Origin of the sequence: Escherichia sp. KTE52, assembly GCF_000408325.1 — a bacterium.
Classification (GTDB): Bacteria; Pseudomonadota; Gammaproteobacteria; order Enterobacterales; family Enterobacteriaceae; genus Escherichia; species Escherichia marmotae.
Genome location: NZ_KE138677.1, coordinates 613,078 through 670,748, shown reverse-complemented (window position 1 = coordinate 670,748; position 57,671 = coordinate 613,078). Strand labels below are relative to the sequence as shown.

General features: G+C 51.0%; 37 protein-coding genes and 2 pseudogenes (1 of these 39 running past the window's edge). 22 read left to right on the top strand and 17 right to left on the bottom strand.

Going from position 1 to position 57,671, the window contains the following annotated elements:
- The 5 genes from A1SC_RS13990 to yfaU form a co-directional block, all read left to right on the top strand.
- Positions 1-563 carry the end of a nicotinamide mononucleotide deamidase-related protein YfaY gene (locus A1SC_RS13990; RefSeq protein ID WP_016262177.1) on the top strand. 640 nt of this gene lie to the left of the window's left edge, so the window shows 563 of its 1,203 coding nt (coding positions 641-1,203); its start codon lies beyond the left edge, outside the window; the stop codon is at positions 561-563.
- A 217-nt stretch (positions 564-780) separates the two neighbouring features.
- Positions 781-1,563 (top strand): IclR family transcriptional regulator, encoded by a 783-nt coding sequence (locus tag A1SC_RS13995; protein ID WP_000894175.1) that lies wholly within the window; start codon positions 781-783, stop codon positions 1,561-1,563.
- Between the two features lie 14 nt (positions 1,564-1,577).
- Positions 1,578-2,783 carry an L-rhamnonate dehydratase gene (gene rhmD, locus A1SC_RS14000; RefSeq protein WP_016262176.1) on the top strand — a complete coding sequence of 402 codons (1,206 nt, stop codon included), beginning with the start codon at positions 1,578-1,580 and terminating at the stop codon, positions 2,781-2,783.
- Positions 2,784-2,839: 56 nt separating this feature from the next.
- The gene (locus tag A1SC_RS14005) at positions 2,840-4,129 is read left to right on the top strand and encodes an MFS transporter (protein WP_016262175.1); all 1,290 of its coding nucleotides are present in this window, start codon (positions 2,840-2,842) and stop codon (positions 4,127-4,129) included.
- A gap of 16 nt (positions 4,130-4,145) precedes the next feature.
- A complete protein-coding gene (yfaU, locus tag A1SC_RS14010) occupies positions 4,146-4,949 on the top strand; it encodes a 2-keto-3-deoxy-L-rhamnonate aldolase (protein WP_001094289.1) in 804 nt (267 codons plus the stop codon).
- Positions 4,950-4,989: 40 nt separating this feature from the next.
- Here yfaU and A1SC_RS14015 read toward each other — a convergent pair.
- The 5 genes and pseudogenes from A1SC_RS14015 to glpA form a co-directional block, all read right to left on the bottom strand.
- Positions 4,990-5,236: pseudogene (locus tag A1SC_RS14015) on the bottom strand (hypothetical protein); the annotation flags it as partial.
- Positions 5,237-6,163 carry an ISNCY family transposase gene (locus A1SC_RS14020; RefSeq protein ID WP_000140544.1) on the bottom strand — a complete coding sequence of 309 codons (927 nt, stop codon included), beginning with the start codon at positions 6,161-6,163 and terminating at the stop codon, positions 5,237-5,239.
- Positions 6,164-6,356: 193 nt separating this feature from the next.
- Entirely contained in the window at positions 6,357-7,547 is a 1,191-nt protein-coding gene (gene glpC / locus A1SC_RS14025) for an anaerobic glycerol-3-phosphate dehydrogenase subunit GlpC (protein ID WP_016262173.1), read from the bottom strand.
- Positions 7,544-8,803: a glycerol-3-phosphate dehydrogenase subunit GlpB gene (gene glpB / locus A1SC_RS14030; protein ID WP_016262172.1), complete on the bottom strand. Its 1,260-nt coding sequence runs from the start codon at positions 8,801-8,803 to the stop codon at positions 7,544-7,546. The genes glpC and glpB overlap by 4 nt, the downstream gene beginning before the upstream one ends.
- Complete coding sequence (gene glpA / locus A1SC_RS14035) at positions 8,793-10,421, bottom strand: anaerobic glycerol-3-phosphate dehydrogenase subunit A (RefSeq protein WP_016248990.1); 1,629 nt, start codon at positions 10,419-10,421, stop codon at positions 8,793-8,795. The genes glpB and glpA overlap by 11 nt, the downstream gene beginning before the upstream one ends.
- Before the next feature lie 272 nt (positions 10,422-10,693).
- On the opposite strand from glpA, the gene glpT reads away from it, so the two are divergent.
- From glpT to inaA, 3 genes are all read left to right on the top strand, one after another.
- Positions 10,694-12,052, top strand: a complete 1,359-nt coding sequence (gene glpT, locus A1SC_RS14040; protein WP_000948746.1) for a glycerol-3-phosphate transporter — start codon at positions 10,694-10,696, stop codon at positions 12,050-12,052.
- Between the two features lie 4 nt (positions 12,053-12,056).
- On the top strand, positions 12,057-13,133 hold the full coding sequence (glpQ, locus tag A1SC_RS14045; protein WP_000779068.1) for a glycerophosphodiester phosphodiesterase: 1,077 nt from the start codon (positions 12,057-12,059) through the stop codon (positions 13,131-13,133).
- Between the two features lie 241 nt (positions 13,134-13,374).
- Positions 13,375-14,025: a lipopolysaccharide kinase InaA gene (gene inaA / locus A1SC_RS14050; RefSeq protein ID WP_000301036.1), complete on the top strand. Its 651-nt coding sequence runs from the start codon at positions 13,375-13,377 to the stop codon at positions 14,023-14,025.
- 153 nt (positions 14,026-14,178) lie between these two features.
- Here the strand turns inward: inaA and yfaE are convergent, their stop codons facing one another.
- The 3 genes from yfaE to nrdA form a co-directional block, all read right to left on the bottom strand.
- Positions 14,179-14,433: a ferredoxin-like diferric-tyrosyl radical cofactor maintenance protein YfaE gene (yfaE, locus tag A1SC_RS14055; RefSeq protein ID WP_000135039.1), complete on the bottom strand. Its 255-nt coding sequence runs from the start codon at positions 14,431-14,433 to the stop codon at positions 14,179-14,181.
- Entirely contained in the window at positions 14,433-15,563 is a 1,131-nt protein-coding gene (gene nrdB / locus A1SC_RS14060) for a class Ia ribonucleoside-diphosphate reductase subunit beta (RefSeq protein WP_000332038.1), read from the bottom strand. Before nrdB ends, yfaE begins: the two co-directional genes overlap by 1 nt.
- 64 nt (positions 15,564-15,627) lie before the next feature.
- The gene (gene nrdA, locus A1SC_RS14065) at positions 15,628-17,913 is read right to left on the bottom strand and encodes a class 1a ribonucleoside-diphosphate reductase subunit alpha (RefSeq protein ID WP_001516754.1); all 2,286 of its coding nucleotides are present in this window, start codon (positions 17,911-17,913) and stop codon (positions 15,628-15,630) included.
- Between the two features lie 689 nt (positions 17,914-18,602).
- On the opposite strand from nrdA, the gene yfaL reads away from it, so the two are divergent.
- On the top strand, positions 18,603-22,349 hold the full coding sequence (gene yfaL, locus A1SC_RS14075; RefSeq protein WP_016262171.1) for an AIDA-I family autotransporter adhesin YfaL/EhaC: 3,747 nt from the start codon (positions 18,603-18,605) through the stop codon (positions 22,347-22,349).
- 145 nt (positions 22,350-22,494) lie between these two features.
- Here the strand turns inward: yfaL and ubiG are convergent, their stop codons facing one another.
- The gene (gene ubiG / locus A1SC_RS14080; RefSeq protein ID WP_016262170.1) at positions 22,495-23,217 is read right to left on the bottom strand and encodes a bifunctional 2-polyprenyl-6-hydroxyphenol methylase/3-demethylubiquinol 3-O-methyltransferase UbiG; all 723 of its coding nucleotides are present in this window, start codon (positions 23,215-23,217) and stop codon (positions 22,495-22,497) included.
- Between the two features lie 146 nt (positions 23,218-23,363).
- Here ubiG and gyrA point away from each other — a divergent pair, with 146 nt between their 5' ends.
- From gyrA to A1SC_RS14110, 6 genes and pseudogenes are all read left to right on the top strand, one after another.
- Positions 23,364-25,991 (top strand): DNA topoisomerase (ATP-hydrolyzing) subunit A, encoded by a 2,628-nt coding sequence (gyrA, locus tag A1SC_RS14085; RefSeq protein WP_001281278.1) that lies wholly within the window; start codon positions 23,364-23,366, stop codon positions 25,989-25,991.
- Between the two features lie 148 nt (positions 25,992-26,139).
- Positions 26,140-27,828: a DUF2138 domain-containing protein gene (locus tag A1SC_RS14090; protein ID WP_016248986.1), complete on the top strand. Its 1,689-nt coding sequence runs from the start codon at positions 26,140-26,142 to the stop codon at positions 27,826-27,828.
- Positions 27,825-28,448 carry a DUF1175 domain-containing protein gene (locus tag A1SC_RS14095; RefSeq protein ID WP_001516750.1) on the top strand — a complete coding sequence of 208 codons (624 nt, stop codon included), beginning with the start codon at positions 27,825-27,827 and terminating at the stop codon, positions 28,446-28,448. Before A1SC_RS14090 ends, A1SC_RS14095 begins: the two co-directional genes overlap by 4 nt.
- The gene (locus tag A1SC_RS14100; RefSeq protein ID WP_232019550.1) at positions 28,382-32,980 is read left to right on the top strand and encodes an alpha-2-macroglobulin family protein; all 4,599 of its coding nucleotides are present in this window, start codon (positions 28,382-28,384) and stop codon (positions 32,978-32,980) included. The genes A1SC_RS14095 and A1SC_RS14100 overlap by 67 nt, the downstream gene beginning before the upstream one ends.
- A pseudogene (locus A1SC_RS14105) lies at positions 32,981-34,631 on the top strand (YfaQ family protein).
- A 4-nt stretch (positions 34,632-34,635) separates the two neighbouring features.
- Positions 34,636-35,412 (top strand): YfaP family protein, encoded by a 777-nt coding sequence (locus A1SC_RS14110; RefSeq protein ID WP_001225842.1) that lies wholly within the window; start codon positions 34,636-34,638, stop codon positions 35,410-35,412.
- A gap of 73 nt (positions 35,413-35,485) precedes the next feature.
- Here the strand turns inward: A1SC_RS14110 and atoB are convergent, their stop codons facing one another.
- The 6 genes from atoB to atoS all read right to left on the bottom strand — a co-directional run bounded on the left by atoB (position 35,486) and on the right by atoS (position 42,736).
- Positions 35,486-36,670 (bottom strand): acetyl-CoA acetyltransferase, encoded by a 1,185-nt coding sequence (gene atoB, locus A1SC_RS14115; protein ID WP_016262166.1) that lies wholly within the window; start codon positions 36,668-36,670, stop codon positions 35,486-35,488.
- 30 nt (positions 36,671-36,700) lie between these two features.
- Positions 36,701-38,023, bottom strand: coding sequence for a TIGR00366 family protein (locus A1SC_RS14120; RefSeq protein ID WP_000580268.1), 1,323 nt, complete (start codon positions 38,021-38,023; stop codon positions 36,701-36,703).
- Positions 38,020-38,670: an acetate CoA-transferase subunit beta gene (atoA, locus tag A1SC_RS14125; protein ID WP_000339068.1), complete on the bottom strand. Its 651-nt coding sequence runs from the start codon at positions 38,668-38,670 to the stop codon at positions 38,020-38,022. The genes A1SC_RS14120 and atoA overlap by 4 nt, the downstream gene beginning before the upstream one ends.
- A complete protein-coding gene (atoD, locus tag A1SC_RS14130) occupies positions 38,670-39,332 on the bottom strand; it encodes an acetate CoA-transferase subunit alpha (protein WP_000850523.1) in 663 nt (220 codons plus the stop codon). Before atoD ends, atoA begins: the two co-directional genes overlap by 1 nt.
- A 195-nt stretch (positions 39,333-39,527) precedes the next feature.
- Positions 39,528-40,913: an acetoacetate metabolism transcriptional regulator AtoC gene (gene atoC / locus A1SC_RS14135; RefSeq protein ID WP_000125306.1), complete on the bottom strand. Its 1,386-nt coding sequence runs from the start codon at positions 40,911-40,913 to the stop codon at positions 39,528-39,530.
- Positions 40,910-42,736, bottom strand: coding sequence for a two-component system sensor histidine kinase AtoS (gene atoS, locus A1SC_RS14140; RefSeq protein WP_016262165.1), 1,827 nt, complete (start codon positions 42,734-42,736; stop codon positions 40,910-40,912). The genes atoC and atoS overlap by 4 nt, the downstream gene beginning before the upstream one ends.
- A 166-nt stretch (positions 42,737-42,902) precedes the next feature.
- Between atoS and rcsC the strand changes: the two genes are divergently transcribed.
- Positions 42,903-45,755, top strand: a complete 2,853-nt coding sequence (gene rcsC / locus A1SC_RS14145; protein WP_016262164.1) for a two-component system sensor histidine kinase RcsC — start codon at positions 42,903-42,905, stop codon at positions 45,753-45,755.
- A 135-nt stretch (positions 45,756-45,890) separates the two neighbouring features.
- On the opposite strand, the gene rcsB is transcribed toward rcsC, so the two are convergent.
- Positions 45,891-46,541 (bottom strand): response regulator transcription factor RcsB, encoded by a 651-nt coding sequence (gene rcsB, locus A1SC_RS14150; protein WP_001516743.1) that lies wholly within the window; start codon positions 46,539-46,541, stop codon positions 45,891-45,893.
- A 16-nt stretch (positions 46,542-46,557) separates the two neighbouring features.
- Entirely contained in the window at positions 46,558-49,230 is a 2,673-nt protein-coding gene (gene rcsD / locus A1SC_RS14155; RefSeq protein WP_016262163.1) for a phosphotransferase RcsD, read from the bottom strand.
- Between the two features lie 735 nt (positions 49,231-49,965).
- Here rcsD and ompC point away from each other — a divergent pair.
- From ompC to mqo, 6 genes are all read left to right on the top strand, one after another.
- On the top strand, positions 49,966-51,072 hold the full coding sequence (ompC, locus tag A1SC_RS14160) for a porin OmpC (protein WP_016262162.1): 1,107 nt from the start codon (positions 49,966-49,968) through the stop codon (positions 51,070-51,072).
- Between the two features lie 111 nt (positions 51,073-51,183).
- Entirely contained in the window at positions 51,184-52,239 is a 1,056-nt protein-coding gene (apbE, locus tag A1SC_RS14165; protein ID WP_000425712.1) for an FAD:protein FMN transferase ApbE, read from the top strand.
- 73 nt (positions 52,240-52,312) lie between these two features.
- Positions 52,313-53,377, top strand: a complete 1,065-nt coding sequence (gene ada / locus A1SC_RS14170) for a bifunctional DNA-binding transcriptional regulator/O6-methylguanine-DNA methyltransferase Ada (RefSeq protein WP_016262161.1) — start codon at positions 52,313-52,315, stop codon at positions 53,375-53,377.
- Entirely contained in the window at positions 53,377-54,027 is a 651-nt protein-coding gene (gene alkB / locus A1SC_RS14175) for a DNA oxidative demethylase AlkB (RefSeq protein ID WP_001516739.1), read from the top strand. Before ada ends, alkB begins: the two co-directional genes overlap by 1 nt.
- A 75-nt stretch (positions 54,028-54,102) precedes the next feature.
- Positions 54,103-55,746: a microcin J25 efflux ABC transporter YojI gene (yojI, locus tag A1SC_RS14180; protein ID WP_016262160.1), complete on the top strand. Its 1,644-nt coding sequence runs from the start codon at positions 54,103-54,105 to the stop codon at positions 55,744-55,746.
- A gap of 209 nt (positions 55,747-55,955) precedes the next feature.
- Positions 55,956-57,602, top strand: coding sequence for a malate dehydrogenase (quinone) (gene mqo / locus A1SC_RS14185; protein ID WP_000758095.1), 1,647 nt, complete (start codon positions 55,956-55,958; stop codon positions 57,600-57,602).
- The last annotated feature ends 69 nt before the right edge of the window (positions 57,603-57,671 follow it).

Genomic DNA, 57,671 nt, shown 5'->3' with positions numbered 1-57,671 from the left:
CTATGCCGATTATCGAATTGAAACTCACCGGACCGGCAAGCGAGCTACAGGCGATGGAAAAACTATGGCAGGACGTTAAACGCGTCGCCGGACAGAGCATGATTTTTGAAGGCACCGAAGGACTACCTGCGCAGATCAGCCGGGAATTGCAACGTCGCCAGTTCAGTCTGACGTTGAGCGAGCAATTCACCGGTGGTTTATTGGCGTTGCAACTTTCTCGTGCTGGTGCGCCATTACTGGCGTGTGAAGTCGTGCCTTCACAGGAAGAAACACTGGCGCAAACCGCACACTGGATAACTGAACGACGAGCCAAACATTTCGCCGGGCTGGCACTGGCCATTTCTGGCCTGGAAGATGGGTATCTCAACTTTGCGTTGGCCACGCCGGATGGCACTTTTGCTCTGCGCGTACATTTCAGCACTACGCGCTACAGTCTGGCTATTCGTCAGGAAGTGTGTGCAATGATGGCACTCAATATGCTGCGTCGCTGGCTGAACGGTCAGGACATTGCCAGCGAGCATGGCTGGATTGAGGTTGTTGAATCTATGACCCTAACTGCCTGAGCAGCCACTCCGTGCCGGTTTACTACACCGGCACACTTCTCTCCCGCAAAGGTTGTCCAACCTGTTGTACTCAATAAGAAAAAATCCGTGCGCTAATTCACAAATTTGTGCGTAATTCCTCCAGTCCTCTGGACGAGGAGTGGGATTTGATGCGCTTCACAATTTTACTCCCCCTGAGCAACGAGACTGATTCCAGTATCTAAGACTGGAGTCCAGTATGTTGGAATCAAGCAAAGTTCCCGCCCTGACACGGGCTATTGATATTCTCAATTTGATTGCTCGTATTGGCCCCTGTAGTGCTGCGACGATCATCGACACATTGGGGATCCCTAAAAGCACAGCCTATTTGCTGCTTAACGAACTCAAGCGTCAGCGTTTTCTGAGTCTTGATCACCAGGAAAATTTTTGTCTGTGGACCAGGCTGGTGGAGCTTTCCGGCCATGCGTTAAGCAAGATGGATCTCCGGGAACTGGCACGCCCACGCCTGACGCAACTGATGGATACCACTGGACTGTTGTGTCACCTTGGGATCATCGATAACGGTAGCGCATATTACATATTGAAAGTGGAGTCTTCAGCCACTATCAGCGTGCGTTCCCATGAAGGAAAAAGCCTTTCGCTTTATCGCTCCGGAATAGGTAAATGCCTGCTTGCCTGGCAACCTGAAGCTGTACAGCAAAGTATTATCGAAGGGCTGGTCTGGGAACAGGCGACACCCACCACGATTACCCGTCCACCACAGCTCCACGAAGAACTGGCACGTATTCGCCGTCAGGGCTGGAGCTATGACAACGGTGAAGATTACACCGATGTCCGTTGTGTTGCTGCCCCGGTGTTTAACGCCAATAACGAGCTTACCGCCGCGATCTCAGTGGTCGGTACTCGTTTACAAATCAATGAAGAATATCGTGATTATCTGGCGGGCAAAGCCATCGCCTGCGCCAGGGATATTTCACGTCTGTTGGGATGGAAAAGTCCCTTTGACTTACTGGCCTCATAAAAATGGAGAACATCATGACCCTACCAAAAATCAAACAGGTTCGCGCCTGGTTTACTGGCGGAGCGACAGCAGAAAAAGGCGCTGGCGGCGGTGATTATCACGACCAGGGAGTGGATCACTGGATTGACGATCATATTGCTACCCCGATGAGTAAATACCGCGATTACGAGCAGTCCCGCCAGTCATTTGGTATTAACGTTCTTGGCACGTTAATTGTTGAAGTCGAAGCAGAAAATGGCCAGACCGGCTTCGCCGTTTCAACAGCCGGTGAAATGGGGTGCTTTATCGTTGAAAAACACCTAAACCGTTTCATAGAGGGCAAATGTGTCAGTGATATCAAACTGATTCACGATCAAATGCTCAACGCCACCCAGTATTACTCCGGTTCAGGGGGCCTGGTGATGAACACGATTTCCTGTGTTGATTTGGCTCTGTGGGATCTGTTCGGCAAAGTGGTCGGGCTTCCGGTTTATAAACTTTTAGGCGGCGCTGTCCGTGATGAAATTCAGTTCTACGCCACGGGCGCGCGCCCGGATCTGGCAAAAGAGATGGGCTTTATCGGCGGCAAGATGCCGACGCACTGGGGGCCACATGATGGTGATGCGGGGATCCGCAAAGACGCCACTATGGTCGCGGGTATGCGTGAAAAATGCGGTGAAGATTTCTGGTTGATGCTCGACTGCTGGATGAGCCAGGACGTGAACTATGCCACCAAACTGGCTCACGCTTGTGCCCCTTATAACCTGAAATGGATCGAAGAGTGCCTGCCGCCGCAACAGTATGAAGGTTATCGCGAATTAAAACGCAACGCGCCAGCAGGAATGATGGTCACCAGTGGCGAGCACCACGGCACACTGCAATCTTTCCGTACACTTTCAGAAACCGGTATCGACATTATGCAACCAGATGTTGGCTGGTGCGGTGGCTTAACCACGCTGGTGGAGATTGCCGCAATTGCCAAATCACGTGGACAACTGGTGGTGCCGCACGGTTCGTCTGTTTACTCCCACCATGCGGTGATCACCTTCACCAATACCCCATTTAGCGAATTCCTGATGACCAGTCCGGATTGTTCATCGATGCGTCCGCAGTTTGATCCGATTTTGCTTAATGAGCCGGTGCCGGTGAATGGTCGTATTCACAAATCAGTACTTGATAAACCGGGTTTCGGCGTCGAACTCAATCGTGACTGCAATCTGAAACGCCCTTACAGCCACTAATCATTCCGGGCGTTGCCGTGACAACAGTAACGCTCACATGTTCTAAGGAGCTTCTTATGAGCACCGCTTTGCTTGACGCCGTGGTGAAGAAAAACCGCGCGCGTTTGATCCCGTTTATGTTGGCGCTGTACGTGCTGGCGTTTCTCGATCGTTCGAATATTGGTTTTGCCAAACAGACCTACCAGATTGATACCGGGCTAAGTAATGAAGCTTATGCGCTGGGAGCGGGAATTTTCTTTGTGGTGTATGCGTTTCTCGGTGTTCCGGCGAATTTGTTGATGCGCAAACTGGGAGCCAGGACCTGGATTGGTACGACGACACTGCTGTGGGGATTTCTTTCGGCGGCAATGGCATGGGCCGATACTGAAGTGAAATTTCTGATAGTTCGCACCCTGCTTGGTGCTGCGGAAGCCGGGTTCTTTCCAGGCATGATTTATCTCACTTCGCAATGGTTTCCGCAGCGTAATCGCGCCAGCATTATGGGGCTGTTTTATATGGGAGCACCGTTGGCGTTAACGCTGGGATCACCGCTCTCCGGCGCGCTTCTGGAGATGCATGGATTTATGGGACATCCTGGCTGGTTCTGGATGTTTGTGATTGAAGGATTACTGGCAGTCGGTGCTGGGGTGTTCACATTCTTTTGGCTTGATGACACACCGGAGCAGGCACGTTTTCTGAGTAAAGAAGAAAAAACGTTGCTCATTAATCAACTTACAAGTGAAGAACAACAGAAAGTCACTTCGCGACTGAGTGATGCGCTGCGTAATGGGCGAGTCTGGCAACTGGCGATTATCTACCTGACTATTCAGGTGGCGGTTTACGGATTAATTTTCTTCCTGCCGACGCAGGTTGCCGCATTGCTGGGAACAAAAGTGGGCTTTACGGCCTCCGTGGTCGCCGCCATTCCGTGGATTGCGGCATTGTTGGGGACCTGGTTTATTCCGCGCTATTCCGATAAAACCGGCGAACGGCGCAATGTCGCGGCGCTGACATTGCTGTCCGCGGGCATTGGTATTGGCCTTTCCGGGCTACTTTCGCCAGTACTGGCAATCGTTGCGCTGTGTGTTGCAGCAATAGGGTTTATTGCGGTTCAGCCGGTGTTCTGGACGATGCCGACACAACTGCTTTCCGGTACGGCGCTGGCTGCGGGGATTGGTTTTGTAAACCTGTTTGGCGCGGTGGGTGGATTTATCGCCCCGATCCTGCGTGTAAAAGCAGAAACGTTGTTTGCCAGCGATGCGGCAGGCTTGCTGATGCTGGCAGCGGTGGCGGTCATCGGTTCGCTGATTATTTTCACTCTGCGTGTAAGTCGCGCTGTTGCGCAGACCAACGTGGCGCATCATTAACAGGTTAAGGAACATGATGAACACATTATTAATCAATCCATTCAAAGAACGCTTACGCAAGGGTGAAGTACAAATTGGTCTGTGGTTAAGTTCGACAACTTCCTATATGGCAGAAATTGCCGCCACCTCCGGTTATGACTGGTTGCTGATTGATGGTGAACATGCGCCAAATACCATTCAGAACCTTTATCACCAACTTCAGGCGGTAGCGCCCTATGGCAGCCAACCCGTGATCCGCCCAGTGGAGGGGAGTAAGTCGCTGATTAAACAAGTCCTGGATATTGGCGCGCAAACTCTACTGATCCCGATGGTCGACACTGGCGAACAGGCGCGTCAGATAGTGTCTGCAACTCGCTATCCACCGTACGGTGAGCGTGGTGTCGGGGCCAGCGTGGCACGGGCAGCACGCTGGGGACGCATTGAGAATTACATGGCGCAAGTCAACGACTCACTTTGTCTGTTGGTGCAGGTGGAAAGTAAAACAGCACTGGATAATCTGGATGAAATCCTCGACGTTGAGGGGGTTGATGGTGTGTTTATTGGGCCAGCGGATCTCTCAGCGTCGTTGGGTTACCCGGATAATGCCGGGCACCCGGAAGTGCAGCGTATTATTGAAACCAGCATCCGACGGATCCGCGCTGCGGGTAAAGCAGCAGGTTTTCTGGCTGTGGCTCCTGATATGGCGCAGCAATGCCTTGCGTGGGGAGCGAACTTTGTCGCCGTTGGCGTCGACACCATGCTCTACAGTGATGCCCTGGATAAGCGACTGGCGATATTTAAATCAGGCAAAAATGAGCCACGCATAAAAGGTAGTTATTGATATCAAAGGCCCATGGGGATTGCTTGTGGGCCTGTGTTAATTAGTGGTTATTCGCTGCCAGATCGGCTTCGCTTAGCTGGGTGGCTGCGAGCAGCCAGGTCACGATCAATACCCTGTTCCAGCATGCGCAAGGCAATTTTAATGGCTTGTTCATGCATGCCTTCTACTTTGCCTTCCTGCAAACCTTCTAATTTACCTTCTTGCAAGCCTTCAATCTTACCCTCCTGCCAGCCAATTTGATGCCCTTCCTGCCGTAGCCGTTCAGCAATAGTCATCAATCTCTTCTTTTAATGACAGTTCGGTGGAATATCAGCATCAGTGAGTTGGGTTGTCGCCAGCACAATCTCACGTTCAAAGCCCTGCTCCAGCATGCGCAAGGCAATTTTAATGGCTTGTTCATGCATGCCTTCCTGCAAACCTTCTAATTTACCTTCCTGCCAGCCAATTTGGTGTCCTTCCTGCCGTAGCCGTTCAGCAATAGTCATCAATCTCTCCTTTTGTAGTGGTGAACGTTCGGCAATTTCCTCAATAAAGCGGGTGAAACGGGAGGTATCGCCGCATTGCAGCAGATAATTAAACAGCGTTTGCACCTGGCTGTCATTAGTGAAGCCCCTAACCAAAAGCGTGGTGATCCTGTCGACCAGACCGATTAAATCGCGCTCGCGAATATGCTTTTGAATCAGTTCCAGCAGAGCTATACGCCGATGTTGCATGATCTCATCGTCAGGTACGATGGTGATATCCACCAACGGAAAAGCTTCGGTGTACAACTGCCGGGCAAGCTGCGGGTCGTCAAATTCATCCAGCCAGTTAAGTGAATATGGGTAGGGTGAGGTTTCGCCGTGATAAAACAGCATTGGCACTACCAGAGGGACTCTGTCATAGCCTTTGTCCAGATGGCGCTGCATGACGGCAGTGGCATAACGCATCAGTCGAAAGGCCATGTTTTTTTCTGCAGTACTCTGATGCTCAATCACGCAGTAGATATAACCTTCGCCGTCGGTGGTTTCTACCGACCACAAAACATCCGAGTAGTAAGCGCGTAAACTTTTTTCAATAAAACTGGTGGGTTCCAGGCGTAAGGTTTGCAGGTTGCAAAGCTTACGTAGCGGTTCCGGCAGGTGTATTTCCAGAAAATCCCGTGCGGTTTCGGGCGAGAACATAAAGGTTTTAAATACCGCATCATGCGGGGAGGATGTTGTTGATTCTGTCATGGTTGTCCGTCACCAGATGTTTATGATGACGCGACATTACGGGTATCCCGGGCCTTTGACATCTGACAGTTTCAGTCTTTGCGAGACGTTTTCAGAGGAATTTTCACGGCGATGCAACGCGTACATTTGGCACGGAATCGCGCCCGCAAAAATGCCCGATAAGCAACATGCTTACCGGGCATCAGAAGGGAGTTTAAGCCAGCGCCTGGGCCAACAGAGTAATCGGATGTTCGCAGCGAAGGCTCGTGGACATCTCAATCTGCCATTTGCAGGTTTCGCAGTCGGTGACGACCAGATCCGCGCCGCTCTCTTCTATCTGACGGAACAGTGGCGCTCCGATGGCTTGTGAGGTGGGGTAGTTCTCTTTTTTGAATCCATAAGTACCAGCAATACCGCAGCACTGAGAATCCAACACTGTCAGTTCAAGCCCAGGGATTTTACGTAATAGTTCCAGGGTGTAGAGCGTCCAGCCCATTTTTTCCATATGGCATGGGGTGTGATAAACCACTTTCAGCGGCAGCGGTTTAAGTGGCAAGATTTTGCCTTCATCTAACTTGCGCCACAGCCAGCGGGTTGCCAGTTCGATATGATCGCGTAAGCCTTTGTTGTCGACATTCAACACTTCCGGATATTCATCGCGCAGGGCAAACGTACAGGTGGAGGAGGTGGCAATCACCGGAATGCCTTTCGCTCCGACAGCTTCGCGGATCGATTCCACGTTGATAATCGCCTGTTTACGCGCCTTATCGGTAAAACCGTTGGCAATCAGCGGCACACCGCAGCATTTCTCTTTGCTGAGCAGTTGCACGCCCGTTCCCATCGCGTTGAGTACTTTAATTAAATCTTTACCCAGTTGTGGATGGTTGTAATTGACGAAGCAGCCGTGGAAGAACGCCACCTGATCTTTATACTGCGCCTGCTGTGCCGCCACGCTGCGATACCAGCGGCGGAAGGTGCCGAAGGAGTATTTCGGCAGTGTGCGACGGTGGTCGATTTTTAACGCGGCATCAAGCAGTTGTCGCACCGGTTTTAGTGAGGTAGCGGTGTTAACGATAGGCGCGAACGGCGTAGAAAAGCTGCCCATCAGGTCGGTATGACTTAAAACGAAATTGCGCAGCGACGGGCGCGAGGTGTCGTATTTTGCTCGTGCGCGCTGGATGATATCGCCAATCTTCACATCGGATGGACAGGCGACTTCGCAACGTTTGCAGTTGATGCAATATTTCAGCGCCTCGTCATACAGTGCGCCATCTTTCAGACGCAGACGTTCGCCATCTGGTCCCGCCTGTTTTGGCCCCGGATAGCCCGGATTCACCCGGCTCACCGGACAGGCGGTGGTGCAGACGGTGCACTTAATGCAGTTTTCGAAGCTGGTATCGTTCATTCTTGGCCTCCTGCGCGTTGGGCAATCTGTTGAGCAGCATGTAATGCACTGACAGCACAAACGCCGCCGCCGCATCCCTGGGCTATGGGATCAAATCCGCCCAGCACCGAACCAATGGCAAACAGGTTTTCTATCGTTTGACCTGCCAGCGACGGGCGTAGCGCCTCGTCAGTGGTCACGCCGAATTGTTGCCACGGTTGCGGAGCGAAAAAGTCACTTCGATACCACTCACCCCGCGTGGCGGTTTGCAGCACATCAAGGCCGAGAATCGGTTCGCGAATACCGTCGCGTTCTGCCACCAGCCCCCCGCTAAAGAAGCTGCCACTGGCAAGCACGGCAAAGCGTGGACGTAGCGGAATATCGGCGTGATTACGGGTCCATATTTCACTGACGACGCCATTTTTGCAGGTCACTTTTTTTACTTCATCGCCCGGCATCCACACACCGCCCTGGCGCACGAACTGATGTTGAAGCTGATTTTGCAGACGAATACCCAGCACGGAAGGCGGCAATGTTGGCAGTAACATTAATGAACAGGGCAGTTGCTCATTCAGCCAGCGCCACAGTTTGTTATCGGTCAGGCCGAAACAGGCGGGCATCAGGATCATTTCACAGGTGTTGGCAACAGGGATAAGCGCATCGATCAACAGTGGCCAGTTTTCTTCGTTATCAAGGAAACGGGCAATATTCACTGCACGAAATTCGGTGGCGTTATTGCGTAAGACATCCAGTTCCGGCAATTCAATTTCAGCAGTTTCGACAGCAAGATTTAATTCACGTAACGAGGCTGCCGCCAGGTGTGCCTGAAAATCCATCAGGCCACTTATTCCCACTACGCATATTTTCTTCGCGGGCAGCGGCCAGACTGGGATTTCTGGTGAGCTTAGCCAGGTTGAGCGTAGCGTGCCGAGAGGAGTAACCCGCTGGTGAGCCAGTTCTACGCTGCCCTGCAATTGCGCACCGCTTTCTGCAATTAACGCCTGCGCCTGGCAAGCGAGGTCGAGCACGCGCTGTGGGCCGAGTTGGCTGTAGGGATGGGAGGGGGCCAGGCGACCCAATGTTTCCAGTCCGTCGTGAATATCTGTCACCGGCTGCCCATCTGGCAGATGGCTTAGTAAATCCAGTGAGCCGGACGAGAAATGCAGCGCGCTCTGACCGCGAGTGACAATCGCACAACGCAGACCGTGTTTTTGTAGTTGCAGGCCGCAGAGTAATCCGGCAAGGCCGCCGCCCATAATGACAGTATCAAATCGCATCTTTCTGCTCCTTCTCCAGACCACACAGTCCCTGATAAACCCAGCGGGTAAATTCGCTTTCGCGCAGCGCATCGCCCCAGGCAATGGGCTGCACACCTTTCCAACGTTCGTTAAGGAAGGTGGAAAGTTGCTCGATAGATTGCGCGGACGTGGTGACGTTAAAGCGTTGCAGCAGTCCGGCGGCGCGGCAGGCGCAGAGTTCGCCCTGACAGGTCCCCATCCCCACACGGGTGCGACGGCGTAAGTCCAGCAGGCTGTTGACGTTTAAATTTTCTACCGCGTATTGCACTTCGCCTGCAGTGACAGCTTCGCATTCGCACACCAGGCTCCGGTGCAAGCGGCCTTCACTTAACCAGGCTGGCGTGCGATCACCGTGACGATAAACCGCAGAACCGCGAAGTGGTGCAGGGAGGGAAATGATTTTTTGCAGTGTCACTTCAGCCGGTTCTTGTGAACCCGGTAGTGCCAGGTCGGCGGTTGTGCAGGGGCGCGAGTTGCCCAGTTTGCGGCAGACGGCATCTGTGGCCCATTCCGCCATCAGACGGTAGGTCATCAGTTTGCCGCCGGTAATGGTGATAAATCCGTCCAGGCCATCGCGTTCGGCGTGATCGAGCAGCACGATGCCGCGACTGACATTACGCCCGCTCGGATCGTCATCGCTGGCAACCAGTGGGCGCACACCAGAGTAGGCACGCAGAATGCGCGTTTTCGCCATCACCGGAGCCAGTTTTTCCCCTTCACGCAGCAGGATATCCACCTCTTCTGCCGTCACCCGATTATCGTCAATTTCGTCATAATCAATGCGTAAAGAGGTGGTGCCAATCAGTGAAATGGTATCGCCGGGCACCAGAATATCAGCGTCAGAAGGTTTACGGCAGCGATTGATCACGTGCTGATTAATGCGGTGATCCATGATCAGCAGCGATCCTTTGGCCGGGAACATGCGAATACGCAGATCGGCATACTCGGCAATATGTTGCCCCCAGATCCCGGCAGCATTCACCACCACTGGTGCATGGAGCGCCTGGGTTTCGCCTGTAAGATGATTACGCACGCGAACGCCACACACCGTCGCGCCTTCACGAAGCAGGCCAGTGACTTCATGGGCGGTGAGGATAACCGCACCGTGTTCTTTTGCATCGAGCATGTTCGCAGCGGTCAGGCGGAATGGATCCACGGTGCCATCCGGGACTTTTACCGCGCCAATCAATGCCGGGTTAACGGAAGGTTCGATAATGCGTGCTTGCTGCGGATCAATGGCTTCCGCGCTGATCCCCGCCTCCTGACAAGCGCGAATAAACGTAGCCTGGAAAGAGAGGTCATCTTCCGGCAGGGTGATAAACAGGCCGTTGGTCGGTTCGACACAGTGACGCGCGATGCGTTTTAAAATCTGGTTCTCACTAATGCATTCGCGGGCGGATTCCGCATCTGTTACTGCATAACGTGCGCCGCTGTGCAGCAGACCGTGGTTACGCCCGGTCGCGCCTGTTGCGATATCGTGTCGCTCAACCAAAATCACGCGCAGCCCGCGCAGGGCACAGTCACGGGCAATCCCGGCTCCCGTTGCGCCGCCGCCAATGATAATCACGTCACTTGTTTGCGAGTCGCGAGTTTTCATTGTTATCCCTCTGAAGTTCGTTTTTTACCATTTAGCCATAGTAAAAACATGAATTGTTTGATTTCGCGCATATTCGCTCATAATTCGAAAGTGAAACGTGATTTCATGCGTCTTTCAGAACATTTTGACAATCTTATTTAATAATGTGTGCGGTAATTCACATTCATAAAATGAATGATTAATTAACATCGCGGCCACTCAAGAAACGGCAGGTTCTTCTATTGAATCAGTCTGTTAATCATAAATAAGACCACGGGCCACGGAGGCTATAAATGTTGAGTATTTTTAAACCAGCGCCACACAAAGCGCGCCTACCTGCTGCGGAGATCGATCCGACTTATCGTCGATTGCGCTGGCAAATTTTCCTGGGGATATTCTTTGGTTATGCCGCTTACTATCTGGTTCGTAAGAACTTTGCTCTCGCTATGCCCTATCTGGTGGAGCAGGGATTCTCTCGTGGGGATTTAGGTTTTGCCCTTTCCGGTATCTCCATTGCTTACGGATTTTCGAAATTCATCATGGGGTCAGTTTCGGATCGCTCGAATCCGCGCGTTTTCCTGCCAGCAGGTTTGATTCTTGCGGCGGCAGTGATGCTGTTTATGGGCTTTGTGCCGTGGGCGACTTCCAGCATTGCGGTGATGTTTGTTCTTCTGTTCCTCTGCGGTTGGTTCCAGGGAATGGGATGGCCGCCGTGTGGTCGTACTATGGTGCACTGGTGGTCGCAGAAAGAGCGTGGCAGCATTGTGTCAGTATGGAACTGTGCGCATAACGTCGGTGGTGGTATTCCGCCGCTGCTGTTCCTGCTGGGTATGGCCTGGTTTAATGACTGGCACGCGGCGCTCTATATGCCTGCTTTCTGTGCCATTCTGGTGGCGCTTTTCGCTTTTGCTATGATGCGCGATACCCCACAATCCTGTGGTTTGCCGCCGATCGAAGAGTACAAAAATGATTATCCGGACGACTATAACGAAAAAGCGGAACAGGAACTGACTGCGAAGCAGATTTTCATGCAGTACGTACTGCCGAACAAGCTGCTGTGGTACATCGCTATTGCCAACGTATTCGTTTATCTGCTGCGCTACGGCATCCTCGACTGGTCGCCAACCTACCTGAAAGAGGTGAAGCATTTCGCGCTGGATAAATCTTCCTGGGCCTACTTCCTTTATGAGTACGCGGGCATTCCGGGCACTCTGCTGTGTGGCTGGATGTCGGATAAAGTCTTCCGCGGTAACCGTGGGGCAACTGGCGTCTTCTTTATGACTCTGGTGACCATCGCTACTATTGTTTACTGGATGAACCCGGCAGGTAATCCGACTGTTGATATGGTTTGCATGATTGTCATTGGCTTCCTGATCTACGGTCCTGTCATGCTGATAGGTCTGCACGCGCTGGAACTGGCACCGAAAAAAGCAGCAGGTACGGCGGCGGGCTTTACCGGGCTGTTTGGTTATCTTGGCGGTTCTGTGGCGGCAAGCGCAATTGTCGGTTACACCGTTGACTACTTCGGCTGGGATGGCGGCTTCATGGTGATGATTGGCGGCAGCATTCTGGCAGTTATCTTGTTAATTGTCGTGATGATTGGCGAAAAACGTCGCCATCAGGAATTACAGCAAAAACGCAACGGAGGCTAATGGCATGAAACTGACACTTAAAAACCTTAGCATGGCGATCATGATGAGTGGAATGATCATGGGAAGCAGTGCAATGGCGGCAGACAACAGCGAGAAAATTGTAATAGCCCATCGCGGCGCAAGTGGTTATTTGCCGGAGCATACGCTACCCGCAAAAGCGATGGCGTATGCGCAAGGGGCTGATTATCTGGAGCAGGATTTAGTGATGACCAAAGACGACCATCTGGTCGTCCTGCATGACCACTATCTTGACCGCGTTACTGATGTGGCCGAGCGTTTTCCGGAGCGGGCGCGTAAAGATGGTCGTTACTACGCGATAGATTTTACGCTGGATGAAATTAAGTCTTTAAAATTCACTGAAGGCTTTGATATTGAAAATGGCAAAAAAGTGCAGACTTTCCCCGGACGCTTCCCGATGGGGAAATCTGACTTTCGTGTGCACACTTTCGAAGAAGAGATTGAATTTGTTCAGGGGTTAAACCACTCGACGGGGAAAAATATCGGCATCTATCCAGAAATTAAAGCGCCGTGGTTTCATCATCAGGAAGGGAAAGATATTGCGGCTAAAACCCTGGAAGTGCTGAAAAAATACGGTTACACCGGTAAAGATGACAAAGTTTATTTGCAATGCTTTGATGCTGATGAGCTGAAACGTATTAAAAATGAGCTGGAACCGAAAATGGGCATGGATCTTAATCTGGTTCAACTGATTGCCTATACTGACTGGAATGAAACCCAGCAGAAACAACCAGATGGAACCTGGGTTAATTACAGTTACGACTGGATGTTTAAGCCGGGTGCCATGAAGCAGGTAGCGGAGTATGCTGACGGCATTGGCCCGGATTACCATATGGTGATTGATGAGACATCGCAGCCGGGCAATATTAAACTTACCGGAATGGTGAAAGACGCGCAGCAGAATAAGTTGGTTGTGCATCCTTATACCGTGCGGTCGGATAAGCTGCCAGAATATACGACCGATGTGAATCAACTGTATGACGCTCTGTATAACAAAGCGGGTGTTAATGGGCTGTTTACGGACTTCCCGGATAAAGCAGTAAAATTCCTCAATAAAGAGTAACTTCAGTCTCGGATGGCACTTACGTGCCATCCGCTATTTCCCTTCATTCAAAATCCCATTCACGTCAGAGTGAAATTAATTCTTCAATAAAGTCAGTTAGTTATCTTTGCTTACTGTTCTTTAGCGTGAGATGACGAGTTCCCGACAAATGAAATCCCTTAAGAAACACTTTTTATTAAGTTTTTCTTAAGGTGAACACCTATAGTCATTGTCGTTAACAATAAAAACAAGGCGACAGGGTATGGCAGTTTCAGCAAAACTCGACGAATTCAATCATTGGTGGGCTACAGAAGGTGACTGGGTTGAGAAACCGAATTACCGCCGCAACGGCATGAGCGGGGTGCAATGCGTCGAGCACAACGGCAAAAAGCTGTATGTAAAGCGCATGACTCGGCACCTGTTTCATTCTATCCGCTATCCGTTTGGTCGCCCGACGATTGTGCGCGAGGTTGCGGTGATAAAAGATCTGGAACGCGCTGGCGTGATTGTGCCGAAAATCGTTTTTGGAGAAGCGGTGAAAATTGATGGCGAATGGCGTGCGTTACTGGTGACTGAAGATATGGCGGGTTTTGTCAGTATTGCTGACTGGTATGCACAGCATGCAGTAACGCCCTATCCCAACGATGTACGGCAAGCAATGTTGGAAGCAGTGGCGCTGGCATTTAAAAAGATGCATAGCGTTAATCGTCAACACGGCTGCTGCTACGTTCGCCATATCTATGTGAAAACAGAAGGTAAGCCAGAAGCCGGTTTTCTTGATCTGGAGAAAAGTCGCCGTCGTCTGCGTCGCCATAAAGCGATTAATCATGACTTCCGGCAACTGGAGAAATATCTGGAGCCGATCCCTAAAGCGGACTGGGAACAGGTGAAAGCGTATTACTACGCCATGTAATCGTTGTAGGCCAGATAAGACGCATCAGCGTCGCATCTGGCAACTATTCGCGCATGCCATGTTGGATGCGGCGTAAACGCCTTATCCAACCAACAAAAAGCCGTTGTAGGCCAGATAAGACGCGTCAGCGTCGCATCTGGCACTAGTACTCGATCACAACTCGATTTCAATATCGCCTTTTGCCCGGCAACAACAGGGCAAAATTTCCCCTGGCTGAATAAAGGCTAACGGTTCGGCAATCCAGTCCACCTGGCCTGCAACAAGACGCGTGCGACAGGAGCCGCAGTAGCCTTCGCGACACTGATACTCAACCGCCACATTGTGGGATTCCAGCGCTGCCAGAAGGGAAGGGTGTTCATCCTGGCACAGCAGTTGTGTGCCAGTGATGCGCAGGGTAACGCGAGCCATCAGAGTTGGAAGTTACTCAAATCGTCGGTGTCCACTTCCGAATCAATCTGTCCGACCAGATAAGAACTGACTTCCACTTCCTGCGGAGCAACCTGCACATTATCAGACACCAGCCAGGTGTTGATCCACGGGATCGGGTTGGAGCGTGTCTGGAACGGCAGATCCAAACCGACAGCCTGCATACGGATATTGGTGATGTATTCAACGTACTGGCAGAGAATGTCTTTGTTCAGACCAATCATTGAACCGTCACGGAACAGATAATCCGCCCAGTCTTTCTCCTGTTGCGCCGCCTGGACAAACAGGTCATAGCACTCTTGTTTGCACTCTTCGGCAATTTCCGCCATTTCCGGATCGTCCGCACCGCTGCGCAGCAGATTCAGCATATGCTGAGTGCCGGTCAGGTGTAGTGCTTCGTCACGGGCAATCAGGCGAATAATCTTGGCATTACCTTCCATCAGCTCACGTTCAGCGAAAGCGAAGGAACAAGCGAAGCTGACGTAGAAGCGAATTGCTTCCAGCGCATTAACGCTCATCAGGCACAGATAGAGTTTTTTCTTCAACTCGCGCAGGCTGACAGTTACGGTTTTACCGTTAACGGTGTGGGTGCCTTCGCCCAGCAGGTGCCAGTAACTGGTCATTTCGATCAGTTCGTCGTAGTAAGCCGAAATCCCTTCTGCGCGTTTCTGGATCTGCTCGTTGGTGACAATATCGTCAAACACAACAGACGGATCGTTAACAATATTACGAATAATGTGCGTGTAGGAACGGGAGTGAATAGTTTCCGAAAACGCCCAGGTTTCTACCCAGGTTTCCAGTTCTGGAATCGAAATCAGCGGCAGAAGCGCTACGTTCGGACTACGACCCTGAATGGAATCCAAAAGCGTCTGGTACTTCAGGTTGCTGATAAAGATGTGCTTTTCGTGCTCTGGCAGCGCCTGATAATCGATACGGTCGCGGGAGACATCAACTTCTTCCGGACGCCAGAAGAAAGAGAGCTGCTTTTCGATCAACTTTTCGAAGATTTCATATTTTTGTTGATCGTAGCGAGCCACGTTGACCGGCTGACCAAAGAACATCGGTTCTTTGAGCTGATCATTCTTCGTCTGTGAAAATGTGGTATATGCCATGAATATGTCCTGTTGGGAGTTTAATGCCGGATAAGGCGTTCACACCGCATCCGGCATCACAATATCAGATCTTACATGCACCGCTTTCGCAGCCATCGTCCTGGATTGACGGCACCAGATCGTCCTGCGCGTCTTCTGCGCCATCACGGGTGTTCTGATAATACAGCGTTTTGACCCCGAATTTGTAGGCGGTGAGCAGGTCTTTCAGCAACTGCTGCATCGGCACTTTTCCTGACGGGAAGCGCGATGGATCGTAGTTGGTGTTAGCAGAGATCGACTGGTCGATGAATTTCTGCATGATACCCACCAGTTGCAAATAACCATCATTACCCGGCATTTCCCACAGCAGCTCATAGGCGTCGTGCAGGTGTTCATAGTCTGGCACCACCTGGCGCAGAATCCCGTCTTTCGACGCTTTAATGCTGACGTAACCACGCGGCGGCTCAATACCGTTGGTGGCGTTAGAAATCTGCGAAGAGGTTTCTGACGGCATCAGCGCTGAAAGCGTGGAGTTACGCAGGCCGTGGGTTTTGATCGACTCACGCAATGCTTCCCAGTCGTAATGCAGCGGCTCATTGGCGATAGCATCCAGATCTTTCTTGTAGGTATCGATCGGCAGGATCCCTTTTGCGTAGGTGGTTTCGTTAAACCACGGGCACGCGCCTTGCTCTTTTGCCAGTTCGTTAGACGCTTTCAGCAGATAATACTGGATCGCTTCAAAGGTTTGGTGCGTCAGGTTGTTGGCGCTGCCGTCGGAGTAACGTTTACCGTGCTTCGCCAGATAGTAAGCGAAGTTGATCACGCCAATACCCAGCGTACGACGACCCATTGCCCCGCGTTTTGCTGCCGGGATTGGGTAATCCTGATAATCCAGTAGCGCATCAAGCGCACGTACCGCCAGAATCGCCAGTTCTTCAAGTTCATCCAGGCTGTTAATTGCGCCCAGGTTGAAAGCAGACAGCGTACACAGCGCGATTTCACCGTTTTCGTCGTTGACGTCATTCAGCGGTTTGGTCGGCAGGGCGATTTCCAGGCACAGGTTAGACTGGCGCACTGGCGCAATAGCCGGATCAAATGGGCTGTGGGTGTTGCAGTGGTCAACGTTCTGAATATAGATACGACCGGTAGACGCGCGTTCCTGCATCATTAGCGAGAATAGCTCAACCGCTTTCACGCGCTGTTTACGGATGCTGTCGTCTTTCTCATACTTGGTGTACAGGCGCTCAAATTCTTCCTGATCGGCAAAGAACGCGTCGTATAACCCCGGAACATCGGATGGACTGAACAGGGTAATATCTTCACCTTTCAGCAGACGGGTATACATCAGCTTGTTGATTTGTACACCGTAGTCCATATGGCGCACGCGGTTGCCTTCAACCCCACGGTTGTTTTTCAGCACCAGCAGGCTTTCAACTTCCAGATGCCATATTGGGTAGAACAACGTAGCTGCACCACCGCGTACACCGCCCTGGGAGCAGGACTTCACTGCGGTCTGGAAATGTTTATAGAACGGGATACAACCCGTGTGAAACGCTTCGCCGCCGCGAATCGGGCTACCCAGTGCACGAATGCGACCGGCGTTGATGCCAATACCTGCACGCTGGGAAACGTATTTCACGATTGCGCTGGAGGTGGCATTGATGGAATCCAGGCTGTCGCCGCACTCGATCAGTACGCAGGAGCTGAACTGGCGAGTCGGGGTACGCACGCCGGACATGATTGGCGTCGGCAACGAAATCTTAAACGTGGAAACCGCATCGTAAAAACGTTTCACGTATTGCAGACGCGTTTCACGCGGGTAATTCGAGAACAGGCACGCAGCAACCAGAATATAGAGGAACTGGGCGCTCTCGTAGATTTCTCCGGTCACGCGGTTTTGTACCAGATATTTGCCTTCAAGCTGTTTAACAGCAGCGTAAGAGAAGGTCATATCACGGTCGTGATCGATAAACGTGTCCATCTGCTTGAACTCTTCTTCCGTGTAGTCTTCCAGCAGATGATTATCGTATTTGCCCATTTCAACCATTTTTACCACGTGATCGTACAGCGCTGGCGGCTCAAACTGGCCGTAGGCTTTTTTACGCAGGTGGAAGATCGCCAGACGCGCGGCGAGATACTGATAATCCGGTGCTTCACGGGAGATCAGGTCAGCGGCAGCCTTGATAATGGTTTCGTGGATGTCGGAGGTCTTGATGCCGTCATAAAACTGAATGTGGGAGCGCAGCTCGACCTGGGAAATCGAAACGTTATGCAGCCCTTCTGCCGCCCAGTCCAGAACGCGATGGATTTTGTCGAGATTGATGCGCTCTGTGCTACCGTCGCGCTTTGTCACCAGCAGATTCTGATTCATGTATGTCGTACCTGTTTTTGGAATACTTTCCGCAATAGCATCGCTTTGACTACCTGTAGTAAGGAAAGTCGCAATGAACACTATATATAGGGGGTATGTTTGGGATTCACTGCAAGATAGTGTGAAAATGGCCCTCTTGCAAGTGCATAACTTTGTGGATAAGTCGCAACGGGAAAAGTGGCTTCCACGCACCTTAGGTCAGACAAGGTGTCCGGGAAAGTCAATGGGAAGAGAAAAAATTGTTAAAAATAACCGTTCGGTGATTTCTTGAACGTTCAATTTGAGATAATTATTGATCCAGGTTATTTATTGCGCTTATGTCAGGAGTGGCGAAAATTGATACCAGCACAAATTCATATCACGTTGTGACTTAATGTTATGTTTATGATGTGAGCGAATGTAAATGGTTGTGGTTCACGGAAGCGGTATTTTTTAATCAGCAGATGTGAAATAAAAATTTGCGATGTTGATTATTCCAGGTAAACAAGAAACGAATTAATCAGTTTGATGTGTTTTAATTATTGTTATTTCATAATTTAGTGAATATCAAAAAGAATAATTAATCTATTTCAGAAGATAATGTTTTTAGTATATAGGTTTTAAATTCTTCTTGCTTACAATTAGTCATTATCTACAATCGTAATATGTCTTTTAATGATGGCGTGTTATTTCTCACAGGCTGTCAGATTATGAATAAAAAATGGATTGTTTTTATCAGGAAAGAATATCTCTTAATTTTTCTGGCTGTCGTTGCATGTGCGTTTACACGAGCGAATGCAGCGTCGCAGATTATGCCTTCATGTCAGGGTGTTAACGTTATAGCCAGTTGCCGGGCCAGTCGCCAGAGCCTTTCAGGTAGTACACAGGTCTGGAATGTTGCTGACGGGCAATGGCTTATTTTTTCTTCTATGAAAAATGATACCAGTGGAGGTGCGGTATTTTTACAACAAGGTGCCAATTTCACATTGTCAGCACAAGACGGAACAGGGATGACGCTGTTTGAAAATAATACCGTGAGTGGTGAGTATAATAATGGCGGGGCTATCTTTGCGAAAGAAAATTCAACGCTGAATCTTACTCAGGTTATTTTTGACAGCAATGTGGCAGGGGGGTATGGGGGGGCGATCTATTCCGCGGGAACAAATGACGCTGGTGATATTGATCTTAGCGTCACCAATGCTGTATTTACAGATAATATTGCTAACGATGGCAAAGGTGGCGCAATATATTCAATTAATAATAATGTCTACTTAAATAACACGGTTTTTAATAATAATCAGGCATATACATCAACGAGTTACAGTGATGGCGATGGTGGAGCTATCGATATTACCGATAATAATAACGATAAAACACATCCATCAGGCTTTACAGTCATTAATAATACTTCATTTATAAATAACACTGCCGAAGGTTATGGTGGTGCAATTTATACCAGCAACGCAATTTCTCCTTATCTTATTGATATCGCTGTTGATGACAGTTATAGCCAGAACGAGGGCGTATTATTAGATGTGAATAACAGTGCATCTGCTTACGGTGAAGAGGCTTCGGCAGCGGCAGGAGGCTTTCTGTATATGGGGTCAAGTGAGATCCGTTTTGATATTGCGGCTGGTAAAACTTTGATCATTGGCAGTACGAAAAATGATGGGGCTATCGATTCCATTGCGGGGACGGGCTTTATTACCAAAGCCGGAGCGGGCGAACTGGTGCTTAACGCCGATAACAATGATTTTACCGGTGAGATGAGAATTAAAAACGGTGAAGTCATGTTGGGGCGGAATAATTCGCTGATGAATGTTGGTGACAATCAGTGCCAAAACAATCCGCAAAATTGCTATGGTCTGAGCGTTGGCAGTATCGGACAGACAGATAATCAGGCTGAGCTTAACGTTGGAACGACTCAGCAAACATTTGTACATTCGTTAACGGGTTTTCAGAATGGCACTTTAAATATTGACGCCGGTGGTAATGTTACTGTCAACCAGGGCGGTTTTGCCGGGACTGTTCAGGGGGATGGGCAACTGACTATTGCTGAAAACGGTAGTTATGTCCTGACGGGAGCGCAGTCGATGGCACTGACCGGCGATATTGTGGTGGAAGACGGGGCGATTCTCTCCTTAACCGGTAATGCTGATGACCTGGCGGCGATGCAGAACGATCCACAGTCAATCGTGCTAAACAATGGTGTGCTGGATCTTTCCGATTTTACTACCTGGCAGAGTGGTACGGCAGAAAACGATGGTCTGGAAATTAGCGGCAGTGGCGGCACGGTGATTGGCAGTCAGGACGTTGCCGATCTCTATGGCGGCGACGATCTGCATATTGGCGATGACGGGAAAAAAGGTGTCTATGTGGTGGTGGATGCAGGTGATAGACAGGTAAGCCTGGCGAATGACAATCCATATCTGGGCACTACGCAAATCGCTTCGGGAACGCTGATCGTTAGCGATAATTCACAGCTTGGCGATACGGATTACAACCGTCAGGTCATTTTTACCGATAACCAGCAAAATAGTGTAATGGAGATAACTGCAGATGTTGACACATGCTCAGCGACGGCGGGGCATGGGCGTAATATCGAAATGCGCGCTGATGGTGAAGTCGCAGTTGATGCGGGGGTCTACACGCAATGGGGGGCGTTGATGGCCGACAGTAGTGGGCAGGATCAGGATGCTGGCAGCACACTAACGAAAACAGGCACAGGCACCCTGGAACTGACCGCCAGTGGTACGGCGCAGTCGGCGGTGCGAGTGGAGGAAGGCACGCTGAAAGGTGATGTTGCGGATATCTTTCCTTATGTTTCGTCGTTGTGGGTCGGTGATGGGGCTACGTTCGAGACTGGTGCGGATCAGGATATTCAGTCTATTGATGCGACTTCCAGCGGCACTATCGATATCAGCGATGGCACCGTCTTACGTTTAACCGGACAGGAGACTTCCGCCGCGTTGGATGCCTCACTGTTTATCGGTGGCGGTACTCTGGTCAATGTCTCCGATGGTACGGTGTTGACCGGTGAGCTTAATACCAATCTTGAAACTGACAGCCTGACTTACCTTTCAGACGTGACGGTCAATGGTGATCTGACCAATACTTCCGGTGAGGTGAGTCTGCAAAATGGTGCTGCTGGCGACACACTGACGGTGAATGGCGATTACAATGGCGGCGGTACGTTGCTGCTCGATAGTGAATTAGACGGCAATGATTCTGTAAGCGATCTGCTGGTACTTAACGGCAATACCTCCGGTAACACCACGGTAGTGATTAACCCGATTACTGGCATTGGCGAGCCGACATCCACAGGTATTAAAGTGGTTGATTTCAATGCCGATCCCACACAATTTCAGAACAATGCGCAGTTTAGTCTGGCGGGCAGCGGCTACGTCAATATGGGTGCTTACGACTATATGTTGGTGGAAGATAACAGCGACTGGTATTTGCGTTCGCAAAAAGAGACTCCGACGCCGCTACCTGAGCCGGAACCGACTCCCGATCCCACGCCTGATCCTGCACCAACCCCGATGCCTGCTTACCAGCCTGTGTTGAATGCGAAAACCGGGGGATATCTTAATAACCTGCGAGCGGTAAACCAGGCATTTGTGATGGAGAGACGCGACCATGCCGGTGGCAACAGTCAATCGCTACATTTACGCATTTTGGGTGGGCACGAGCATTACACTGCCGTGGGGCAAATGGCCCTGCACGAAGACACTTCTACGATACAGCTTAGTGGCAACCTGTTAAGTGAAAACTGGGGGGATGATGGCGAATGGACACTGGCGGGCGTTGGAAGCTACAGCAATAACCAGGGATATAGTCGCTCGAATATCACCTCAACCCGTGCCGATAACCAGAACCGCGGTTATGCCGTTGGTCTGACATCAAGCTGGTTTCAGCATGGCAGTCAAAAGCAGGGGGCATGGCTTGATAGCTGGCTGCAATATGCCTGGTTTAATAACGATGTCAGCGAGCAAGGCGATGGTGTGGACCATTATCGTTCATCAGGGATCGTTGCGTCGCTGGAGGCGGGGTATCAGTGGTTACCGATGCGCGGCGTATTAATTGAACCGCAAGCGCAGGTTGTCTATCAGGGCGTGAAGCAAAATGATTTCACCGCCGCTAACCGTGCTCGGGTGTCCCAATCGCAGGGTGATGATATTCAGATGCGGTTGGGATTACACAGCGAATGGCATACCGTCGTTCATGTCACGCCAACGTTGGATCTGAATTATTATCACGATCCTCATTCGGCAGAAATTGAAGAAGATGGCAGCAATATTAGCGATGATGTGGCGAAGCAGCGTGGTGAAATAAAAGTGGGGATAACAGGCAATATTAGCCAGCGAGTTTCCCTGCGCGGCAGCGTGGCGTGGCAGAAGGGAAGTGATGATTTTGCCCAGACGGCAGGATTTTTGTCGATGACGGTGAAATGGTAATTACTGCCCGCCCGGCATCGTTGCCGGATGCGGCGTAAATGCTTTATCCGGCCTACTGGAGCGTTTGTAGGCCTGATAAGGCGCGGCAAGCGTCGCATCAGGCATTGGCATCGTTGCCGGATTCGGTGCGATCCGGCTTACAATCTTACTTATTCTGCGTATGCAGCATATAGTTCACATCAACGCCGGGGCCGAGCTTAAAGGAGTTAGTGAGCGGGTTGTAATGCAGTCCGGTCATATGACGTTCTTTTAAACTGGTCTGATCCACCCAACCCAGCAGTTCTGCCGGTTTAATAAACTTCTTCACGTCGTGCGTGCCTTTTGGCACCATGCGCAAAATATATTCCGCGCCGACTACCGCCATCAGCCACGACTTGCCGTTGCGGTTAAGCGTTGAGAAAAAGACATCGCCGCCCGGTTTTACTAATTGCGCACAGGCTCTGACCACTGACTGCGGATCGGGAACGTGCTCCAGCATCTCCATGCAGGTTACCACATCATACTGTCCGGCATGCTTTGCCGCGTGCTCTTCAACGGTTTCCTGCACGTACTCCACCTGAATGCCGTTTTCCAGTGCGTGAAGTTTTGCTACCTGCAATGGCTCAAAGCCCATATCCAGACCGGTCACCGTCGCGCCTTCTCGCGCCATACTCTCAGCCAGAATGCCGCCGCCACAACCGACATCAAGCACCTTTTTGCCAAATAAACCGCCGGAACGCTCGGCAATATAGCCCAGACGCAGCGGGTTAATGCGGTGCAGTGGTTTGAACTCGCCTTCCAGATCCCACCAGCGGGAGGCGACGGCTTCAAATTTAGCGATCTCTTCGTGGTCTACGTTATGGTTTACCGGCGATTTTTCGGCATTCATTGGCACTTCTACTCCGTAATTGGCAAGACAAGCGAGTATATCAGGCATTGCAGGTGAATAAAGCGTATAGGTTTACCTCAATCTGCGCGGCTGTGTTATAATTTGCGACCTTTGAATCCGGGATACAGTAGAGGGATAGCGGTTAGATGAGCGACCTTGCGAGAGAAATTACACCGGTCAACATTGAGGAAGAGCTGAAAAGCTCCTATCTGGATTATGCGATGTCGGTCATTGTTGGCCGTGCGCTGCCAGATGTCCGAGATGGCCTGAAGCCGGTACACCGTCGCGTACTTTACGCCATGAACGTACTAGGCAATGACTGGAACAAAGCCTATAAAAAATCTGCCCGTGTCGTTGGTGACGTAATCGGTAAATACCATCCCCATGGTGACTCGGCGGTCTATGACACGATCGTCCGTATGGCGCAGCCATTCTCGCTGCGTTACATGCTGGTAGACGGTCAGGGCAACTTCGGTTCTATCGACGGCGACTCCGCGGCGGCAATGCGTTATACGGAAATCCGTCTGGCGAAAATTGCCCATGAACTGATGGCCGATCTCGAAAAAGAGACGGTCGATTTCGTTGATAACTATGACGGCACGGAAAAAATTCCGGACGTCATGCCGACCAAAATTCCTAACCTGCTGGTGAACGGTTCTTCCGGTATCGCCGTAGGTATGGCAACCAACATCCCGCCGCACAACCTGACGGAAGTGATCAACGGTTGTCTGGCGTATATCGAAGATGAAGACATCAGCATTGAAGGGCTGATGGAACACATCCCGGGACCAGACTTCCCGACGGCAGCAATCATCAACGGTCGTCGTGGCATTGAAGAAGCTTACCGTACCGGTCGCGGCAAGGTGTATATCCGCGCGCGTGCCGAAGTGGAAGTTGACGCCAAAACCGGGCGTGAAACCATTATCGTCCACGAGATTCCGTATCAGGTGAACAAAGCTCGCCTGATCGAGAAGATTGCGGAGCTGGTAAAAGAAAAACGCGTGGAAGGCATCAGCGCGCTGCGTGACGAGTCTGACAAAGACGGTATGCGCATCGTGATTGAAGTTAAACGCGATGCGGTCGGTGAAGTGGTGCTCAACAACCTCTACTCCCAGACCCAGTTGCAGGTTTCTTTCGGTATTAACATGGTGGCATTGCATCATGGTCAGCCGAAGATCATGAACCTGAAAGACATTATCGCAGCGTTTGTCCGTCACCGCCGCGAAGTGGTGACGCGTCGTACCATCTTCGAACTGCGTAAAGCGCGCGACCGTGCTCATATCCTTGAAGCATTAGCCGTGGCGCTGGCGAACATCGATCCGATCATCGAGCTGATCCGTCATGCGCCGACCCCGGCAGAAGCGAAAACTGCGCTGGTTGCCAATCCGTGGCAGTTGGGCAACGTTGCCGCGATGCTGGAACGTGCGGGCGACGATGCTGCGCGTCCGGAATGGCTGGAGCCACAGTTCGGCGTGCGTGACGGTCTGTACTACCTGACCGAACAGCAAGCTCAGGCGATTCTGGATCTGCGTCTGCAGAAACTGACCGGCCTTGAGCACGAAAAACTGCTCGACGAATACAAAGAGCTGCTGGATCAGATTGCTGAACTGCTGCGTATTCTTGGCAGTGCCGATCGCCTTATGGAAGTGATCCGTGAAGAACTGGAACTGGTTCGTGAACAGTTTGGTGACAAACGTCGTACTGAAATCACGGCTAACAGCGCTGATATCAACCTGGAAGATCTGATCACCCAGGAAGATGTGGTCGTAACGCTTTCTCACCAGGGCTACGTGAAGTATCAGCCGCTTTCGGAATACGAAGCGCAGCGTCGTGGCGGGAAAGGTAAATCTGCCGCACGTATAAAAGAAGAAGACTTTATCGACCGGTTGCTGGTGGCGAACACCCACGATCATATTCTGTGCTTCTCCAGTCGTGGTCGCGTTTATTCGATGAAGGTTTATCAGTTGCCTGAAGCCTCTCGTGGTGCACGTGGTCGTCCGATCGTTAACCTGTTGCCGCTGGAACAGGACGAACGTATCACCGCCATTCTGCCGGTGACCGAGTTTGAAGAAGGCGTGAAAGTCTTCATGGCGACAGCTAACGGCACTGTGAAGAAAACCGTCCTCACCGAATTCAACCGCTTGCGTACCGCTGGTAAAGTGGCAATCAAACTGGTTGAAGGCGATGAACTGATTGGCGTTGACCTGACCAGCGGCGAAGACGAAGTGATGTTGTTCTCCGCTGAAGGTAAAGTGGTGCGCTTTAAAGAATCTTCTGTTCGCGCGATGGGCTGCAACACCACTGGTGTTCGCGGTATCCGTTTAGGCGAAGGTGATAAAGTCGTATCTCTGATCGTTCCACGTGGTGATGGTGCAATCCTTACCGCAACGCAAAACGGTTACGGTAAGCGTACTGCGGTGGCGGAATACCCAACCAAGTCGCGTGCGACAAAAGGGGTTATCTCCATCAAAGTCACTGAACGTAACGGGTTAGTGGTTGGTGCGGTGCAGGTAGATGACTGCGACCAGATCATGATGATCACTGATGCCGGTACGCTGGTGCGTACACGTGTTTCGGAAATCAGTGTGGTTGGTCGTAACACTCAGGGTGTTATCCTCATCCGTACAGCGGAAGATGAAAACGTGGTGGGGCTGCAACGTGTCGCAGAGCCAGTTGACGACGAAGAGCTGGATACTATCGACGGCAGTGCTGCGGAAGGGGACGATGAAATCGCTCCGGAAGTGGACGTTGACGACGAACCAGAAGAAGAATAATTTCATCGCTTCATGCCAAAAGGGAGCTGTTTCCCTTTTTTGAATTGAAAAGTCCAGACTGCAAAGTCTGGGCTTTTGTCGTATTAGGGCGCGATAAAGTTTTACATCGCCCATAAAAAATGGCTGGTTTTACACAAGGAATGTGGCAATGAGTGGTGAAAAAAAGGCGAAAGGCTGGCGGTTTTATGGCCTTGTAGGTTTTGGGGCAATAGCACTGCTTTCCGCAGGCGTCTGGGCATTGCAATACACTGGCAGTGGAGCAGAAAAAACCTTGTCGCCACTGGTGGTGCACAACAATCTGCAAATCGATCTCAATGAGCCGGACCTCTTTCTCGACAGCGACTCTCTAAGCCAGCTCCCCAAAGATCTCCTCACAATTCCTTTTCTCCATGATGTTTTAAGCGAAGATTTTGTTTTTTATTATCAGAACCATGCCGACCGTCTGGGCATTGAAGGCAGCATTCGCCGCATTGTCTATGAACACGATCTCACGCTGAAAGATAAGTTATTTTCCTCGTTGTTAGACCAGCCTGCGCAGGCGGCGCTGTGGCACGATAAACAGGGACATCTTTCACATTATATGGTGCTGATTCAGCGCAGTGGCTTAAGTAAATTACTGGAACCGTTACTGTTTGCTGCCACCAGCGACAGCCAGTTAAGCAAGACGGAAATCAGCAGCATCAAGATAAATAATGAAACTATTCCTGTTTATCAGTTGCGCTATAACAGCAATAACACACTGATGTTCACGACTTATCAGGACAAAATGCTGGTTTTCTCCAGTACGGATATGCTGTTTAAAGACGACCAGCAGGATAGCGAAGCGACGGCGATCGCGAGTGATTTGTTGAGCGGCAAAAAACGCTGGGAAACCCGCTTTGGTCTGGAAGAGCGTACTGCCGGAAAAACACCAGTACGTCAGCGTATCGTGGTTAGCGCAAATTTGCTGGGCTTTGGCTACCAGCGACTTATCCCATCTTTTGCCGGTGTGCGCTTCGAAATGAACAACGACGGCTGGCACAGCTTTCTGGCATTAAATGATGGATCCGCCAGTGTAGATGCCAGTTTCGATTTCACTCCGGTATGGAACAGTATGCCTGCTGGTGCCAGCTTCTGCGTAGCTGTGCCGTATTCGCACGGTATTGCCGAAGAGATGCTTTCGCACATCAGCCAGGAAAACGACAAGTTGAACGGGGCGTTAGATGGTGCAGCCGGACTGTGTTGGTATGAAGACTCAAAACTGCAAACACCGTTATTTGTTGGTCAGTTTGATGGCACAGCCGAACAGGCGCAACTACCAGGGAAACTGTTTAGCCAAAATATCGGCGCGCACGAAAGCAAAGCGCCGGAAGGTGTACTGCCGGTGACGGAAACACAACAAGGAGAGGCCAGAATATGGCGTCGGGAAGTCAGTTCTCGTTACGGCCAGTACCCAGCCGCACAGGCAGCACAACCTGAACAACTTATGTCAGCGTCCTTTTTCCGTGTGTCGCTGGCGATGCAAAATAAAACGTTGCTTTTCTCCCTGGATGACACGCTGGTGAATAACGCATTGCAAACACTGAATAAAACGCGACCGGCAATGGTGGATGTAATTCCGGTCGGTGGTGTGGTTCCGGTTTATGTGAATCCGCAAGGCGTGGCGAAATTGTTGCGCAACGAAACGCTGACCAGTCTGCCGAAGAACCTCGAACCGGTTTTTTATAATGCCGCGCAAACTTTATTAATGCCGAAGCTGGACGCTTTATCTCAACAACCTCGCTATGTCATAAAGCTGGCTCAGATGGAACCCGGTGCCGCCTGGCAGTGGATACCCATTACCTGGCAGCCACTATGAGACACGGGTTGCTGGCGCTGATCTGTTGGCTGTGTTGTTTTGTTGCCCATAGCGAAAGGCTGAATGTCGAACAATCGGGGCTATTTCGCGCCTGGTTTGTGCGCATTGCACAAGAACAACTACGCCAGGGGCCAAGTCCGCGTTGGTATCAGCAGGATTGTGCGGGACTGGTGCGCTTTGCGGCGAACGAGGCACTGAAAGTTCACGACAGCAAATGGCTAAAAAGTAACGGTATAGCAAGTCAGTATTTGCCGCCAGAGATGACGCTAACACCTGAACAGCGGCAACTGGCACAAAACTGGAATCAGGGGAACGACAAAACCGGCCCCTATGTGACAGCGATTAATTTGATTCAGTACAACAGCCATTTTATTGGCCTGGACATAAACCAGGCGCAGCCTGGCGATATGATTTTTTTCGATCAGGGCGATGCCCAGCACTTAATGGTCTGGATGGGGCGTTACGTCATCTACCACACCGGAAGCGCTACGAAAACTGACAACGGAATGCGCGCAGTCAGTCTGCAACAACTTATGACATGGAAGGACACCCGATGGATACCCAACGATTCCAATCCCAATTTTATTGGCATTTATCGTTTAAATTTTCTGGCGCGATAGCGGCCTGTCTGTGCTTGTCTCTCGCAGGGACGGGGCTTGTTAACGCTGATGACTCACTCCCTTCCAGCAATTATGCGCCACCTGCCGGGGGAACATTCTTTTTGCTCGCTGACAGCAGTTTTAGCAGCAATGAAGAGGCTAAAGTGCGGCTGGAAGCTCCGGGGCGTGATTATCGGCGTTATCAGATGGAAGAATACGGCGGCGTGGATGTTCGCCTGTATCGTATTCCTGACCCAATAGCGTTCCTGCGTCAGCAGAAAAACCTGCATCGCATTGTGGTACAGCCGCAATATCTGGGCGACGGTCTGAACAATACGCTGACCTGGCTGTGGGATAACTGGTACGGCAAATCTCGCCGCGTGATGCAGCGTTCTTTCTCTTCTCAGTCGCGGCAGAATGTAACTCAGGCATTACCGGAATTGCAGCTTGGCAATGCCATCATCAAACCTTCCCGTTATGTACAAAACAACCCGTTTTCACCGCTGAAGAAATACCCGCTGGTGGAGCAGTTTCGTTACCCACTATGGCAGGCAAAACCAGTCGAGCCACAACAAGGCGTAAAACTGGACGGTGCATCCAGTAATTTCATCTCGCCGCAGCCGGGCAATGTCTATATTCCTCTCGGCAAACAAGAGCCTGGACTGTACCTCGTCGAGGCGATGGTAGGCAGTTATCGGGCGACAACAGTGGTATTTGTTTCCGATACCGTGGCGCTCAGCAAAGTGTCGGGTAACGAACTTCTGGTGTGGACCGCTGGCAAAAAGCAGGGTGAAGCGAAGCCTGGCTCCGAGATCCTGTGGACTGACGGTTTTGGCGTGATGACTCGCGGCGTTACTGATGACAGCGGTGCCTTGCAGTTACAACATATATCGCCTGAACGTTCATACATTCTTGGTAAAGATGCTGAAGGCGGCGTTTTTGTATCCGAGAATTTCTTCTACGAAAGCGAAACCTATAACACCCGTTTGTATATCTTTACCGACCGCCCGCTATACCGCGCAGGCGACCGTGTTGATGTCAAAGTGATGGGGCGCGAGTTTCACGGCCCGCTGCATTCATCCCCTATCGTAAGTGCTCCGGCGAAACTCTCGGTGCTGGATGCCAACGGTAGTCTGTTGCAAACCGTCAATGTCACGCTTGATGCGCGTAATGGCGGGCAGGGGAGTTTCCGCCTGCCAGAAAATGCTGTTGCCGGAGGTTATGAGTTACGCCTGGCTTACCGCAACCAGGTCTATAGCAGCAGTTTTCGCGTGGCAAACTACATCAAACCGCATTTTGAGATTGGCTTAGCCCTCGACAAAAAAGATTTCAAAACTGACGAAGCGGTCAGCGGTAAACTACAACTGCTCTACCCGGATGGTGAGCCAGTAAAAAATGCTCGGGTGCAGTTAAGTTTGCGCGCCCAACAATTGTCGATGGTTGGCAACGATTTGCGTTATGCCGGGCGTTTCCCGGTGTCGCTTGAAGGCAGCGAAACGGTTTCAGACGATAGCGGTCATGTGGCGTTAAATCTTCCCGCTGCCGATAAACCGAGCCGTTATTTATTAACTGTCTCCGCCAGCGACGGCGCGGCATATCGTGTTACCACCACCAAAGAGATCCTCATTGAACGCGGTCTTGCACATTACACTCTAAGCACCGCCGCACAATACAGCAAAAGTGGCGAGCCGGTGGTGTTCCGTTATGCCGCACTGGAGGCTTCAAAACAGGTTCCCGTTAAGTACGAGTGGTTGCGTCTGGAAGACCGCACAAGCTACAGCGGTGACCTGGCGTCTGGCGGTAAATCCTTCACCGTTAATTTCGATAAACCCGGCAACTACAATCTGACTTTGCGTGATAAAGACGGCCTGATCCTCGCCGGGTTAAGCCATGCGGTCAGTGGTAAGGGCAGCATGGCGCATACCGGTACGGTAGATATTGTGGCGGATAAAACGCTCTACCAGCCCGGCGAAACCGCGAAGATGCTGATCACTTTCCCGGAACCGATTGATGAAGCGTTGCTGACGCTGGAGCGTGATCGCGTTGAACAGCGGTCGCTGTTATCGCAACCAGCAAGCTGGCTAACACTGCAACGTTTAAACGATACCCAGTATGAAGCCCGCGTTCCGGTGAGTAATACCTTTGCGCCTAACATCACCTTTTCGGTGCTGTATACCCGTAACGGGCAGTACAGTTTTCAGAATGCCGGGATCAAAGTCGCCGTTCCCCAGTTAGATATTCGGGTGAAAACGGGCAAAACCCATTACCAGCCAGGCGAACTGGTAAATGTGGAATTAACCTCATTGCTGAAGGGCAAACCTGTTTCTGCACAACTAACGGTTGGCGTGGTCGATGAAATGATCTACGCGCTGCAACCGGAGATTGCGCCAAATATCGGCAAATTTTTCTATCCGCTGGGGCGTAACAATGTGCGTACCAGTTCCAGCCTGTCATTTATCAGCTACGACCAGGCACTCTCCAGCGAGCCGGTTGCGCCAGGAGCAACAAACCGCAGCGAGCGGCGAGTGAAAATGCTGGAACGCCCACGGCGCGAAGAGGTTGATACCGCGGCATGGATGCCATCGCTAACAACGGACAAACAAGGCAAAGCATATTTCACGTTCCTGATGCCGGATTCGTTAACCCGTTGGCGCATTACCGCACGTGGGATGAACGGCGACGGGCTGGTCGGGCAGGGGCGTGCTTATTTGCGCTCGGAAAAAAATCTCTACATGAAGTGGAGTATGCCAACGGTGTATCGCCTGGGCGACAAACCGGCGGCAGGGCTGTTTATTTTCAGTCAGCAGGATAACGAACCGGTAGAGCTGGTAAGTAAATTTGCGGGTGTTGAAATGCGCCAGACGCTGACGTTGCATAAAGGGGCTAACTATATTTCGCTGACGCAGGACATTCAGCAATCTGGTTTGCTAAGCGCAGAATTGCAACAAAATGGGCAAGTGCAGGACAGCATTAGCACAAAACTGTCTTTTGTTGATAACACCTGGTCCGTTGAACAGCAGAAAAACGTCATGCTCGGCGGTGGCGATAACACGCTGATGTTGCCAGAGCTGGCGAGTAACATCCGACTACAAAGCAGCGAAACGCCGCAGGAGATTTTCCGTAATAACCTCGACGCGTTAGTCGATGAACCCTGGGGGGGCGTAATCAACACCGGTAGCCGTCTGCTCCCCCTAAGCCTTGCCTGGCGTGCGCTTGCCGATCATCAGAGTGCTGCCGCCAACGACATTCGTCAGATGATTCAGGATAACCGTTTGCGGCTGATGCAACTGGCGGGGCCAGGCGCGCGCTTTACCTGGTGGGGTGAAGATGGCAATGGCGATGCCTTCCTGACAGCATGGGCATGGTATGCCGACTGGCAGGCCAGTCAGGCGCTTGGCGTAACGCAACAACCTGAATACTGGCAGCATATGCTCGACAGCTACGCAGAGCAGGCGGATAACATGCCGTTACTGCATCGGGCGCTGGTGCTGGCGTGGGCGCAGGAGATGAATCTGCCGTGCAAAACGTTGCTGAAAGGGCTGGATGAAGCGGTTTCCCGGAAAGAAATCAAAGCGCTCTCAGAGGAAGACACTCGTGATATCAATGATAGCCTGATCCTCGATGCGCCAGAGTCTCCGCTGGCGGATGCGGTGGCAAACGTTTTAACCATGACGTTACTGAAAAAAGCACAGTTGAAGTCCACTGTCATGCCACAGGTCCAGCAGTATGCGTGGGATAAAGCGGCAAACAGCAACCAACCGCTGGCGCACACGGTTGTATTGCTTAATAGCGGTGGCGACTCCACCCAGGCTGCGGCCATTTTAAGTGGTTTAACCGCCCAGCAATCCAGTATCGAACGTGCACTGGCCATGAACTGGCTGGCGAAATATATGGCAGTGATGCCTCCCGTAGTGTTACCCGCACCTGCGGGCGCATGGGCTAAACAAAAGGCGACTGGCGGGGGCGAATACTGGCGTTGGGTTGGTCAGGGGGTGCCAGACATTCTCTCTTTTGGTGACGAATTATCGTCGCAAAACGTGCAGGTCCGTTGGCGTGAACCGGCAAAAACTGCTCAACAAAGTAACATTCCGGTGACCGTTGAACGCCAGTTGTATCGGCTGATCCCGGGGGATGAAGAGATGAGCTTTACTCTGCAGCCGGTTACCAGTAGTGAGATTGACAGCGATGCGCTGTATCTCGATGAAATCACTCTCACCAGTGAGCAGGATGCGCCGCTGCGCTACGGTCAGGTGGAAGTACCGCTACCGCCGGGAGCTGATGTTGAACGGACAACGTGGGGCATCTCAGTCAACAAGCCCAACACCGCGAAACAGCAGGGGCAGTTGCTGGAAAAAGCGCGTAATGAAATGAGCGAGTTGGCTTATATGGTGCCGGTGAAAGAATTTGCAGGAACGGTCACTTTCCACCATCTGCTGCGCTTCTCGCAAAAAGGGCAATTCGTTTTACCGCCCGTTCGTTATGTGCGTTCCTATGCGCCTGCGCAGCAAAGCGTTGCGGCAGGTAGCGAATGGCGCGGGATGCAGGTGAAATAAGTGTACTTGCGCAGAATCGTCTGGCTATTGACGCTGGTTACGCTGTCAACGTTTGCGGAGGAGACGCCGTTACAACTGGCACTGCGGGGGGCGCAGCATGATCAACTGTATCAGTTGACGCCATCGGGCGTGACAAACGTCTCTACGCTACCTGACACGCTCACTACGCCGTTAGGGAGCTTATGGAAGCTGTATGTTTATGCCTGGCTTGAGGATACTCATCAGCCGGAGCAGCCCTACCAGTGTCGCGGTAACTCTCCGGAAGAAGTCTATTGCTGTCAGGCGGGGGAGAGCATTACGCGCGAAACGGCGTTGGTGCGTTCCTGTGGTCTCTACTTTTCGCCGCAGCGGTTGCACATCGGTGCGGATGCGTGGGGGCAATACTGGCAACAGCGCCAGGCACCAACCTGGTTAGCATCGCTTTCTACGCTGAAACCCGAAACGTCGGTAACCGTTAAATCGTTGCTTGATTCACTGGCGACGTTACCTGCGCAAAACAAAGCCCAGGAAATATTACTGGACGTGGTGCTGGACGATTCGAAAATTGGCGTAGCGTCCATGCTCGGTAGTCGGGTACGAGTGAAAACCTGGAGCTGGTTTGCCGATGATAAACAGGAAATCCGTCAGGGCGGTTTTGCTGGTTGGTTAACTGATGGTACGCCGCTATGGGTTACAGGCAGCGGCACCAGCAAAACGGTATTGACCCGTTACGCGACGATTCTTAATCAGGTTTTGCCTGTACCGACGCAAGTTGCCAGTGGGCAATGTGTACTGGTGGATCTGTTTGCTCGTTATCCGGTGAAAAAAATCACTGCGGAAAAGAGTACGACGGCAGTAAAACCCGGCGTGCTCAATGGGCGCTATCGAGTGACGTTTGCCAATGGTAACCATATTACGTTGGTCAGCCACGGTGAGACGACCTTACTTACGGAAAATGGCAAACTGAAATTGCAGTCGCATCTCGATCGTGAAGAGTACGTTGCCAGAGTGCTGGATCGCGAGGCGAAAAGTACGCCCCCTGAGGCAGCGAAAGCCATGACCGTGGCGATTCGCACATTTTTACAGCAAAACGCCGATCGGGAAGGCGATTGCCTGACAATCCCGGACAGCAGCGCCACTCAGCGCGTTTCTGCTTCGCCAGCCACCACGGGCGCGCGGACGATGACCGCCTGGACGCAGGATCTCATCTATGCGGGCGATCCGGTTCATTATCATGGCAGCCGCGCTGCTGAAGGAACGCTGTCCTGGCGGCAAGCCACCGTCCAGGCGGGGCAGGGAGAGCGTTACGACCAGATACTCGCCTTTGCTTATCCCGAACAACAGCCTTAGCCGCTGGGGAGCACCACGCTCTACTTGCCAGTTATTACCGAAAGCGAAAGCCTGGCTGGCGGAAAAAATGCCACAGTGGCGGCGCGCGTTACAAGACGAGACGGGGTACAACGAGCCAGACGTATTCGCGGTGTGCCGTTTAGTCTCGGGGTTCCCCTATACCGATCGGCAGCAAAAAAGGCTATTTATTCGTAATTTTTTTACACTTCAGGATCGACTGGATTTAACTCATGAGTACCTGCATCTTGCCTTTGATGGATACCCCACCGGGCTGGATGAGAACTATATCGAAGCGCTGACCCGACAATTATTAATGGACTAATGCTATGCGAAAGATATTTCTTCCGTTGTTACTGGTGGCACTTTCGCCTGTTGCCCACAGCGAAGGAGTGCAGGAAGTCGAAATTGATGCACCGCTTTCTGGCTGGCATCCGGCAGAGGGTGAAGATGCCAGTTTTTCACAATCGATCAATTACCCCGCGTCGTCCGTCAATATGGCTGATGATCAAAATATCTCTGCGCAGATCCGCGGCAAAATAAAAAATTATGCTGCGGCGGGCAAAACCCAGCAGGGGCGATTGGTGGTCAACGGTGCCAGTATGCCGCAGAGAATTGAATCTGATGGTTCATTTGCGCGCCCTTATATTTTTACCGAAGGCAGCAACAGTGTGCAGGTCATCAGCCCCGATGGGCAAAGCCGACAAAAAATGCAGTTTTACTCTACACCGGGGGCTGGTGCAATTCGCGCGCGTTTACGGTTAGTTCTTTCATGGGATACGGATAATACCGATCTCGATCTCCATGTCGTCACGCCGGATGGTGAACACGCCTGGTACGGTAATACAGCGCTGAAAAATAGTGGCGCACTGGATATGGATGTCACGACAGGTTACGGACCAGAGATTTTCGCTATGCCTGCGCCGATTCACGGGCGCTATCAGGTGTATATCAACTACTATGGCGGACGCAGCGAAACGGAATTGACGACTGCTCAACTGACGCTCATCACTGATGAAGGCTCGGTCAATGAAAAACAGGAAACTTTTGTTGTCCCGATGCGTAATGCTGGTGAACTGACGCTGGTGAAAAGTTTTGACTGGTAATTAATGAGGTTACCTTCACTGTCGTTGTTTAAGAAAACGCCCGATGACTTTCGCTATCGGGCGTTTTTGTTTATTAATTCAACCGTTCAATCACCATCGCAATTCCCTGACCACCACCAATACATAGCGTTGCCAGCCCCAGCGTTTTATCGCGTGCCTGCATTGCATGTAACAGAGTGACCAGAATACGTGCACCGCTGGCACCGATAGGATGCCCGAGCGCGATAGCCCCGCCGTTAACATTCACTTTCTCAGGATCAAAGCCCAGGGTTTTCCCTACGGCAAGGAACTGCGCAGCAAACGCTTCATTGGCTTCGATAAGATCAATATCTGCCAGTTGCAGCCCTGCCAGTTGTAACGCTTTTTGTGTGGCAGGTACTGGCCCCATTCCCATCAACGCGGGAGCCACGCCGCCGCTGGCATAGCTTTTAATGCGAGCCAGTGGTTTAAGGCCTGCCGCCAGCGCCGCCGATTCTTCCATAATCACCAGTGCGGCAGCACCGTCGTTAATGCCTGAAGCATTCCCGGCAGTGACCGTTCCGGCTTTGTCGAAGGCCGGGCGCAATGCAGCCAGAGCTTCTGCAGTAGAATCTGCTTTCGGGAATTCATCGCGATCGAAGACGATGGTTTTCTTCCGTGTGACGACATTTACCGGGACAATTTCGGCTGTAAAAGCACCAGATTCAATTGCCGCTGCCGCTTTACGCTGTGAATTTAGTGCCAGTTCATCCTGCATTTCACGGGTAATTCCGTACTCTTTGGCCACGTTTTCGGCGGTAATCCCCATATGATAACCGTGGGTGGCGCACATCAGACCATCGCGCAGGATTACGTCATAAACCTGTCCGTCTCCCAGACGATAACCTGAGCGTGCTTTTGCATCGAGTAAGTAGGGCGCTAAACTCATGTTCTCCATTCCACCCGCGACGATGCTCTGCGCCTGACCGGCCTGAATCGCCTGGGCGGCAAGCGCCACGCTTTTCAGACCCGAGCCACACACTTTGTTGATCGTAAATCCGCACACCGTTTCTGCCAGCCCGCTTTTAAGCAATGCCTGACGCGCCGGGTTTTGCCCTAAACCCGCCTGCAGGACGTTACCCATAATCACTTCATCTACGTGTTGTGAGTCAATTTTTGCGCGTTCAATGGCGGCCTGGATCACCGTTGCCCCTAGATCGATAGCGCTGGTGGAGGCGAGTGAACCGTTAAAACTACCGATGGCAGTACGTACCGCACTGACGATGACACAATTTTTCATTTTATATTCCTTCTGTCTGTAGAGTTGCCGTCAGAACAGCGTTAAACCAATGACGAAAATGACGCCGGAGAAGAGCAGGGCAGTGATGCAATAGCCCATGATGTCGCGGACACCGAGTCCGGCGATTGCCAGTGCTGGCAGCGCCCAGAACGGTTGGGCCATGTTCATCCATTGCTCGCCGTAGGCGATCGCCATTACGGATTTACCCAGATCTGCGCCCAGTGCCTGGGCTGCGGGTATCACAAATGGCCCCTGAATAACCCAGTGACCACCGCCAGAAGGTACGGCGAAGTTGATCAGCGCAGAGCTAAAGAAGGTCATTACCGGGAAGGTGTCCTTATTTGCGACATTGATAAAAAATTCGGTAATGAGTCCGCCGAGGCCTGAGTGTTCCATCATTAACTGGATCCCGGCGTAGAAGGGGAATTGCACCAGAATACCGGCGGTACTGCGTGCTGCCGCACTGATAGCACGCATATAAGCCATTGGTGTTTTATGCAGTAGCAGGCCCGCAATCATAAACATCAGATTGACGGTATTTATGGTGATGTTGAAACCATGTTCGATGAAGTACATCGCCAGGTAAGCGATACCGAGTGCACCAATGATCAACGTCAGGATGCGACTTTCCTCCAGTCGCTCGGATGGTGGGGCATCTTTCGGTAGCTGCTTCTGAAAATCAGCCTCTTCCTGGAGTAGTTTCGGATCGATACTCACCACGTCTGACGGTTTTGGCATCATCATGCGGGTGATAAACGGCATCACCACAATCAATGCCACAGTGATGAAAATGTTAAAACCACTGAACAGAGTATCGCCCACCGGGATAAGCCCGGCGATATGCTCAACCGGGTTGCCCGGTGTGGCAGCCAACAGAGGCATTGAGCCAGAGAAGCCGCCGCCCCAGGTGAGAAAACCAATGTAGGCGCAGGCAATGAGCAACGGATAATCAGAACCGGGTACTCGCCGGGCGACTTCACGGGCGAACATTGCGCCAACAACCAGACCAAATCCCCAGTTGATGACACAAGCGACTGAGCCAAAGAAAGTGACCAGCATGACGCCCTGTACGGGCGTCTTTGCAGCGGAGGCGGCAGTACGCAGCAAGCTTTTCACCGGAGCGGAGCTGGCAAGGGCATGACCGGTAACGATGATAAGCGCCATCTGCATACCGAACGCCAGCAAGTTCCAGAAACCGTCACCCCACATTTTCACCATGTTGATCGGCGTTTGTGGTGTTAACCAAAGCGCGATCACGAATGTTAGCAACGTCAGCAACATGGCAAAGATCAGGGGATCGGGAAGCCACCGGCTGACAAAACGCGTCATAAAACGCGAGATGCGACCAATCATAAATCACCCCGTTGCGTATTCAGATCGGTGGCTACTTCAAAATGAGCTTCGGTTTTGGCACGCACGGTGGCTAAATCACATCCGTCGGCAATTTCGGTGAGCCACATTTTGCCGTCAACGAAACGAAAGACTGCCAGTTCTGTTACCAGCATATGCACCGCGTGTTGCGCAGTGAGCGGCATGGTGCAGCGGCGCAAGATTTTTGGTGAACCATCTTTGGCGCAATGTTCCATGGCAATGATCACTTTGCGCGACCCGGTCACCAGATCCATCGCTCCACCCATACCGGGCACCATTTTCCCAGGCACTACCCAGTTCGCGAGGTTGGCTTCTTCGTCTACCTGTAAACCACCGAGCACGCAGGCATCAATATGGCCGCCGCGGATCAGTGCAAATGACATGGCGCTGTCAAACATGGCTGCTCCAGGCAAAACACCGCATGGTTGTCCGCCAGCGTTCACCAGATCAGGGTGTGCCGTTGTCACCGGGCCTAGCCCCAAAAAACCGTTTTCCGATTGCAGAGTGATATGAATGCCTTCTGGCAAATAGTTGGCGACCATCGTCGGCAGACCAATGCCCAGATTCACGATGTCACCATCACGAAGCTCTTGCGCCACACGGCGCGCAATACGTTGTTTCGCATCCATTATTTGCTCTCCTGTGAAACGATGATGTGGTCGATAACGGCACCAGGGGTGACAATATGGTCAGGTTGCAACTCTCCGGTTTCGACCAGTTCATCTGGCTCTACCAGCGTGATATCAGCCGCAAGGGCAATCAGGGGGTTAAAGTTGCGGGCGCTAAGTTGATAGGTCAGGTTGCCAAGTGTGTCGCAACGATGAGCGCGAATTAGCGCCAGGTCGGCGCGCAGTGGACGCTCAAGTAACCAGGTTTTGCCGTCGAGTGTCAGCGTCTGTTTGCCTTCCTCTACGACGGTTCCGACACCGGTTGGAGTGAGAAAGCCACCAAGCCCGGCACCACCACAGCGAATTTGCTCGATTAGCGTACCTTGTGGCACCAGAACGACGTCCATTTCACCAGATATCATGCGCCGACCTGTTTCCGGGTTGGTGCCGATATGTGAAGCAATCACTTTGCGGACACGACCATTGACGATGAGCGGGCCGATGCCGGTATCAACAAACGCGGTATCATTGGCTATCAATGTCAGGTCGCGAACGCCTGATTCCAGTAATGCTTCAACCAGGCGGGATGGAGTGCCAATCCCCATAAATCCGCCCACCATGATGGTCATGCCGTCACGAAAGAAGCCGGAGGCGTCTTGTAATGTCATCAATTTTGTTTTCATTATTTATCCCTCTTGCATACACCGTTGTGGGTACAGTCAGGGAATAGCAAGGGGAGTGCCAGAATGAGAATATTTGCTGTTGTTTTTTAACTGGTTGAATAATAAAGGGTAAATTAGAAGGGGATGACGAAGGTGAATGTTCGGCTATGCAGAAATTTGCGCACTGTGCAAATTCCTGCATAGCAAGTTTTGGTGTTATACATCCGCCGGATCGATACCGTATTCCTGAAGTTTATACATCAATGCACGGCGACTGATGCCCAGCATTAAAGCCGTGCGGGTTCGGTTGCCGTCCTGTTGTTCCAGAACTTCCATAATGATGCGTTTTTCGACGCGTTTAATTTCCTCTTTTAAATTACGCTCACCGGCAGGGGCTGTTTTGGCCTCACCAGCGCTACAGACAGGCTGACGAATCTGCGGCGGAAGATCCTCAGAAAAAATGATCGGGCCTGAATTCATCACGACGGCGCGTTCAATGACGTTGGAAAGCTCACGAATATTTCCCGGCCATGACCAGGCTGTAAGCAGTGACATTGCCATCGGATCGATATCGATAATATCGCGCTGATTCTCACTACTGAATTTTTGCAAAAAGTGATTAGCTAACAGGGAAATATCTTCCCGACGATCGCGCAGAGGTGGCAGTATTAAATGAATAACGTTAAGGCGATAAAAGAGATCTTCACGGAAAGTGCCTTCTTTAACCATTGCCTGCAAGTCGCGGTTGGTGGCAGCAATGATGCGGATATCAACTTTTATGGTTTGATGGCCGCCTATCCGTTCAAATTCCCGTTCCTGAAGAATGCGTAGTAATTTGGCTTGCAGTACCAGCGGCATTTCGCCAATTTCGTCGAGGAGCAGAGTACCTTCGTTGGCGCGTTCAAATAATCCCTGACGCAAGGATTGTGCACCAGTAAATGCGCCTTTTTCATGACCAAACAGTTCACTTTCGAGCAACGATTCCGGTAGCGCCGCGCAGTTGACTTTAATAAATGGCCCCTTTGCCCGCCGCGAATTGTAGTGAATCGCTCTGGCAATCAATTCTTTTCCGGTGCCACTTTCACCGCTAATCAAGACGCTGGCCTGAGAAAGGGCAATTTTGGCGGTGTCTTTGCAGATGTCCATCATCGCCGGGCTGTTGGTGAGAATGTGCCCCCATTGCCAACTGGTGCTCAGTGCCTGGTGCAGATGGCGGATCTCTTTTTTCATTGACTGGAGTTGTAAAGCTCGCTGAACGATTAAATTCAACTCATCGAGATCAAACGGTTTGATAACATAGTCGAAGGCACCGCAACGTAGTGCTTCGACGGCGGTTTCCACTTCAGCATAGGCCGTCATCAGAATAACGGGGGTTCGGGTTTCACGGCTGCGCATCTCCTTTAGTGCCTTGATGCCGTCCATCTCTGGCATGCGGATATCCATCAACACCACGTCAGGGTGAATATCGGCAAACAGTTGTAATGCTGTGCGTCCGTTGTTCGCACAATGTGTTTCGTATCCTTGTAGTGCAAAAGCGGTGCTCAGCATACGGCGAACATTATCTTCATCATCAACAATAAGGATGCGATTAATAGCGGTCATATGGTCTGATTTCCCTGCGGGTTGATCGGTAAAATAAGGGTGAAGGTTGCGCCGCAGCCCGGCAAACTGGCCACGCGAATATCCCCCTGATGGGCGTTAATGATGCGCTGACTTAACGCCAGACCAAGCCCTGTTCCTGAGGCTTTGGTGGTGAAAAAGGGATCGAAGATCTTTTTTTGCAGCGAGAGATCAATGCCACAGCCGTTGTCTTCTATCGAAATGGCCTGTTGTGAGTCACTGTACTGCCAGGTTCGAATGCGAATTTTCCCTCGTGCACTGATAGCCTGGACGGCATTGATCAGGATATTCAGTAGTACCTGTTTGAGCAGTTCACGATCGGCGCTAATCGGGCTTAATTCATCATCCAGTTCGCTTATGAAGTCGACCCGCGCTTGTACTCCGGCGGTTTGCACCAGTACCAGAGTTTCTTCAATCAATGCATTAAGGCTGACTTGTTGCCATTGACTGTGGCGTGGGCGTGAAAAATCGAGCAATTGCTGAATGACTTTGTTAATTGAGTCGATTTCTTTGAGCACAACGGACAGATATTCCTGATGTATTAGGTCACTGGTTTGTTGGCGTAGGATCTGCACATAACCACGGATAGCCGTCAGCGGATTACGTACTTCATGCGCCACGCCTGCCATCAGTTCACCCAGGGTGGCGAGGCGTTCAGCTTGCGCCATGCGGCGTTGGGTTTCTTTTCGGGCAGTTAAATCAGAGAAAATCACCAAAGCACCTATCATTTCACCATGCGTGTTATGAATACGACTGGTAGTGACACTGAGTTCAATGGTGCGGTCACGGCCTGGAAAACTGATTTCCAGTGCCACGTGTTCGGTGCCATGTTCCAGCGTATCCAGTACAGGACTGTAGAACTGAGTATTGTCGAACAACATGGCGTAAGGCTGCCCTACCAGTTCATGACGTTGATAGCCAGTGATGATTTCTGCTGCGGGGTTCATGGTGGTTACATCACCCTGGCGGTCAATGGCAATGACGCCATCGGCAGCGTTTTCAATAATCAGATCGTTAAGTGTCCGCGTTTCACGCAGTGCCTGGGCGAGGTTGTTAACACTCTGGCTGATTTGCCCCATTTCACCGGGCAATTGTGGTAATCGGGTAGGAATATTTTGCGCCAGAGTCGAGAGGCCATCGGTGATGATATCTATATTGGCGCTCAGGCGACGGGAGAAGAGCACAATCAACAGCAGGCTAATCAGCAAACCGGCGGTGAGCACAATGATAATCCTCACATCCATTTTCCAGGCCTGGCGTTGAATATCTTCGGTTAATTCATTGGCCCAGATATAACCGAGGACTTCACCATTACGTTCAATGGGAATCATTGAATTCAGAATATCGCCGCGAACTTGCCTGCCTGAATAAACTAAAGGTGTATTTGTACGCATTACTTCGCGACCAGGGTGATCCGCGGCGATAGTAACGCCCACATTATTCTGATATAGCGCTGAAGGCGCGTAGGTGATTATCGCATCCAGCGTCTTGTTGTAATAACCAGCACCTATCCCAGGGAAGGCGTGAGTGATATTTTCGGTAATGGGAGCAAGTTCTGCGTTCAATGCGCGGATACGCTCTTCACGCGGTAAGTTGTTGTAGAGATCGTAGCGATCGCCTAGCGCCTGATTAAGCAGATTGATCACGGCAGAAAGTTTTTTCTCTTTTTCAGATAAGACTGCTGAACGTCCTTCCGTTTCTACGATATAACCAATAGTAAGCGTTGGGACAATGACCATCAGGATTGCCATCAGGATCATTTGATTGCGTAAGCGGCGTGGATAAATCCACTTCATATAATTCATGCTGAAATCCACCAATCTTGTCCGGTATATGACGATTATCGGGGGTTAAGGTGATGATTTCTCGGCGGTGTATCATATTACCGGGATGACAGAACATTGCGGTGGCACGTTTTTACCGCTACCTTAACCACACTCCATCGGTCACCTGAGGCGGAGCTTCGCCCCTTTGAAATACCTTGCTTCTTTTCGTACAACCCTGAAAGTTTCGCGCTATATGTTCAGAGCATTGGCGTTATTGCTCTGGCTGTTGATTGCTTTCTCATCAGTGTTTTACATCGTCAATGCTCTGCATCAGCGAGAATCTGAGATTCGTCAGGAATTTAACCTGAGCTCCGATCAGGCTCAGCGGTTTATCCAACGCACTTCTGATGTGATGAAAGAGCTGAAGTACATTGCCGAAAATCGCTTGTCTGCAGAAAACGGCGTACTTTCCCCGCGTGGGCGGGAAACGCAAACGGATGTGCCCGAGTTCGAACCGCTGTTTGCCGATTCTGACTGTTCCGCGATGAGTAACACCTGGCGGGGATCTCTGGAGTCGCTGGCATGGTTTATGCGCTACTGGCGCGATAATTTCTCTGCAGCTTACGATCTCAACCGCGTATTTTTGATCGGCAGCGATAACCTCTGCATGGCAAACTTTGGTTTGCGTGATATGCCTGTCGAACGCGATACCGCCTTGAAAGCTCTGCATGAGCGCATCAATAAGTATCGTAATGCGCCGCAGGATGACAGTGGCAGCAACCTCTATTGGATCAGCGAAGGCCCGCGCCCTGGCGTCGGGTATTTCTACGCGCTGACGCCGGTTTATCTGGCGAACCGTTTGCAGGCCTTGTTGGGCGTTGAACAAACCATTCGGATGGAGAACTTCTTTTTACCGGGTACATTATCGATGGGAGTCACCATCCTTGATGAGAATGGTCATACCCTGATTTCGTTGACCGGACCGGAAAGTAAAATCAAAGCTGAACCGCGTTGGATGCAGGAACGCTCCTGGTTCGGTTATACACCAGGTTTCCATGAGCTGGTGCTGAAGAAAAATCTGCCGCCGTCATCGTTAAGCATTGTTTACTCGGTGCCCGTTGATCAGGTGCTGGAACGCATACGTATGCTGATCCTCAACGCGATTTTGCTCAATGTGATCACCGGGGCGGCGTTGTTTACCCTCGCGCGGATGTATGAGCGGCGTATTTTCATTCCGGCGGAAAGCGACGCCCAGCGTCTGGAGGAGCATGAGCAGTTTAACCGCAAGATTGTCGCCTCCGCGCCGGTCGGGATCTGCATTTTGCGTACCGCTGATGGCGTCAATATTTTGAGTAACGAACTGGCGCATACCTATCTCAATATGCTTACGCATGAGGATCGCCAGCGGCTGACGCAAATTATTTGCGGTCAACAGGTCAATTTTGTCGATGTCCTGACCAGCAACAATACCAATCTGCAAATCAGTTTCGTCCATTCGCGCTATCGTAATGAAAACGTGGCGATTTGCGTACTTGTCGATGTTTCTTCACGTGTGAAGATGGAAGAGTCGCTGCAAGAGATGGCGCAGGCAGCAGAACAGGCGAGCCAATCGAAATCGATGTTCCTTGCTACCGTCAGCCACGAGCTGCGTACACCACTGTACGGCATTATCGGTAACCTGGATCTATTGCAAACTAAAGAGTTACCGAAAGGCGTTGACCGTCTGGTGACGGCAATGAACAACTCTTCCAGTCTGCTGTTGAAAATTATCAGCGACATTCTCGATTTTTCGAAGATTGAATCGGAACAGTTGAAGATAGAACCGCGTGAGTTTTCACCGCGTGAAGTGATGAACCATATCACCGCCAACTATTTGCCGCTGGTGGTGCGTAAACAGCTTGGTTTGTACTGCTTTATTGAACCGGATGTGCCGGTAACTTTAAACGGTGATCCGATGCGTTTACAGCAGGTCATCTCCAATCTGTTGAGTAACGCCATAAAATTTACCGATACCGGCTGCATTGTTCTGCATGTCCGTGCCGATGGTGATTATCTTTCTATTCGCGTTCGCGATACCGGCGTGGGTATCCCGGCGAAAGAAGTGGTGCGGCTGTTTGATCCCTTCTTCCAGGTGGGGACAGGCGTTCAGCGTAACTTCCAGGGAACCGGTCTGGGGCTGGCGATTTGTGAAAAATTGATCAGCATGATGGACGGTGACATCTCGGTGGAGTCTGAACCTGGTATGGGAAGCCAGTTTACCGTGCGTATTCCACTGTACGGCGCACAATATCCACATAAAAAAGGCGTTGAAGGGTTAACGGGTAAACGCTGTTGGTTGGCGGTACGCAATGCGTCGCTATGCCAATTTATCGAAACCAGTTTGCAGCGCAGTGGTGTAGTCGTTACAACATATGAAGGTCAGGAACCGTCACCTGAGGATGTGTTGATTACTGATGAGCCGCTGAGTGAAAAATGGCAGGGCAGAGCGGTGGTGACTTTCTGCCGCCGACATATTGGCATTCCGCTGGAAAGAGCGCCCGGTGAATGGGAGCATAGCGTTGCTTCGTCGCATGAACTGCCTGTGCTACTGGCGCGTATCTATCGGGTTGAGATGGAAAATGATGATCCTGGCAACGTTCTGCCGCTGGCTGACAAAGAGTCTACCAGCAACGACGACATGATGATTCTGGTGGTTGATGATCATCCTATTAACCGTCGCTTATTGGCCGATCAGCTCGGATCGTTGGGTTATCAGTGTAAGACCGCGAATGATGGTATCGATGCGCTTAATGTTCTTAGCAAGAATCACATTGATATCGTGCTTAGTGACGTTAACATGCCGAATATGGATGGTTACCGGTTAACGCAGCGTATTCGCCAATTGGGGCTAACATTGCCGGTAATCGGGGTGACAGCCAATGCGTTGGCCGAAGAGAAGCAGCGATGCCTGGAGTCCGGGATGGATAGTTGTCTGTCGAAGCCGGTGACGCTGGATGTCATAAAACAGACGCTGACGATGTATGCCGAAAGAGTCAGGAAAGCGCGGAAATCATCGTAGGGTGCGGTCGGTGTAAATGTCTGATGCGACGCTGGCACGTCGTATCAGGCCTGCGTTTGTGCAATCTATTGAAATATTGGGATTTGTAGGCCGGATAAGGTGTTTACACCGCATCCGACCTGTTGGCTGGCTAAATTACTCTTTATCCGCCGGACTTAAGGTAACAGAAGAAAGATAGTTCAGCAGGGCGATATCGTTCTCGACGCCCAGCTTCATCATCGCGGATTTCTTCTGGCTGCTAATGGTCTTGATGCTGCGGTTGAGCTTTTTGGCAATCTCGGTAACCAGGAAACCTTCTGCAAACAGGCGCAGTACTTCACTCTCTTTAGGCGAGAGACGCTTGTCGCCGTAACCACTGGCACTGATTTTCTCCAGCAAACGAGAAACGCTTTCTGGGGTAAATTTCTTGCCTTTTTGCAACGCGGCGAGGGCTTTCGGCAGATCCGTAGGCGCGCCTTGCTTCAGTACGATCCCTTCGATATCCAGGTCCAGTACCGCACTAAGAATTGCCGGGTTGTTGTTCATGGTCAGAACAATGATCGACAGGCTTGGGAAATGGCGTTTGATGTATTTGATCAAGGTGATCCCGTCACCGTATTTATCTCCAGGCATGGAGAGATCGGTAATCAACACGTGCGCGTCCAGTTTCGGCAGATTGTTGATCAGTGCTGTGGAATCTTCAAATTCGCCGACAACATTCACCCACTCAATTTGTTCAAGTGATTTTCGAATACCGAACAGTACTATCGGATGGTCATCGGCAATAATTACGTTCATATTGTTCATGTAATAGGCTACCTTGCTACAGCAAGCTCTTGACATAGCTGTCAATGTCGCTGATGTATTTTTCTGTTCCTGGAACATCCTTCTCACGAATAAGATGTTCCAGCGTTTCACATAACTGCTTGCCGGGTACCAGATTTAGCATGGCAAATACGCCTTTAAGACGATGAGCCGTTTGGGCTAATGCAGCAAAGTCACTGGTTGCTGCTTCAGTATATAGCCTCTTAACATCATCCGGTACTGTGTCTACAAAGAGCGCATAATAGCCGCTGGCATGGAGTTGCGCATTTTCATCTCCACCCATAGGCGATTCTGTCACCTCTTCCTGCGCCAGTTGCACTTCAATTAATTGTAAGACTGCTTCCTGCATAGCATTGCTCATATTGAAATTGACGCACAATTGACCAGGCCCAATTTCCCGTACGCCAGACTCATCATCGCTTAAAAGCAAGCCAGAGGCAGTAAGATTAGACGGATTATCCGTTAAAAAGATATCATAATCCTGACTAATTAATCTTTCATCGGGTGTGATACAGGTTGCACCCCAATTTTCTAACTGGCGAGTGACAATATTCCGAATTTCTGTAGAAGTTACATCCACCATCACGGTGACATCATCTAGTAAACGTTCCTCTTCCTCTTCAACGTCCGGGTCTGCCGGGAGCATTTTGATATGCACGGAGTAGCGTGTACCAAGGCCGTCCCGTGTTTTGATGTTTAAATGACCGCCCAGTTTGCGCGCCAGTTGATCACTCAACCAGAATGCCAGCGGATCTGCCTTACCATAGCGATCGCTCTGGGTCTGGTTGATGAACGGGAAATGTAAATTATCCATTTCATGAATACTTACACCATCTCCGGTGTCCAGAATACGGAAAGTCAGACGTTCTTCGGAGGATTCATCCAGATCAACCTCGAGGGTAATTTTCCCCAGTTGCGTTGAGGTGACGGCATATTGCATCAGCAGCAGCAAAATATGGCGTAAGGCATCACGATCGCCACGGCGCATGTCATGTGCTTTCAGATGATTGTTAATCAGTAGTTGCAGACCTTTGCGTTTGATCGCAGGCAATACAGAAGGCACCACTTCATCAATTAAATCCTGCACGGAGAAAAGCGCAGTCTCGCTCTTCCAGCTATCGTCCGCCAGCATGTTCGCTAACTGAATTTCATCAACCAGTCGTACTAATACGTCCGCCTGATTCGCCAGTTGTTTGCTTTCCGGCGAGTTAAGTTTTGCTGCGCTTTCTGCAAGCCCCCGGGCTGGCTCCTTCAGTGCGTTACCAATGTTTTGCATAAGAGCCATCCGGCCCTGCTGATTTTTCTCATACAGACGCTGTGCCTGCTTGAGTTTCTTGTTTACCAGCACTTCGCGATCCTGATCGCGAATAATGAAGATTTGTGTACGCGGCGCTACCTGGCTGCGGAACATGCGAATCTCATACAGTTCGTTATTAACAGTCGCCTGAATGATTCCCTGATGTTGCTCTGCCATAGTGGTGATATTTTGCAGATTCAAATGCGGTAGCAGATGGTCGGCAATCTTATTGCTTATTACTGTGCGATTCGATTCCTGATCGTGAACCAGCAGGCCGAGCGGTAGGAGTGACACAATCTCTTCATTTATTGCCCGCAAAATACGCAGTTCGTTATTCACTGCAGTACTGGGGGCTCTTTCCGTGGTGCGGCCGGAGAAATGGCGAAAGGTGGTATAACCAAAAAGCGCCAGCGCCAGCAAACCGATGTTCAGTAGCAGTGGCAGCAGAATGTTTTGCAATGTATCCAGCAGTAAAGTGCCGTAAGGAACCTGCCAGACCAATCGCATATCGGTGGAGTTGAGCGCCGAAGAGATTTCAATTTTAGAACTGTTGAAGTTAATGCTGACGCTGTCTGCGGCTTCTTTCTCATTATTATTGTTACCCGTTGCGCCCGCTTCTGGCTCAAGACGGAAGCTATCCAGCGGCATCCCCGGCGGGATCAGGTCATTAATAGGCAGATCAAATGCAACCACCGTCGCCAGATGTCCTGGCTGGTTAAAGGTGGTACGCAAGGTAAAGTAATGGCCGTTCTGCCAGGCAAGACGACGCAGATTAGAAAAACTTTCGCGTTCATCCAGTGCGTTGGCCTGTTGCAGCATCTCCGCGCGACGTGAGTCGACAATGTCACTGACGGTCGACTCTTTGAAACCAGAAGTGAGATCTTTTAATGGCAGAGTAGAGATCAACACCAGGCTGTTATCCTGGCCGTTCAGATAATACATCGACCACGGTACATTTTCTGCGCCCCATAATGTGTCCAGATAAGTAGACATTCGTTGGGTCATCTCAAGCGTTGAATTGTCGTGAGAACCAAAGATCAGGGCTTCTGTTTTGCGGCGTGGTTTTTCCAGATAATAGACATCCTGTTTCAGACGCGTCTCTTGCAAACCTTCACTGGTGGAAGACGAAGTCGTCGCAGCGATGTTGTCGTAGATCTGCCAGGTCACGTAACGCCAGGTATCGACACGCTTTTGTATAGCATGGGTAATGTCGACAATCTGGTAGCTTTTATCTTTTAGCCAGGTGTTGACGGCGCTTTGTACCATCACTCCCATCGTCACAAGTAACACAATGATCAACAGTAAAAAGAAGCGGGTAATGCTCCCCGGTAGGAGTGAAAAGCGGGTCGTGGCCGTTGTCTCTTTCTGACGCATTCGTGTTTATGACCTGTTAAAACTTCTCGAAGTGATAGGGCAGTATAAAGGGTATAGAGCGAAATTCCAGACTATTACCAGATAGATGGTTCTCTCTTCCCCAATGATATTTATCCTTTTGCACGATGGGAAAGAGATGTACATGCGGCATTTTTTTGTACAAATAATCTGCAAAAAGAACAAAGTTAATTACAAATAAGGAAAGATGGCGGGGAATTATAATATTGTTAATTTTATGTGAAATTATTAACAGTTGTTATAATTTTGCATGGGTAGCACAAGAAAATAAAAGTTGTGTAAAGAAGGGTAAAAAAAACCGGATGCGATGCATCCGGTTGAAATAGGGGTAAACAGACATTCAGAAATGAATGACGGTAATAAATAAAGTTAATGATGATAGCGAGACATATTTTAGTTGCGAGTGAAGATTTTGTTTTGGCATTCAGTGCTATCAACGACTTAAGAATAAGTTATTGATTTTAACCTTGAATTATTATTGCTTGATGTTAGGTGCTTATTTCGCCAATCATCAAGAATCTTAAAAAGTTCCATCACATTTACATTTTGAAACATCTATAGCGATAAATGAAACATCTTAAAAGTTTTAGTATCATATTCGTGTTGGATTATTCTGCATTTTTGGGGAGAATGGACTTGCCGACTGATTAATGAGGGTTAATCAGTATGCAGTGGCATAAAAAAGCAAATAAAGGCATATAACAGAGGGTTAATAACATGAAAGTTAAAGTACTGTCCCTCCTGGTCCCAGCTCTGCTGGTAGCAGGCGCAGCAAACGCTGCTGAAGTTTACAACAAAGACGGCAACAAATTAGATCTGTACGGTAAAGTAGACGGCCTGCACTATTTCTCTGACAACAAGTCAGAAGACGGCGACCAGACCTATGTACGTCTTGGTTTCAAAGGCGAAACTCAGGTTACTGACCAACTGACCGGTTACGGCCAGTGGGAATATCAGATCCAGGGCAATACCTCTGAAGACAACAAAGAAAACTCCTGGACCCGTGTGGCATTCGCTGGTCTGAAATTCCAGGATATCGGTTCTTTCGACTACGGTCGTAACTACGGCGTTGTTTACGACGTAACTTCCTGGACCGACGTTCTGCCAGAATTCGGTGGCGACACCTACGGTTCTGACAACTTCATGCAGCAGCGTGGTAACGGCTTCGCGACCTACCGTAACACCGACTTCTTCGGTCTGGTTGACGGCCTGAACTTTGCTGTTCAGTATCAGGGTAAAAACGGTAGCGTAAGCGGCGAAGGCATGACCAACAACGGTCGTGGCGCTCTGCGTCAGAACGGCGACGGCGTTGGCGGTTCTATCACTTATGATTACGAAGGCTTCGGTATCGGTGCTGCAGTTTCCAGCTCCAAACGTACTGATGATCAGAACAGCGCTGCTTACATCGGTAACGGCGACCGTGCTGAAACCTACACTGGTGGTCTGAAATACGACGCGAACAACATCTACCTGGCTGCTCAGTACACCCAGACCTATAACGCAACTCGCGTAGGTTCCCGGGGTTGGGCGAACAAAGCACAGAACTTCGAAGCTGTTGCTCAGTACCAGTTCGACTTCGGTCTGCGTCCGTCTGTAGCATACCTGCAGTCTAAAGGTAAAAACCTGGGTGTCATTGCTGGTCATAACTACGACGACGAAGATATCCTGAAATATGTTGATGTTGGTGCTACCTACTACTTCAACAAAAACATGTCCACCTATGTTGACTACAAAATCAACCTGCTGGACGACAACCGTTTCACCCGCGCTGCTGGCATCAACACTGATGACATCGTAGCTCTGGGTCTGGTTTACCAGTTCTAATCTCGATTTATATCGAACAAAGGGCCTGCGGGCCCTTTTTTCATTGTTTTCAGCGTACAAACGCAGTCTTTTGGTGTACTCTTGCGACCGTTCGCATGAGGATAATCACGTATGGAAATGAACTTTACCCGTGTGGCATTGCTGGCTGCCGCGCTCTTGTTTGTTGGTTGCGATCAAAAACCACAACCCGCCAAACCCAACGCTCCTGAAGTTACCGTTCTTGAAGGCAAAACGATGGGAACCTTCTGGCGTGCCAGCATTCCGGGCATTGACGCCAAACGTAGTGTTGAACTCAAAGAGAAGATCCAGACTCAGTTGGATGCCGACGATCAGCTACTTTCGACTTATAAAAAAGATTCCGCGCTGATGCGTTTTAACGACTCGCAAAGTTTATCGCCGTGGCCGGTAAGTGAAGCGATGGCTGATATCGTCACCACTTCGCTACGCATTGGCGCAAAGACTGACGGTGCGATGGATATTACCGTCGGGCCGCTGGTGAATTTGTGGGGCTTTGGCCCGGAGCAACAGCCGGTACAAATCCCGACCCAGGAACAGATCGACGCGATGAAAGCCAAAACCGGCTTACAGCACCTGACGGTAATTAATCAGTTGCATCAGCAATATCTGCAAAAAGATGTGCCGGACTTATATGTCGATCTCTCCACCGTGGGTGAAGGTTATGCGGCAGATCATCTGGCGCGTCTCATGGAGCAGGAAGGTATTTCCCGCTATCTGGTGTCGGTTGGCGGCGCACTGAACAGCCGGGGCATGAATGGTGAAGGGCAGCCGTGGCGGGTGGCGATCCAAAAACCGACCGATAAAGAGAATGCGGTTCAGGCCGTGGTCGATATCAATGGCCACGGGATTAGCACCTCCGGTAGCTATCGCAACTATTACGAGCTGGACGGCAAACGCCTGTCCCATGTTATCGATCCGCAAACCGGGCGTCCCATCGAACATAATCTGGTGTCCGTGACGGTAATTGCCCCGACGGCGCTGGAGGCCGATGCCTGGGACACCGGGTTAATGGTTCTCGGGCCGGATAAAGCCAAAGAAATCGTTCGCCGGGAAGGGCTGGCGGTCTATATGATCACCAAAGAGGGCGATAGTTTTAAAACCTGGATGTCGCCGCAGTTTAAAAGCTTCCTTATCAGCGAAAAAAATTAAAGCGCAAGATTGTTGGTTTTTGCGTGATGGTGACCGGGCAGACTAGAGGCTATCCTTAACCAGGGAGCTGCTTATGAAAAACGCCACATGCTTAACTGACGATCAACGCTGGCAATCTGTCCTGGCCCGCGACCCGCACGCCGACGGCAAATTCGTTTTCGCCGTGCGTACCACGGGCATCTTTTGCCGCCCGTCTTGCCGCGCCAGACATGCCCTGCGGGAAAACGTCTCCTTTTATGCGGATGCCAGCGAGGCGCTTGCCGCAGGTTTTCGCCCCTGCAAACGTTGCCAGCCGGACAAAGCCAATGCTCGGCAAGACCGGCTGGATAAAATCACCCATGCTTGTCGGCTGCTGGAACAAGAAACGCCCGTGACGCTGGAGGCTTTAGCCGACCAGGTGGCGATGAGTCCATTCCACTTACACCGTTTATTTAAAGCTACGACCGGAATGACACCAAAAGCCTGGCAACAGGCCTGGCGCGCTCGTCGCTTGCGCGAATCGTTAACGAAAGGGGAGAGCGTCACCCAGGCGATTCTCCACGCCGGATTTCCCGACGGCAGCAGTTACTACCGTAAAGCCGACGAAACGCTGGGCATGACGGCTAAACAGTTTCGTCATGGTGGCGAAAATCTGGCTGTTCGTTATGCGCTGGCCGATTGTTCGCTGGGGCGTTGCCTGGTGGCGGAAAGCGAGCGGGGGATTTGCGCGATTTTACTGGGCGATGACGATGCGACATTAATTGGCGAGCTACAGCAGATGTTTCCTGCCGCCGACAACGCCCCTGCTGATCCGACATTTCAGCAACATGTGCGCGAGGTCATCGCCAGCCTTAATAACCGTAATACGCTGCTGACGTTACCGTTGGATATTCGCGGCACCGCTTTCCAACAACAAGTCTGGCAAGCATTGCGTTCCATTCCTTGTGGTGAAACAGTGAGTTACCAGCGACTGGCAAATTCCATCGGCAAACCAACAGCGGTGCGTGCAGTGGCAAGTGCTTGCGCCGCTAATAAGTTAGCGATCGTTATACCTTGTCATCGGGTGGTACGTGGCGATGGCGCACTTTCCGGTTACCGCTGGGGTGTTTCGCGTAAAGCGCAATTGCTACGTCGCGAAGCTGAAAATGAGGAGAGGTAATGCTGGATCTGTTCACTGATGCTGAACCCTGGCAAGAACCGCTGGCTTCCGGCGCGGTGATCCTGCGCCGTTTTGCTTTTGATATCGCAGAAGATCTGATGCAGGAAATTAACGGTGTCGCCAACCAGTCGCCGTTTCGCCAGATGGTTACACCGGGTGGGTATACCATGTCGGTGGCAATGACCAACTGTGGACGTCTTGGCTGGACGACTAACCAGCAAGGCTATCTCTATTCGCCTATTGATCCACAAACAAATAAGCCGTGGCCCGCCATGCCGCAAGGCTTTCGTGATTTGTGCCAACGGGCAGCAACGGCGGCGGGGTATCCCGATTTCCAGCCTGACGCTTGCCTTATCAACCGCTACGTCCCTGGCGCGAAACTGTCATTGCATCAGGATAAAGACGAGCCGGATCTACGCGCGCCAATTGTTTCTGTTTCTCTGGGACTGCCTGCAATTTTCCAGTTTGGCGGCTTGAAACGTAATGATCCGCTAAAACGTCTGTTGCTGGAACATGGCGATGTGGTGGTGTGGGGCGGTGAGTCACGGCTGTTTTATCACGGTATTCAACCGCTAAAAGCGGGATTTCATCCACTGACCGCCGACTGTCGCTACAACCTGACCTTTCGCCAGGCAGGTAAAGAAGAATAAAAATAAGAATTATTATTGCTGTGTGCGCGGAGATGTTTAAACTGCGGGCTGTAATTCATTGTCCGGGTTTTCTGCATGGAACTTCTTGTACTTGTCTGGCGGCAGTATCGCTGGCCATTTATCAGTGTGATGGCGCTCAGCCTCGCCAGTGCGGCGTTAGGCATTGGCTTAATTGCTTTTATCAATCAGCGTCTTATCGAAACGGCAGATACCAGTTTGCTGGTGTTGCCGGAGTTTCTGGGTTTATTGCTGCTGTTGATGGCGGTAACACTGGGATCGCAACTGGCGCTCACCACGCTGGGCCATCATTTCGTTTACCGACTGCGTAGCGAATTTATCAAGCGGATTCTGGATACCCACGTCGAGCGCATTGAACAACTGGGCAGTGCCTCATTGCTGGCGGGGTTAACCAGCGATGTGCGCAATATCACCATCGCTTTTGTGCGCTTACCTGAACTGGTGCAGGGTATCATTCTCACTGTGGGTTCGGCGGCGTATCTGTGGATGCTGTCGGGTAAAATGTTGCTGGTAACGGCGATCTGGATGGCAATCACCATCAGGGGTGGTTTTTTGTTGGTGGCGCGGGTGTACAAACATATGGCGACCCTGCGAGAAACCGAAGACAAGCTGTACACGGATTTTCAAACTGTACTGGAAGGGCGCAAAGAGCTGACCCTGAACCGCGAGCGCGCCGAGTACGTTTTTAACAATCTCTACATCCCCGATGCGCAAGAATATCGCCATCATATTATTCGTGCTGATACATTCCATCTTAGTGCCGTGAACTGGTCGAACATTATGATGCTGGGCGCAATAGGCCTGGTGTTCTGGATGGCAAACAGTCTCGGTTGGGCTGATACCAACGTTGCGGCGACTTATTCGCTGACGCTGTTGTTCCTGCGTACACCGCTGCTTTCGGCGGTTGGTGCGTTGCCGACGCTGCTGACGGCACAGGTGGCGTTCAACAAGCTGAACAAATTCGCGCTCGCGCCTTTTAAAGCGGAGTTTCCGCGCCCGCAGGCGTTTCCCAACTGGCAAACCCTGGAGCTGCGTAACGTGACGTTTAGTTATCAGGATAATGCTTTTTCCGTTGGCCCGATTAACCTCACTATTAAACGTGGCGAACTGCTGTTCCTGATTGGTGGCAACGGTAGCGGTAAATCGACGCTGGCGATGTTGCTGACGGGGTTGTATCAGCCGCAAAGCGGTGAAATTTTGCTGGATGGCAACCCCATCAGCGCTGAAAAACCAGAAGATTATCGCAAGCTGTTTTCCGCCGTGTTTACCGATGTCTGGTTGTTTGATCAACTGCTGGGGCCGGAGGGTAAAACCGCAAATCCACAACTGGTTGAGAAGTGGTTAGATCAGTTGAAAATGGGTCATAAGCTTGAGTTAAGTAACGGGCGTATTCTTAACCTGAAGTTATCGAAAGGGCAGAAGAAACGCGTGGCGTTGTTGCTGGCACTGGCAGAAGAACGCGACATAATCCTGTTGGATGAATGGGCAGCGGATCAGGATCCACACTTCCGCCGTGAGTTTTATCAGGTATTACTGCCGCTGATGCAGGAGATGGGCAAAACGATTTTCGCCATCAGTCATGACGACCACTATTTTATTCACGCCGACCGCCTGCTGGAAATGCGCAGTGGGCTGCTTAGCGAACTAACCGGCGAAGAGCGTGATGCCGCTTCGCGTGATGCCGTTGCCCGGACGGCATGATATTTTGACGCTTACCTGACGGACTTCTGCTGCCAGGTAAGCGTTCCCTTCGTTTCTAATAACCTTATAATTAATCAACGAAATCATAATGTTTATAAAAATAGAAGATAAATTATAAACATTATTTAAATGTTGTTACTTAAGTGTTAACGTTGATGCCGCGCAAATCTCACCTGCAATAAAGCGACTAAAAGTAAGGCATTAACAAGATGAAAAAAGTGACTGCCATGCTCTTCTCGATGGCCGTGGGGCTTAATGCCGTTTCAATGACGGCAAAAGCGAAAGCGTCCGAGGAGCAGGAAACTGATGTACTGTTGATTGGCGGCGGCATTATGAGCGCCACGTTGGGGACCTATTTACGGGAACTGGAGCCTGAATGGTCGATGACCATGGTAGAGCGCCTGGAGGGTGTCGCGCAGGAGAGTTCGAACGGCTGGAACAACGCCGGAACCGGGCATTCTGCGCTGATGGAACTCAATTACACCCCGCAAAACGCCGATGGCAGCATCAGTATTGAAAAAGCAGTCGCCATTAACGAAGCATTCCAGATTTCCCGCCAGTTCTGGGCGCACCAGGTCGAGCGCGGCGTGCTGCGTACCCCGCGTTCATTTATCAATACCGTTCCGCATATGAGCTTTGTCTGGGGCGAAGATAACGTCAATTTCCTGCGTGCCCGTTACGCGGCATTGCAACAAAGTTCGCTGTTTCGCGGTATGCGTTACTCTGAAGATCACGCGCAAATCAAGGAGTGGGCACCGTTAGTGATGGAAGGGCGTGATCCACAACAGAAAGTGGCGGCTACGCGTACAGAAATTGGCACCGATGTGAACTACGGTGAGATCACCCGTCAGTTGATCGCCTCATTACAGAAGAAATCTAACTTCTCGCTGCAACTCAGCAGCGAAGTCCGCGCTATCAAACGTAATGACGATAACACCTGGACCGTCACCGTTGCCGATCTGAAAAACGGCACCGCACAGAACATCCGTGCGAAATTTGTCTTTATCGGCGCGGGTGGCGCGGCACTGAAACTGTTGCAGGAGTCCGGTATTCCGGAAGCGAAAGAATACGCCGGTTTCCCGGTGGGTGGTCAGTTCCTCGTTTCGGAAAACCCGGATGTGGTTAATCACCATCTGGCGAAGGTCTATGGTAAAGCATCCGTTGGCGCGCCGCCGATGTCAGTTCCGCATATCGATACCCGTGTACTGGACGGTAAACGCGTGGTGCTGTTCGGGCCATTTGCTACCTTCTCAACCAAATTCCTCAAAAACGGTTCGCTGTGGGATCTGATGAGTTCCACCACCACCTCTAACGTGATGCCGATGATGCACGTCGGGCTGGATAATTTCGATCTGGTGAAATATCTGGTGAGTCAGGTGATGTTGAGTGAAGAGGATCGTTTTGAAGCGTTGAAAGAGTACTACCCACAAGCGAAAAAAGAGGACTGGCGTTTGTGGCAAGCGGGACAGCGCGTGCAGATTATCAAACGTGATGCCGATAAAGGCGGCGTGCTGCGTCTGGGTACAGAAGTGGTCAGCGACCAGCAAGGAACCATTGCTGCGCTGCTCGGCGCATCGCCGGGGGCATCTACCGCTGCGCCGATTATGTTGAGTCTGTTGGAAAAAGTGTTTGGTGATCGTGTTTCCAGCCCACAATGGCAGGCCACGCTGAAAGCGATTGTTCCGTCTTATGGCAGCAAGCTGAACGGTGATGCGGCGGCAACAGAACGTGAATTGCAGTACACCAGCGAAGTTCTGAGCCTGAAATATGATAAGCCGCAGGCGGCAGATAGCACGCCGAAAGCGCAGTTGAAACCGCAACCAGTACAAAAAGAAGTGGCGGATATTGCGTTGTAATGGTGCGTCGCATCAGGCAACCGGCCAGGGCGTTAGATGTCGGATGCGGCGTAACCGCCTTATCCGACC

What these genes read in the sequence shown, in the direction of transcription:
- A1SC_RS13995 (WP_000894175.1), top strand. Translation starts at nt 781, where the DNA reads ATGTTGGAATCAAGCAAAGTTCCCGCCCTGACACGGGCTATTGATATT.
- rhmD (WP_016262176.1), top strand. Translation starts at nt 1,578, where the DNA reads ATGACCCTACCAAAAATCAAACAGGTTCGCGCCTGGTTTACTGGCGGA.
- A1SC_RS14005 (WP_016262175.1), top strand. Translation starts at nt 2,840, where the DNA reads ATGAGCACCGCTTTGCTTGACGCCGTGGTGAAGAAAAACCGCGCGCGT.
- yfaU (WP_001094289.1), top strand. Translation starts at nt 4,146, where the DNA reads ATGAACACATTATTAATCAATCCATTCAAAGAACGCTTACGCAAGGGT.
- A1SC_RS14020 (WP_000140544.1), bottom strand. Translation starts at nt 6,163, where the DNA reads ATGACAGAATCAACAACATCCTCCCCGCATGATGCGGTATTTAAAACC.
- glpC (WP_016262173.1), bottom strand. Translation starts at nt 7,547, where the DNA reads ATGAACGATACCAGCTTCGAAAACTGCATTAAGTGCACCGTCTGCACC.
- glpB (WP_016262172.1), bottom strand. Translation starts at nt 8,803, where the DNA reads ATGCGATTTGATACTGTCATTATGGGCGGCGGCCTTGCCGGATTACTC.
- glpA (WP_016248990.1), bottom strand. Translation starts at nt 10,421, where the DNA reads ATGAAAACTCGCGACTCGCAAACAAGTGACGTGATTATCATTGGCGGC.
- glpT (WP_000948746.1), top strand. Translation starts at nt 10,694, where the DNA reads ATGTTGAGTATTTTTAAACCAGCGCCACACAAAGCGCGCCTACCTGCT.
- glpQ (WP_000779068.1), top strand. Translation starts at nt 12,057, where the DNA reads ATGAAACTGACACTTAAAAACCTTAGCATGGCGATCATGATGAGTGGA.
- inaA (WP_000301036.1), top strand. Translation starts at nt 13,375, where the DNA reads ATGGCAGTTTCAGCAAAACTCGACGAATTCAATCATTGGTGGGCTACA.
- yfaE (WP_000135039.1), bottom strand. Translation starts at nt 14,433, where the DNA reads ATGGCTCGCGTTACCCTGCGCATCACTGGCACACAACTGCTGTGCCAG.
- nrdB (WP_000332038.1), bottom strand. Translation starts at nt 15,563, where the DNA reads ATGGCATATACCACATTTTCACAGACGAAGAATGATCAGCTCAAAGAA.
- nrdA (WP_001516754.1), bottom strand. Translation starts at nt 17,913, where the DNA reads ATGAATCAGAATCTGCTGGTGACAAAGCGCGACGGTAGCACAGAGCGC.
- yfaL (WP_016262171.1), top strand. Translation starts at nt 18,603, where the DNA reads ATGAATAAAAAATGGATTGTTTTTATCAGGAAAGAATATCTCTTAATT.
- ubiG (WP_016262170.1), bottom strand. Translation starts at nt 23,217, where the DNA reads ATGAATGCCGAAAAATCGCCGGTAAACCATAACGTAGACCACGAAGAG.
- gyrA (WP_001281278.1), top strand. Translation starts at nt 23,364, where the DNA reads ATGAGCGACCTTGCGAGAGAAATTACACCGGTCAACATTGAGGAAGAG.
- A1SC_RS14090 (WP_016248986.1), top strand. Translation starts at nt 26,140, where the DNA reads ATGAGTGGTGAAAAAAAGGCGAAAGGCTGGCGGTTTTATGGCCTTGTA.
- A1SC_RS14095 (WP_001516750.1), top strand. Translation starts at nt 27,825, where the DNA reads ATGAGACACGGGTTGCTGGCGCTGATCTGTTGGCTGTGTTGTTTTGTT.
- A1SC_RS14100 (WP_232019550.1), top strand. Translation starts at nt 28,382, where the DNA reads ATGGATACCCAACGATTCCAATCCCAATTTTATTGGCATTTATCGTTT.
- A1SC_RS14110 (WP_001225842.1), top strand. Translation starts at nt 34,636, where the DNA reads ATGCGAAAGATATTTCTTCCGTTGTTACTGGTGGCACTTTCGCCTGTT.
- atoB (WP_016262166.1), bottom strand. Translation starts at nt 36,670, where the DNA reads ATGAAAAATTGTGTCATCGTCAGTGCGGTACGTACTGCCATCGGTAGT.
- A1SC_RS14120 (WP_000580268.1), bottom strand. Translation starts at nt 38,023, where the DNA reads ATGATTGGTCGCATCTCGCGTTTTATGACGCGTTTTGTCAGCCGGTGG.
- atoA (WP_000339068.1), bottom strand. Translation starts at nt 38,670, where the DNA reads ATGGATGCGAAACAACGTATTGCGCGCCGTGTGGCGCAAGAGCTTCGT.
- atoD (WP_000850523.1), bottom strand. Translation starts at nt 39,332, where the DNA reads ATGAAAACAAAATTGATGACATTACAAGACGCCTCCGGCTTCTTTCGT.
- atoC (WP_000125306.1), bottom strand. Translation starts at nt 40,913, where the DNA reads ATGACCGCTATTAATCGCATCCTTATTGTTGATGATGAAGATAATGTT.
- atoS (WP_016262165.1), bottom strand. Translation starts at nt 42,736, where the DNA reads ATGAATTATATGAAGTGGATTTATCCACGCCGCTTACGCAATCAAATG.
- rcsB (WP_001516743.1), bottom strand. Translation starts at nt 46,541, where the DNA reads ATGAACAATATGAACGTAATTATTGCCGATGACCATCCGATAGTACTG.
- rcsD (WP_016262163.1), bottom strand. Translation starts at nt 49,230, where the DNA reads ATGCGTCAGAAAGAGACAACGGCCACGACCCGCTTTTCACTCCTACCG.
- ompC (WP_016262162.1), top strand. Translation starts at nt 49,966, where the DNA reads ATGAAAGTTAAAGTACTGTCCCTCCTGGTCCCAGCTCTGCTGGTAGCA.
- apbE (WP_000425712.1), top strand. Translation starts at nt 51,184, where the DNA reads ATGGAAATGAACTTTACCCGTGTGGCATTGCTGGCTGCCGCGCTCTTG.
- ada (WP_016262161.1), top strand. Translation starts at nt 52,313, where the DNA reads ATGAAAAACGCCACATGCTTAACTGACGATCAACGCTGGCAATCTGTC.
- alkB (WP_001516739.1), top strand. Translation starts at nt 53,377, where the DNA reads ATGCTGGATCTGTTCACTGATGCTGAACCCTGGCAAGAACCGCTGGCT.
- yojI (WP_016262160.1), top strand. Translation starts at nt 54,103, where the DNA reads ATGGAACTTCTTGTACTTGTCTGGCGGCAGTATCGCTGGCCATTTATC.
- mqo (WP_000758095.1), top strand. Translation starts at nt 55,956, where the DNA reads ATGAAAAAAGTGACTGCCATGCTCTTCTCGATGGCCGTGGGGCTTAAT.